54 protein-coding genes and 6 pseudogenes (2 of these 60 cut by a window edge) are annotated in these 56,801 nt (G+C 57.9%); 28 read left to right on the top strand and 32 right to left on the bottom strand.

Going from position 1 to position 56,801, the window contains the following annotated elements; all coding sequences use genetic code 11:
* Positions 1-192 carry the 5' end (the start) of a Crp/Fnr family transcriptional regulator gene (locus R6X40_RS26230; protein WP_318417508.1) on the bottom strand. Its footprint begins 504 nt before the window's first position, so 192 of the gene's 696 nt are visible here — the first part of the coding sequence; it begins with the start codon at positions 190-192; its stop codon lies off the left edge, out of view.
* A 180-nt stretch (positions 193-372) separates the two neighbouring features.
* Here R6X40_RS26230 and R6X40_RS26225 point away from each other — a divergent pair, with 180 nt between their 5' ends.
* Together R6X40_RS26225 and R6X40_RS26220 are read left to right on the top strand one after the other, a co-directional pair.
* Positions 373-1,608, top strand: a complete 1,236-nt coding sequence (locus R6X40_RS26225) for an NnrS family protein (protein ID WP_318417506.1) — start codon at positions 373-375, stop codon at positions 1,606-1,608.
* Positions 1,609-1,689: 81 nt separating this feature from the next.
* Positions 1,690-2,172, top strand: coding sequence for an Rrf2 family transcriptional regulator (locus tag R6X40_RS26220; RefSeq protein WP_318417504.1), 483 nt, complete (start codon positions 1,690-1,692; stop codon positions 2,170-2,172).
* Here R6X40_RS26220 and R6X40_RS26215 read toward each other — a convergent pair.
* The 5 genes from R6X40_RS26215 to R6X40_RS26195 all read right to left on the bottom strand — a co-directional run bounded on the left by R6X40_RS26215 (position 2,169) and on the right by R6X40_RS26195 (position 5,706).
* Complete coding sequence (locus R6X40_RS26215; protein WP_318417503.1) at positions 2,169-2,474, bottom strand: metal-sulfur cluster assembly factor; 306 nt, start codon at positions 2,472-2,474, stop codon at positions 2,169-2,171. The genes R6X40_RS26220 and R6X40_RS26215 overlap by 4 nt on opposite strands.
* Positions 2,467-2,997: a DUF2249 domain-containing protein gene (locus R6X40_RS26210; RefSeq protein ID WP_318417501.1), complete on the bottom strand. Its 531-nt coding sequence runs from the start codon at positions 2,995-2,997 to the stop codon at positions 2,467-2,469. Before R6X40_RS26210 ends, R6X40_RS26215 begins: the two co-directional genes overlap by 8 nt.
* The gene (locus R6X40_RS26205) at positions 2,994-4,358 is read right to left on the bottom strand and encodes a hypothetical protein (protein WP_318417499.1); all 1,365 of its coding nucleotides are present in this window, start codon (positions 4,356-4,358) and stop codon (positions 2,994-2,996) included. The genes R6X40_RS26210 and R6X40_RS26205 overlap by 4 nt, the downstream gene beginning before the upstream one ends.
* Before the next feature lie 33 nt (positions 4,359-4,391).
* Positions 4,392-4,694: a DUF2249 domain-containing protein gene (locus R6X40_RS26200; protein ID WP_318417498.1), complete on the bottom strand. Its 303-nt coding sequence runs from the start codon at positions 4,692-4,694 to the stop codon at positions 4,392-4,394.
* A gap of 160 nt (positions 4,695-4,854) precedes the next feature.
* On the bottom strand, positions 4,855-5,706 hold the full coding sequence (locus R6X40_RS26195; RefSeq protein ID WP_318417497.1) for a ferritin family protein: 852 nt from the start codon (positions 5,704-5,706) through the stop codon (positions 4,855-4,857).
* A 171-nt stretch (positions 5,707-5,877) separates the two neighbouring features.
* Between R6X40_RS26195 and R6X40_RS26190 the strand changes: the two genes are divergently transcribed.
* From R6X40_RS26190 to ccoS, 14 genes are all read left to right on the top strand, one after another.
* On the top strand, positions 5,878-8,148 hold the full coding sequence (locus tag R6X40_RS26190; protein ID WP_318417495.1) for a 4Fe-4S binding protein: 2,271 nt from the start codon (positions 5,878-5,880) through the stop codon (positions 8,146-8,148).
* Positions 8,149-8,172: 24 nt separating this feature from the next.
* Positions 8,173-10,083: a TAT-dependent nitrous-oxide reductase gene (gene nosZ / locus R6X40_RS26185; protein WP_318417493.1), complete on the top strand. Its 1,911-nt coding sequence runs from the start codon at positions 8,173-8,175 to the stop codon at positions 10,081-10,083.
* Positions 10,080-11,465 carry a nitrous oxide reductase family maturation protein NosD gene (locus R6X40_RS26180; RefSeq protein ID WP_318417491.1) on the top strand — a complete coding sequence of 462 codons (1,386 nt, stop codon included), beginning with the start codon at positions 10,080-10,082 and terminating at the stop codon, positions 11,463-11,465. Before nosZ ends, R6X40_RS26180 begins: the two co-directional genes overlap by 4 nt.
* The gene (locus tag R6X40_RS26175) at positions 11,462-12,382 is read left to right on the top strand and encodes an ABC transporter ATP-binding protein (RefSeq protein ID WP_318417489.1); all 921 of its coding nucleotides are present in this window, start codon (positions 11,462-11,464) and stop codon (positions 12,380-12,382) included. Before R6X40_RS26180 ends, R6X40_RS26175 begins: the two co-directional genes overlap by 4 nt.
* Positions 12,379-13,206: an ABC transporter permease gene (locus R6X40_RS26170; RefSeq protein WP_318417488.1), complete on the top strand. Its 828-nt coding sequence runs from the start codon at positions 12,379-12,381 to the stop codon at positions 13,204-13,206. Before R6X40_RS26175 ends, R6X40_RS26170 begins: the two co-directional genes overlap by 4 nt.
* Positions 13,203-13,772, top strand: coding sequence for a nitrous oxide reductase accessory protein NosL (locus tag R6X40_RS26165; RefSeq protein WP_318417486.1), 570 nt, complete (start codon positions 13,203-13,205; stop codon positions 13,770-13,772). Before R6X40_RS26170 ends, R6X40_RS26165 begins: the two co-directional genes overlap by 4 nt.
* Positions 13,765-14,769: an FAD:protein FMN transferase gene (locus R6X40_RS26160; protein WP_318417484.1), complete on the top strand. Its 1,005-nt coding sequence runs from the start codon at positions 13,765-13,767 to the stop codon at positions 14,767-14,769. Before R6X40_RS26165 ends, R6X40_RS26160 begins: the two co-directional genes overlap by 8 nt.
* A gap of 376 nt (positions 14,770-15,145) precedes the next feature.
* Positions 15,146-16,804: a cytochrome-c oxidase, cbb3-type subunit I gene (gene ccoN / locus R6X40_RS26155; RefSeq protein WP_318417482.1), complete on the top strand. Its 1,659-nt coding sequence runs from the start codon at positions 15,146-15,148 to the stop codon at positions 16,802-16,804.
* Between the two features lie 4 nt (positions 16,805-16,808).
* Entirely contained in the window at positions 16,809-17,561 is a 753-nt protein-coding gene (gene ccoO, locus R6X40_RS26150) for a cytochrome-c oxidase, cbb3-type subunit II (protein WP_318417480.1), read from the top strand.
* A gap of 10 nt (positions 17,562-17,571) precedes the next feature.
* Positions 17,572-17,742: a cbb3-type cytochrome c oxidase subunit 3 gene (locus R6X40_RS26145; RefSeq protein WP_318417478.1), complete on the top strand. Its 171-nt coding sequence runs from the start codon at positions 17,572-17,574 to the stop codon at positions 17,740-17,742.
* Positions 17,733-18,614, top strand: a complete 882-nt coding sequence (gene ccoP / locus R6X40_RS26140; RefSeq protein WP_318417476.1) for a cytochrome-c oxidase, cbb3-type subunit III — start codon at positions 17,733-17,735, stop codon at positions 18,612-18,614. The genes R6X40_RS26145 and ccoP overlap by 10 nt, the downstream gene beginning before the upstream one ends.
* Positions 18,615-18,821: 207 nt before the next feature.
* On the top strand, positions 18,822-19,628 hold the full coding sequence (locus R6X40_RS26130; protein WP_318417473.1) for a DUF2189 domain-containing protein: 807 nt from the start codon (positions 18,822-18,824) through the stop codon (positions 19,626-19,628).
* 153 nt (positions 19,629-19,781) lie between these two features.
* A complete protein-coding gene (locus tag R6X40_RS26125) occupies positions 19,782-21,899 on the top strand; it encodes a heavy metal translocating P-type ATPase (RefSeq protein WP_318417471.1) in 2,118 nt (705 codons plus the stop codon).
* Entirely contained in the window at positions 21,896-22,051 is a 156-nt protein-coding gene (ccoS, locus tag R6X40_RS26120) for a cbb3-type cytochrome oxidase assembly protein CcoS (RefSeq protein WP_318417469.1), read from the top strand. The genes R6X40_RS26125 and ccoS overlap by 4 nt, the downstream gene beginning before the upstream one ends.
* Positions 22,052-22,568: 517 nt before the next feature.
* Here ccoS and R6X40_RS26115 read toward each other — a convergent pair.
* Positions 22,569-22,883, bottom strand: a pseudogene (locus R6X40_RS26115) (transposase); the annotation flags it as partial.
* 48 nt (positions 22,884-22,931) lie between these two features.
* On the opposite strand from R6X40_RS26115, the pseudogene R6X40_RS26110 reads away from it, so the two are divergent.
* The 5 genes and pseudogenes from R6X40_RS26110 to istA (R6X40_RS26090) all read left to right on the top strand — a co-directional run.
* Positions 22,932-23,063 (top strand): annotated as a pseudogene (locus R6X40_RS26110) (IS6 family transposase); the annotation flags it as partial.
* A 208-nt stretch (positions 23,064-23,271) separates the two neighbouring features.
* Entirely contained in the window at positions 23,272-24,783 is a 1,512-nt protein-coding gene (istA, locus tag R6X40_RS26105; RefSeq protein WP_412178463.1) for an IS21 family transposase, read from the top strand.
* 14 nt (positions 24,784-24,797) lie between these two features.
* Entirely contained in the window at positions 24,798-25,553 is a 756-nt protein-coding gene (gene istB, locus R6X40_RS26100) for an IS21-like element helper ATPase IstB (RefSeq protein ID WP_318417465.1), read from the top strand.
* Between the two features lie 148 nt (positions 25,554-25,701).
* Positions 25,702-25,923, top strand: a pseudogene (locus tag R6X40_RS26095) (DDE-type integrase/transposase/recombinase); the annotation flags it as partial.
* 193 nt (positions 25,924-26,116) lie between these two features.
* Positions 26,117-26,944, top strand: a pseudogene (gene istA, locus R6X40_RS26090) (IS21 family transposase); the annotation flags it as partial.
* Between the two features lie 1,004 nt (positions 26,945-27,948).
* Here the strand turns inward: istA (R6X40_RS26090) and R6X40_RS26085 are convergent.
* The 4 genes from R6X40_RS26085 to R6X40_RS26075 form a co-directional block, all read right to left on the bottom strand.
* Positions 27,949-28,278, bottom strand: a complete 330-nt coding sequence (locus R6X40_RS26085) for a helix-turn-helix domain-containing protein (protein WP_318417464.1) — start codon at positions 28,276-28,278, stop codon at positions 27,949-27,951.
* The gene (locus R6X40_RS26080) at positions 28,275-28,613 is read right to left on the bottom strand and encodes a type II toxin-antitoxin system RelE/ParE family toxin (protein ID WP_318417462.1); all 339 of its coding nucleotides are present in this window, start codon (positions 28,611-28,613) and stop codon (positions 28,275-28,277) included. Before R6X40_RS26080 ends, R6X40_RS26085 begins: the two co-directional genes overlap by 4 nt.
* 652 nt (positions 28,614-29,265) lie before the next feature.
* Positions 29,266-29,526 (bottom strand): DUF982 domain-containing protein, encoded by a 261-nt coding sequence (locus R6X40_RS31690; protein WP_412178462.1) that lies wholly within the window; start codon positions 29,524-29,526, stop codon positions 29,266-29,268.
* A gap of 3 nt (positions 29,527-29,529) precedes the next feature.
* Positions 29,530-29,796: a DUF982 domain-containing protein gene (locus R6X40_RS26075; RefSeq protein WP_318417460.1), complete on the bottom strand. Its 267-nt coding sequence runs from the start codon at positions 29,794-29,796 to the stop codon at positions 29,530-29,532.
* 256 nt (positions 29,797-30,052) lie between these two features.
* Between R6X40_RS26075 and R6X40_RS26070 the strand changes: the two genes are divergently transcribed.
* Entirely contained in the window at positions 30,053-30,283 is a 231-nt protein-coding gene (locus R6X40_RS26070; RefSeq protein ID WP_318417458.1) for a hypothetical protein, read from the top strand.
* A gap of 192 nt (positions 30,284-30,475) precedes the next feature.
* Here the strand turns inward: R6X40_RS26070 and R6X40_RS26065 are convergent, their stop codons facing one another.
* From R6X40_RS26065 to R6X40_RS26055, 3 genes are all read right to left on the bottom strand, one after another.
* The gene (locus R6X40_RS26065) at positions 30,476-30,958 is read right to left on the bottom strand and encodes an RES family NAD+ phosphorylase (protein WP_318417456.1); all 483 of its coding nucleotides are present in this window, start codon (positions 30,956-30,958) and stop codon (positions 30,476-30,478) included.
* Entirely contained in the window at positions 30,955-31,386 is a 432-nt protein-coding gene (locus tag R6X40_RS26060) for a DUF2384 domain-containing protein (RefSeq protein WP_318417454.1), read from the bottom strand. The genes R6X40_RS26065 and R6X40_RS26060 overlap by 4 nt, the downstream gene beginning before the upstream one ends.
* Before the next feature lie 232 nt (positions 31,387-31,618).
* On the bottom strand, positions 31,619-31,825 hold the full coding sequence (locus tag R6X40_RS26055; protein ID WP_318417452.1) for a cold-shock protein: 207 nt from the start codon (positions 31,823-31,825) through the stop codon (positions 31,619-31,621).
* 440 nt (positions 31,826-32,265) lie between these two features.
* On the opposite strand from R6X40_RS26055, the pseudogene R6X40_RS26050 reads away from it, so the two are divergent.
* Positions 32,266-32,916 (top strand): annotated as a pseudogene (locus R6X40_RS26050) (alpha/beta family hydrolase).
* Between the two features lie 671 nt (positions 32,917-33,587).
* Here the strand turns inward: R6X40_RS26050 and R6X40_RS26045 are convergent.
* From R6X40_RS26045 to R6X40_RS26010, 8 genes and pseudogenes are all read right to left on the bottom strand, one after another.
* Positions 33,588-33,959, bottom strand: coding sequence for an AraC family transcriptional regulator (locus R6X40_RS26045; RefSeq protein ID WP_318417647.1), 372 nt, complete (start codon positions 33,957-33,959; stop codon positions 33,588-33,590).
* Positions 33,960-34,094: 135 nt separating this feature from the next.
* A complete protein-coding gene (locus R6X40_RS26040; protein WP_318417451.1) occupies positions 34,095-34,454 on the bottom strand; it encodes a helix-turn-helix domain-containing protein in 360 nt (119 codons plus the stop codon).
* 572 nt (positions 34,455-35,026) lie between these two features.
* The gene (repC, locus tag R6X40_RS26035; RefSeq protein ID WP_318417449.1) at positions 35,027-36,241 is read right to left on the bottom strand and encodes a plasmid replication protein RepC; all 1,215 of its coding nucleotides are present in this window, start codon (positions 36,239-36,241) and stop codon (positions 35,027-35,029) included.
* Between the two features lie 154 nt (positions 36,242-36,395).
* Positions 36,396-37,436: a plasmid partitioning protein RepB gene (repB, locus tag R6X40_RS26030; RefSeq protein WP_318417447.1), complete on the bottom strand. Its 1,041-nt coding sequence runs from the start codon at positions 37,434-37,436 to the stop codon at positions 36,396-36,398.
* The gene (gene repA / locus R6X40_RS26025) at positions 37,433-38,644 is read right to left on the bottom strand and encodes a plasmid partitioning protein RepA (RefSeq protein WP_318417445.1); all 1,212 of its coding nucleotides are present in this window, start codon (positions 38,642-38,644) and stop codon (positions 37,433-37,435) included. Before repA ends, repB begins: the two co-directional genes overlap by 4 nt.
* An 884-nt stretch (positions 38,645-39,528) precedes the next feature.
* Entirely contained in the window at positions 39,529-39,951 is a 423-nt protein-coding gene (locus tag R6X40_RS26020) for a type II toxin-antitoxin system VapC family toxin (protein ID WP_318417444.1), read from the bottom strand.
* Positions 39,948-40,214, bottom strand: a complete 267-nt coding sequence (locus R6X40_RS26015; protein WP_318417442.1) for a type II toxin-antitoxin system prevent-host-death family antitoxin — start codon at positions 40,212-40,214, stop codon at positions 39,948-39,950. The genes R6X40_RS26020 and R6X40_RS26015 overlap by 4 nt, the downstream gene beginning before the upstream one ends.
* Before the next feature lie 393 nt (positions 40,215-40,607).
* Positions 40,608-40,712: pseudogene (locus R6X40_RS26010) on the bottom strand (VapC toxin family PIN domain ribonuclease); the annotation flags it as partial.
* 206 nt (positions 40,713-40,918) lie between these two features.
* On the opposite strand from R6X40_RS26010, the gene R6X40_RS26005 reads away from it, so the two are divergent.
* The 5 genes from R6X40_RS26005 to R6X40_RS25985 all read left to right on the top strand — a co-directional run bounded on the left by R6X40_RS26005 (position 40,919) and on the right by R6X40_RS25985 (position 45,733).
* Positions 40,919-41,701 (top strand): universal stress protein, encoded by a 783-nt coding sequence (locus R6X40_RS26005; RefSeq protein ID WP_318417440.1) that lies wholly within the window; start codon positions 40,919-40,921, stop codon positions 41,699-41,701.
* 424 nt (positions 41,702-42,125) lie between these two features.
* Positions 42,126-42,674 (top strand): cytochrome b, encoded by a 549-nt coding sequence (locus R6X40_RS26000; RefSeq protein WP_318417438.1) that lies wholly within the window; start codon positions 42,126-42,128, stop codon positions 42,672-42,674.
* Between the two features lie 52 nt (positions 42,675-42,726).
* Complete coding sequence (locus R6X40_RS25995; RefSeq protein ID WP_318417437.1) at positions 42,727-44,583, top strand: heavy metal translocating P-type ATPase; 1,857 nt, start codon at positions 42,727-42,729, stop codon at positions 44,581-44,583.
* Between the two features lie 135 nt (positions 44,584-44,718).
* Positions 44,719-45,144 (top strand): plastocyanin/azurin family copper-binding protein, encoded by a 426-nt coding sequence (locus R6X40_RS25990; protein ID WP_318417435.1) that lies wholly within the window; start codon positions 44,719-44,721, stop codon positions 45,142-45,144.
* 94 nt (positions 45,145-45,238) lie between these two features.
* Positions 45,239-45,733, top strand: coding sequence for a cytochrome b (locus tag R6X40_RS25985; RefSeq protein ID WP_318417433.1), 495 nt, complete (start codon positions 45,239-45,241; stop codon positions 45,731-45,733).
* 13 nt (positions 45,734-45,746) lie between these two features.
* On the opposite strand, the gene R6X40_RS25980 is transcribed toward R6X40_RS25985, so the two are convergent.
* The 10 genes from R6X40_RS25980 to mgtA all read right to left on the bottom strand — a co-directional run.
* On the bottom strand, positions 45,747-47,291 hold the full coding sequence (locus tag R6X40_RS25980) for a DHA2 family efflux MFS transporter permease subunit (RefSeq protein WP_318417431.1): 1,545 nt from the start codon (positions 47,289-47,291) through the stop codon (positions 45,747-45,749).
* Positions 47,275-47,781 carry an isoprenylcysteine carboxyl methyltransferase family protein gene (locus R6X40_RS25975; RefSeq protein WP_318417429.1) on the bottom strand — a complete coding sequence of 169 codons (507 nt, stop codon included), beginning with the start codon at positions 47,779-47,781 and terminating at the stop codon, positions 47,275-47,277. Before R6X40_RS25975 ends, R6X40_RS25980 begins: the two co-directional genes overlap by 17 nt.
* Entirely contained in the window at positions 47,778-48,830 is a 1,053-nt protein-coding gene (locus R6X40_RS25970) for a type III polyketide synthase (RefSeq protein WP_318417427.1), read from the bottom strand. The genes R6X40_RS25975 and R6X40_RS25970 overlap by 4 nt, the downstream gene beginning before the upstream one ends.
* Positions 48,831-48,960: 130 nt before the next feature.
* Positions 48,961-49,167: a hypothetical protein gene (locus R6X40_RS25965; protein ID WP_318417663.1), complete on the bottom strand. Its 207-nt coding sequence runs from the start codon at positions 49,165-49,167 to the stop codon at positions 48,961-48,963.
* Positions 49,168-49,310: 143 nt separating this feature from the next.
* Positions 49,311-49,562, bottom strand: a complete 252-nt coding sequence (locus R6X40_RS31685) for a histidine phosphatase family protein (RefSeq protein ID WP_412178468.1) — start codon at positions 49,560-49,562, stop codon at positions 49,311-49,313.
* A gap of 38 nt (positions 49,563-49,600) precedes the next feature.
* Positions 49,601-50,713 (bottom strand): ABC transporter permease, encoded by a 1,113-nt coding sequence (locus R6X40_RS25960; RefSeq protein ID WP_318417426.1) that lies wholly within the window; start codon positions 50,711-50,713, stop codon positions 49,601-49,603.
* Positions 50,714-50,715: 2 nt separating this feature from the next.
* A complete protein-coding gene (gene rbbA, locus R6X40_RS25955) occupies positions 50,716-53,481 on the bottom strand; it encodes a ribosome-associated ATPase/putative transporter RbbA (RefSeq protein WP_318417425.1) in 2,766 nt (921 codons plus the stop codon).
* Positions 53,478-54,551, bottom strand: a complete 1,074-nt coding sequence (locus R6X40_RS25950) for an HlyD family secretion protein (protein WP_318417423.1) — start codon at positions 54,549-54,551, stop codon at positions 53,478-53,480. Before R6X40_RS25950 ends, rbbA begins: the two co-directional genes overlap by 4 nt.
* A gap of 129 nt (positions 54,552-54,680) precedes the next feature.
* Entirely contained in the window at positions 54,681-55,421 is a 741-nt protein-coding gene (locus R6X40_RS25945; protein WP_318417422.1) for a YoaK family protein, read from the bottom strand.
* Positions 55,422-55,476: 55 nt separating this feature from the next.
* On the bottom strand, positions 55,477-56,801 hold the 3' portion of the coding sequence (mgtA, locus tag R6X40_RS25940; protein ID WP_318417421.1) for a magnesium-translocating P-type ATPase. Its footprint extends 1,270 nt past the window's final position; only the last 1,325 of its 2,595 coding nucleotides appear in the window; its start codon lies beyond the right edge, outside the window; its stop codon occupies positions 55,477-55,479.

Genomic DNA, 56,801 nt, shown 5'->3' with positions numbered 1-56,801 from the left:
AGTAACCTGCACCACCTTCAGGCGCCCGTGCAGCAGGAGGTAAAAGTGGGTTGCAAGTCCGCCCTGCTCAAATACCGCCTGTCCTTGAGGAATGCGGCGTGAAACTGCCGAGTCCAGGAGCTTGTCAAGGTCGGAGTCACTCGTCTTGTCGAACAAGGAGAGCGACCTGACCAATGTCTTGTCTATTCCCACCACAATGGATCCTTCAAACGATCAATTTTCTCCCGTTTGTATAGGCATTCCTGCGCAAGCGCAAAGCGCGCCAATGCGTCGAAGGGTATATCCTTGCGGTTTCGCAACAAGGCGGCACCCGATCGCCTATAGTCCTGTCTGTCGCAAAGAAACAGACAACATCCGATGCGGAGTGAACGAATGACTACGGGACCTCATGAAAAACCGACCGTGCGGGTGAGCCGGGCCGTTCCGCGTGGTCTCGCCACCACCGGACCGATATTGTTTTCCTACGGTTTCCGGCCGTTCTTTCTTGGCGGCGGATTCTGGGCCGTCGTCGCCATGGTGCTCTGGATCGTGGCACTGATGTTCGGCTGGCCAATCGGCGGCACATATGGGGCCGCCCGCTGGCACGCCCATGAAATGCTGTTCGGATTCACCCCGGCGATCCTTGCAGGCTTCCTCTTGACGGCGGTTCCCAACTGGACCGGCCGTCTGCCGGTCTCCGGCCCGCCCTTAATGGTGCTGGTTGCGATCTGGGCAGCTGGCCGTCTGGCGATGCTGTCGCCGGCCCTGATCGGCGTCACGACGGCTACCGCTGTCGATGCGCTGTTTCTGCCTTCGCTGCTATTCATCTGCGCCCGGGAGGTGATTGCCGGCCGCAAATGGAGCGATCTGAAGGTCGTGGGCGGCCTCGCGGCCCTGTCGTTCTCAAATATTCTCTTTCACTACGCGGTCATCGGCGCAGACCACTCGGGCGTCGCCAACCGGCTGGCAATCTCCGCCTATGTCATGTTGATCACGATCATCGGCGGCCGTATCATTCCGAGCTTTACCCGCAATTGGCTGAACAAGTTTGGCCACAAGAAATTCCCGGTGCCGCACAACCGGTTCGACCTGATCGCCAACTTCGGCGGGCTGATCGCGCTCTGCGCCTGGGTCGTGCGCCCCGAACATCCGGCAACGGCGGTTCTGGCGACGGTCGCCGGCCTGCTGCACGCAATCCGCCTCACCCGCTGGCGCGGCTGGACGACATGGCCGGAAAAACTGCTTGTGATCCTGCACCTTGCCTATGCCCTTGTCGCTTTCGGCCTATTCGGCATTGCGCTCGGTGCGCTTGGGGTGATCGACGAATTCTCGGTCCTGCATCTGCTGTCTGTCGGCACCATCACTTCGATGATGATCGCAGTGATGAGCCGCGTCAGCCGGGGCCATACCGGGCGGGTACTAACAGCCTCGCCGATGGCGGCCGTCTCCTATGCCGCGATCCTTCTGGCTGCTGTGCTGCGGCCGCTGGCCAATGTGCTGCCGGAGTTTTATGATCAATTAATCGCTGCGGCCGGCCTGTTCTGGATCATCGCCTTCGTGCTGTTCTGCTGGGATTGCGGCCCAATGCTGCTCAGCGTGCGACGAGATGTCCGGGGGCAGAGCGCATAAAACTGACCCGATTCTTGTTTCTCGGGCGCATTTGCTGATATTGTCCTATGGGAAATTCCGATCCGCCGCGCTGGAGAGACGATGCAACTGACGGCCTTTTCCGACTATTCGCTGCGCCTGATGATGATGGCGACCGCCCATAGCGACAGGCTGGTGACGATCGAGGAGACGGCTCGGGCCTTTGACATATCGCGGGCGCACCTGATGAAGGTCGCCCAACATCTGGTCCGACAAGGGTTTTTGAAGGCTGTGCGGGGGCGGACCGGTGCACTGACGCTGGCAAGGCCGCCCGAAGCGATCGGGCTCGGCGAGATCGTGCGCTCCACGGAGCGGGATTTTACCCTGGTGGAGTGCTTCGGGCCGGACAACCGCTGCCGGATCACTCCCCGCTGCCGGTTGCGCGGTGTGCTCGCCGATGCGCTTGACGCATTTCTGTCGGTGCTGGATCGCCACACGATGCATGTTCTCGTGCGCAATCCGCAGGATTTCGACATGCGCGCCGTTGAACAAAACCTGCCGATCGAAAACCTGCAGCTTGCCGAAGCGAACATCGCTCCGGCTTAGAAGCGCAACGCCACTGCGGCCACCACCATCTCGGGTGTCCACGGCGGGTCGTAGACCAGATCGACATGCACAGACTGGACGCCCTCTATCTTCTGGGCGCAAATGGCGACAGCGTCCTTTAAAAAGGTGGTTGCCGGGCATCCCTTCATCGTCGTTGTCATTGTCACCCGCACTGCGCCGCCCGGCTGCACGGCGATGCCGTAGATCAGCCCGAGATCGACGACATTCTCGCCCAGTTCGGGATCGATCACCATGCGCAGGCGATCAGCGATCCGGACTGGCAGATCCAGGGGGTCAGGCATGGGCCCTCTCCTTGGGTGCACCGATGCGGATCAGCATGCGGAAAGTTTCACCGGCATCGTCAAAATTGCCGGCCCATTGGTGTCCGCGCTTGATCAGTTCGGGAAACAGGAACAGCGGCTCGCGCGCCAGAAGCACGAACATAACCGCGCCCGGTTTCATCTTTTCCGCAGCTGCTAGAATGCGCACCATCGGCTCCGGCGGATCGAGATCAATGAGATTAAGTTGGCGCTCCGGCTCTGGCCAAGCCTGCGGCGCGCCAGCAGTACTGGAAATGACCTCGTCATTGCCGGACGGCTTCGGGGTGAAGACCACCTCCCAGTCGCCGCCCTCGATTTCGCGCGACTGGTGGGAAAAGCCGCGATTGGCCATCACGTCGAACAAGGGCGTAGGGCAAAAGGTGGCGTAGAGTTTCAGGCCCTGGGCAGGCTCAAGGCCCATCACGGCCTGCATGATGGCCTGAAACGGCTCGCCGCCGTTCTTCAGTAGCGGGCGGACGTCGAGTTCGAGGGGCGGCACAGTCATGGAGACCTCCTGGTCGGCATGTGAGGAAGGAAGAGATTGGGACGGACGGCGCCGCCGGGCAGCTGCAAGATGATGGATACATGGGCCAGCCGTCGGGCACGCGCAAATTCGAGGATCACGCAAAGGGTCGCGACCAGCTGGCAAAGCGCCGCCAGCCGGAAGACCGTCGGCTGCTGCGCCAGCAGCGCCAGGGTGGCGACCGCCACTGCGGCAAAGAACAGCATGAACCAGCGCGTTGCCTTTCTCTCGTCAACCAGATCCTGGACGCGCGGCGTCGGCACCCGCCCGAGGATCGGACCGTAGCACTCGAGCCAAGTCAGGAACGGGATAATCTTGTAGAGTTGGGCAAGCCCGAGACCGGTCAGCCAGCCGAAAACCGCCATATAGGTGAGTGCCGCAACGCCCGCGTTGGTTGGGCCCGCGACAGCGATAATGCTGGCGATTGCGATTGTGGCAATGAGGGCCGCATAGGCGCCGAGGCTGACGCGGCTGTTGAGTTCCATCTGCCGGCGTTTGGCCCCGCGGTAGAGCCGCAGCACATCGGCCCCGTAGACGGTCAGGGCAAGAAAGCCCAGCACTGCGGCCACAAACAGCATCCCCGGCGCTCCCGCATCAAGGGCGATGACGAGCGGTGGAGCACCTGCCACCATCATAAGCGCTGTTGCTCCGGCCCACCAGACGAAGCGCTGCTTCGCCTGGGCGTTTTCCGGCGACAGCATGAACATCGCCAACAGACGGTAGCTCACCCCCATCGCAGTAAACGTCATCCAGCCGCCGAGCCCGAGAATAGCGTGCGACGAGACGCCGTTGATCAACAGCGCCACTGCAGGGTCGCCTTGCGACAGTCCGGACAGCGTCAAGGTGAAGCTTGCGCCAAACGCGACCGTGCCGGACAGCGATGCCAAGCCGACGACGACAAAACGTGCCGACAGGGGCAAGGGTCGCGCCCGCCACAGCGTCACCGCGAAGATGCCGATCAGCAGCGAAAAGCCGAGAGCAAGCAGCCCGGCGCCGGCCGGCAGATGATAGACCGCCCATCCGGTTCCGCTGGCCTGTGCGGCAAAACCCGATAAAAGGCACAAGAGCCCGGTGACGAGCAGCACGAGCGCTGGAAAGGCCAGATGCCCGCCGCAGAGCGGGCGAGCCACCAGGACCGGAACGAACTGCAGCAGCGCGCCGTTCATCAGTAGGCCAAGCCAGCCGATAGTCAGGGTGTGAACGAGGACAAGTGTTTCCGGAGCGCCCGGCTCCACCGCCGGATAGCCGAAGCCAAGCGACATCATTGCCTGGCCCGCCACCAGGAAGAGCAGCGCAGCGGCGAAATAGGACATCGTCCAGCGAGAAAGTGTGGCACTTGGCATCGCGGATCACCCTTACGGTTACTGGAATTGGCGTCACTGTCCGCCGCAGGTGCAGACATGCTCCTCAGTCGCGCCACACTCACCTGCCAGACGACCGATCTCGATCCGCCAGACCTGCGGACCTTCCTCGACATAACCCCAGGAGAACTGACCCGGATAGCGGATCTCCAGCTGGTAGTGCAACGGACGCGGCGCGTGATCGCTGACGATGAAGAAGGAGGCCCCGGGAACAAGCGCATCAATCATCCCGAAAATCGTCGGATGGCGTTCGTGCGGCTGGATGGTTCGCACATCGATCACAGGCTTTGAGTTGGCGTTGGTCTCGGTGTTGGGCATGGGGTCTCTCATCATGGCCGCATAACATCGTTCCCAAGGGAGCACGGCCGACCCTTGGGAGGGAGGCACCAACATTAAGGCAGGTTGCAGCATCCCAACTTGTCGAAGCGCAAACAATTTGCCGAACCGCAATTCAATGCCATCCGCTGCTCCTGGCCCGTCATGAAATAGGAAGCGCGCGCAGTAGCTGCAGACAGGCGATCAATTGTCCGGCAAAGGCCTGAGCCCGCAGGCGCCGCTGTTCTACTTTCTCGCGCTCGGCCAGGTCGAGGTAACAGTCGAGCAAGAATTCACTGAGTGATACCGCTTGCTCCGATACCGGTTCGGGAAGGTTGTCGAACAGAGGCGTGCCGACAAACGCGCTCGCTGTCATCACCGCGGCACGGTTTCGCGCCTCACCGGCAAGCGCGAGAAGCTTTTCGGTCGGTGCCACGCCGGGTACCGCCGCAATCCGCCCGAGGTGGGCGGCCAGCCGCGCCTCGAGCATCGGCAGATCGCCCTGTGTGGCTTTGGGCGCGGCCTTGCGCCCTGCGTGAAAGGCCAGCCGGCGTTCACGGCGCAGCGTGGCGACATGGCCCAATTCCTCCTTCGCCATGCGCTCCGCCGCAACCTGGATGTACTGCGACGGCGCATGCGCCGCGACATAGGTCCAGAAGACAAAGGCCCGTTCCTCGTTGCGCACGGCCATGGAGAATGCTCGGTACGCGCTCAGAAGCTCGGGCGCCACGACACCGGCTCCCTCGTCGTCGAACGATGCTTCGGGCGCCAGCACAGGTATGGTGGCAATCTCGCCGCCGCTTTCGGCGCGCCATCTGTAGATGTTGTCGAGATGTCCTTCCTCTTCTGCGACCAGCCGGTCGAATACTACGGCAATATCAGGACGGTTTTCGGCCAGCATCCTTGCGGCCAGGGCCACGTAGCCGGCCACCGCTTCCTGTTCCATGGCCTGTGCAAGCGCGAACAGTTCCGGCATGGATTTCACCATCCACACTTCCTGCGTCGTTTCCAGCATTTTCGGTCCTCTTGATTGGGTGTCAACGCCGGCGGAGGTGCGCCGAGCCGCCAATAGCTTCTCAATACAAAAACATTCACCGATCGTATTTGATTTAGAACAAAGAGTTATTGGGTGTCATTGTGTAGTTGTCCGGCTGATTGCACCGATTTGCCGACTAGACGGAACCCAATGTCCCCAATCTCGCTCTACAATAGGCCTCGCAGCCTCCTGCCCTTTCTGGCAGCGCTTCTGATCGCCCTGGCGATGGCGTTGCCCGCCTTTGCGGCTGCACAACTGCCCGCCTATCTGCAGAAAGCGCAGCCCGGCGAGCTGTTTGAAGGCGCCGACCGTTTCGGCGAGCCGGCGGGAGAGCCGCCGATTGCGCCGGTTTACCGGGGTGCGGATCTGGTAGGCTATGCCTATCTCAACTCCGATGTTACCAGTTCGGTCGGCTATTCCGGAAAGCCCATCCACATCATCGTGGGCATCGATCCCGAGGGGGTGGTACGCGGCTTCAAGCTTATCGACCACAAGGAGCCGATCGTCCTGATCGGCATTCCGCAGGCCAAGGTGGTCGCCGCCCTCAATTCGATCCTCAATAAAAATATGGCGCGTGTCGCTTCCGGCGCCGAGCGACCTCCGCAGGTGGATATTGTTAGCGGCGCTACCGTGACCGTGCTGGTCATGGGCGATAGTGTAATCCGCTCGGCCGTGAAACTGATCCGCACCAACCGGCTGAAGGACGGCATCCGCGCACCGGCAGCGGTGGCAGCTGACGTCAAGACAGTCAATATGTCAAAGACCGATATCGCCGATTGGCAGACACTTGTCGGCGATGGTTCGGTGCGCAGTCTGCGCATGACTGTCGGTGAGGTCTCCGACGGGTTCCGGCAAGCCAGTCACGCGGACGCCGCGGACAGGCCTGAGACCCCACAGGCCGACGATCGGTTCATCAATCTCTACATTGCGCCCGTCAGCATTCCGGCGATCGGCAAAAGCTTGCTGGGTGAATCGGGCTATCAGCGACTGGCAAGCCGGCTGAAGCCGGGACAGTCGGCCGTGCTCGTGGCCGGCGACGGCGCTTATTCGTTCAAGGGCTCCGGCTATGTGCGCGGCGGCATTTTCGACCGGATCGAGCTTTTGCAGGACGGCCAGGGGCTGCGGTTTCGCGATCGTGACCATACAAGACTACCCACACTGGCAGCACAGGGCGCGCCGCGGCTTCGCGACATTGCCCTCTTTACCATTCCTGTTGATTTCGGCTTCGATGTCACCGAGCCCTTCGAGCTACAATTGCTGGTGCAGCGCAGTATCAATACGCATGATAAGGCGGTCATTCCCTACATGCTCGGCTACAATCTGCCTTCATCCTATGTGAGCGTCGAAAAGACCGTGGTTGCCGAGCCGGCAGCGGAAACGGCGCCTGAAGCCCTGCCGTCCACCACGCTTGCGCCAATGGAGGACCAGGCGCTCTGGATCAGCATTTGGCAGATGAATCGAGTGTCGATCGCCATCACCGTAACCGCCCTGCTTGTCCTCACCGCGATCTTCTTCTTCCAGGATTGGCTGGTCAAGCGGCCGGCGATGTTTGGCTGGATCCGACGCGGCTATCTGCTTTTCACGCTGGTGTGGCTCGGCTGGTATGCGAACGCCCAGCTTTCGGTCGTCAATGTTCTGACCTTCGTCAATTCCCTCATCACCAACTTTAATTGGGAGTTCTTCCTGGCCGCGCCGCTGGTCTTCATCCTGTGGGCCGCGGTCGCTGCAGGCCTTCTGTTTTGGGGGCGCGGCCCGTTCTGCGGCTGGCTATGCCCGTTCGGCGCACTGCAGGAACTGACCAACAACGTCGCCCAGTGGCTGAAAGTACCCCAGATCCGCCTGCCCTGGGGCCTGCACGAGCGGCTGTGGCCGATCAAATATGTCATATTCCTTGGGCTTTTTGGCCTGTCCTTCTATTCGCTGGCGCTCGCCGAAATGTTTTCCGAGGTCGAACCGTTCAAGACGGCGATCGTGCTCAAATTCGCCCGCGAGTGGCCCTTCGTCCTGTTTGCCATAACACTGCTGTCGGCCGGGCTGTTCATCGAACGCTTCTACTGCCGCTATCTCTGCCCCCTCGGCGCGGCGCTGGCCATCCCCGGCCGGATCCGGATGTTCGAGTGGCTGAAACGCTATCCCGAATGCGGCACGCCCTGCCAGCGCTGTGCCAAGGAATGTCCGGTGCAGTCGATCCATCCGGAGGGCCAGATCAATGTCAACGAGTGCATTTACTGCATGCACTGCCAAGAACTCTACCACGACGACCATCGCTGTCCGCACATGATCCAGGTGCGTCTGAAGCGCGAGAAATTTATGGCGCTGTCCACCCCCGCATCACGCGGGGAGGCACCGCCAAAAACCATCGTCACTCACAACGGTGTGCCCATCAAACCTACCAATACCACGACGGGCGCCCCGCTTTGACACGACCGACCAAGGAGAGAGACTATGTCTGAAGAAAATCAAGTACGCCTGAACAGGCGACAGATGCTGGGATCCACGGCTTTCGTAGCGGCAGCGGGTGCGGCCACCGTCGGCGGCGCGCTCAGCCTGACCGGCGGCGTAGCGACACCGGCGCTGGCAGCCGAGGGCGCGATCTATGAAGTCAAGCCCGGTGAACTCGACGAATACTACACCTTCTTCTCCAGCGGCCAGTGCGGTGAAGTCCGGATCGTCGGCGTACCGTCAATGCGCGAACTGATGCGCATTCCGGTGTTCAACCGCTGCAGCGCCACCGGGTGGGGCCAGACCAACGAGAGCCGCAAGATCATGACCGAGGGTCTGCTGCCGGAAACCATCGAGTTCCTTGCCAACCGCGGTGGCGCCTACGACAATGGCGACCTGCACCACCCGCACCCGTCGTTTACCGACGGCACCTATGACGGCCGCTATCTCTATGCCAACGACAAGGCCAATACCCGCGTCTGCCGCATCCGCCTCGATGTGATGAAATGCGACAAGATCACCGAACTGCCCAACCAGCACACCGTCCACGGCCTACGGGTGCAGAAGTATCCAAAGACCGGCTATGTCTTTTGCAACGGCGAGGACGGGGTCCCGATCCCCAATGACGGCAAGATCCTCGACGATCCGAAGCAGTATCAAGCGATCTTCACTGCCCTTGACGGCGAAACGATGAAGGTCGCCTGGCAGATCATGGTTGACGGCAACCTCGACAATGTCGATGCCGATTACCAGGGCAAATACTGCTTCGCTACCTGCTACAATTCAGAGGAAGGCATCAATCTTGCCGAGATGATGGCTAACGAGCAGGATTGGGTCGTAGTGTTCGATCTGAAGCGCATCGAGGAAGGTGTCAAGAAAGGCGACTTCAAAACCATCGGTGGTGTCTCCGTGCTCGATGGTCGAAAAGGCTCCCCCTATACGCGCTACATCCCGGTATCCAACAGCCCGCACGGGATAAACACCGCCCCCGACGGCATCCATGTGGTGGCGGCCGGCAAGCTGTCGCCGACGGTCACGGTGTTCGACGTGCGCAAGTTCGACGACCTTTTCGCCGACAAAATCAAGCCGCGCGACACCGTTGTCGCTGAGCCGGAACTGGGCCTCGGGCCGCTGCACACCGCCTATGACGGCAAGGGCAACGCCTTCACCACCCTGTTCATCGACAGCCAGATCTGCAAGTGGAATATCGAGGACGCCAAGCGGGCTTTCGCCGGCGAAAAGGTTGATCCAATCAAGCAGAAACTCGATGTGCACTACCAGCCAGGTCACAACCACACTTCCATGGGCCAGACCAAGGAAGCCGATGGAAAATGGCTGATCTCGCTGAACAAGTTCTCCAAGGACCGATATCTCAACGTCGGTCCTCTAAAGCCGGAGAGCGATCAGCTTATCGACATTTCCGGCGACCAGATGGTTTTGGTGCATGACAACCCGACGTTTGCGGAGCCACATGACGCCACGATCGTGCATGCCTCCAAGATCAACCCGGTCAGCCTGTGGAGCCGCGACGACCCGTTCTTCGCTGATGCGGTCGCCCAGGCAAAACTCGACAACATCGATCTGCTGGTGGATTCGGAAATCATCCGCGACGGCAACAAGGTGCGCGTCTACATGACGTCGGCAGCACCAGCCTTCGGCCTCGACAGCTTCGACGTCAAGCAGGGCGACGAGGTTACGGTCTACGTCACCAATATCGACGAAGTCGAAGACCTCACGCACGGTTTTGCCATCGTCAACTATGGCATCAACATGGAAGTGGCGCCCCAGGCGACCGCCTCGGTCACCTTCAAGGCAAGCAAGGCCGGTGTCTACTGGTACTATTGCTCGTGGTTCTGCCATGCAATGCACATGGAAATGAAGGGCCGCATGCTCGTCGAGCCGAAGAGCGTATGATGCACCTGCGTCTCGCGGCAACGGCGATCGGAATGGCGGCCCTCGTGGCCGCCATTCCTGCCATGGTCTGTGCAGCCGATCGCACCGTCACTGTAGCCGAAGCTGGATCCCTACAGGTGATCCTCAACGCGGCTTCGCCTGGCGATATCATTACCTTGGAAGCCGGGGAATACGCGGCGCCTATTACCATCGACAAGGCCGTAACCCTTGCCGGAAGGCCGGGCGCTGCAGTCGTCGGTAATGGCCATCGCAGTGTCATCACCATTACCGCGCCAGGTGCCGCCGTGCGTAGCCTCGTCATTACTGGCTCTGGCACGGACCTGACGACCCTGGACTCAGGGGTGTTCGCGCAAAAGACCGCAACCGGCGCTCAGATTGAAGACAATGTCATCACCGGCAATCTATTCGGCATCTACCTACACGGCGCGGTCAATTCTCTGGCGCGTGCCAACCGCATAACCGGGCTGACGGAGGGCCCCAGAGGCTCGGCCGGCAATGGTGTCACCGTGTGGAACGCACCGGGCGCCAAGGTTCTCGACAACGACATCCGATCCGGGCGCGACGGCATCGCCACCATGGCCAGCAAGCGCAATGTGTTTCGCGGCAACCGCTTCCGCGACCTGCGCTTCGGCATCCACTATATGTATACCAACGACAGCGAGATCGCCGACAACATCTCGACCGGCAATTCCGTCGGCTATGCCATCATGTTTTCAAATCGCCTCAAGATCACGGGGAACCTTTCCGAGGGTGACCGCGATCATGGCCTGCTGTTGAATTCCGCCAATGGCTCGATCATTACCGACAATACCGTGATCGGCAGCCTGCAGTCGGTCGATCGCTGGCTGACGGCTGGAGCCCACTCCGCCGACCTCGGTGTTCCCAAGAGCATCGACGCGGCATCGAAGGCTGGCGACCTCGGCGGACTGCGCCTTGGCCCTGAAAAATGTGTCTTCATCTACAATGCCAACAAAAACAAGTTTTTCGACAACCGCTTTGAGGGTTGCGCCATCGGCATTCATTTCACGGCCGGATCGGAAGGCAATGCCATGGCCGGCAACGCCTTCGTCAACAATCGTAACCAGGTCAAATATGTCGGTACGCGCTACATGGACTGGTCGAAGGACGGCCGGGGTAATTATTGGAGCGACAACCCCGCCTTCGACCTGAACGGCGACGGCATAGGCGACAGCCCGTACCGCCCGAACGATCTGATCGACCAGGTGCTATGGACCTCGCCGCAGGCCAAAGTGCTGACCAGCAGCCCGGCCGTTCAGGTCATTCGCTGGGCGCAGGCACAGTTTCCGGCGCTATTGCCAGGCGGCGTGGTGGACAGTCATCCACTAATGGTGCCGCCGGCACGAAAGGTTGGAAGGCAGTGACGGAACCGACAGTCATCATCTCCGGCGCAGCCAAGCACTACGGCAAGGTTGACGCGGTCAGGGGTGTTTCCTTCACACTCAACGAAGGCGAAACCGTCGCGCTCGTTGGCCATAACGGTGCCGGCAAGACGACGCTGATCAAGCTGATGCTTGGCCTGATCCGCCCGAACGAGGGAACGGTGCGGGTTCTTGGTGAGGATCCCGCGACTGGGAACTTTGCCGTTCGTCAACGGCTGGGCTATCTGCCAGAAAGCGTTTCCTTCCACATGGCGCTCACGGGCCGCGAAACGCTCGGGTTCTACGCCCGCCTGAAACGAGTGGACATTGCCGAAACACACGCACTTTTCGAGCGCGTCGGGCTTGCTCCGACCGCTGTGGATCGCCCTGTGCGTACCTATTCCAAGGGCATGCGCCAAAGGCTCGGTCTGGCGCAGGCGTTGCTTGGTCGACCCCGCGTGCTGTTGCTCGACGAGCCGACCAGCGGGCTCGACCCGGCGCTGCGGCGCAATTTCTACGACCTGGTCGCCGGCTTGCGCTCGACGGGCACCACCATTCTTCTCTCCTCGCACGCCCTGACCGAACTCGAGGACCGCGCCGATCGCGTCATCATCCTCAATGGCGGACTGAAGACGGCGGACGGAACGCTCGAGGATTTGCGCCGCATCGCCCGCCTGCCTACCCGTATCGGAATCACCCTGGCGGAGGCCAAGGACCCGGCAGACTGGGGGGCCGGCGGCGCCAACTGGAAAAAGGCCGGCGACCGGACCTTCGAAGCGGCGGTTCTGCCGGAAAACAAGATTGCCCTTCTGCGAGAGGTGACCGCCAATCCGGACGTCATTACCGGCTTGCATGTCATGGAACCCTCGCTTGATGATCTGTATGCGCATTTCCTCGCCGGACAGGTGACAAAACAATGAAGAATATCCTGATCATCGCCGCCAAGGAAATCCAGGAAGGGATGCGCAACCGCTGGGTTTTGGCAACCACCCTGCTTCTGGCGGCTCTCGCCTTGACCCTGTCGTTTCTTGGCAGCGCGCCGACCGGCAATGTCGGCGTCGATCCGCTTGATATCATCGTCGTCAGCCTTTCGAGCCTCACCATCTTCCTGGTGCCGCTGATCGCTCTTGTGCTCTCGCACGACGCCATCGTCGGCGAAATGGAGCGTGGCACCATGCTTTTGCTGTTGAGTTATCCGCTCGGCCGGCGCCAGGTAATCTTCGGGAAGTTCTTTGGCCATCTCGCCATCCTGTCGTTTGCCACCCTGTTCGGTTATGGGGCGGCGACCATCGCGCTAGTCTTGACAGGAACGGCGATCAGCGGCGACAGCCTTGGAGCCTTTGCCGCCATGATCGGCTCCTCTATGCTTCTCGGTGCTGTCTTCATCGCTATCGGCTACCTGATCAGTACGATTGCCGCCGAGCGCACCACCGCGGGCGGCATCGCCATCGGCATCTGGCTGTTTTTCGTGCTGATCTACGACATGGCCCTGCTCGGTGGCCTGGTCGCAGCGGAGGGAAAAGCCCTGCCGGCAGGATTGCTGGACCTGTTGCTGATCTTCAATCCGACCGATGCCTACCGGCTTCTCAACCTGGGATCGGGCGGCGCCGGCGCACTTGCCGGCTTGGGCGGCCTTTCCAGTCATACTGCGCTCAGTCCGCCGATCCTGTTGTTGGCACTTTTCGTCTGGGTCATCGTACCACTCACGCTCGCCACCACGATGTTTTCGAGGAGAGAATTATGATCCGTGTCGCATTGGCGGCCCTCCTGCTCGCCGCTTTGCTGGTGACGGGATGTGAAGATAAGGAGCAGGCAAGCATGCCGGCACCCTACCCGCTGACTGCAGATGCAATGGGACGATACTGCGGCATGGACGTGCTGGAACATGCGGGTCCTAAGGGTCAGGTCATCCTTGACCTGATCCCCGAGCCGATCTGGTTTTCCTCGGCACGCGACGCCATCGCCTTCACCATGCTGCCGGAAGAGCCCAAGGACATCGCTGCGATCTACGTTTCGGACATGGGCAAGGCACCCAGCTGGGAAAAACCCGGGTCTGAAAACTTCATCGATGCCCGCACCGCCATTTATGTCATCGAGAGCTCGTTGCGCGGCGGTATGGGGGTCCACGAAGCGGTGCCGTTTTCAATCAAAGACGATGCCGATGCTTTCGCGGTGAAAAATGGCGGAAAGGTTGTTCGGTTCGAAGACATGCCTGAGGACTATATACTCGGGAGTGACACCGAACCGTCGCCCTCCGGCTCGCAGCTGGCCCCGCTCGATTCGGACGTAAAGGGACACGAACATGGCTGAATCAATCCGTCGCCGCCGCGCGATTTGCATCATGGCTGCCGCAGCCGGGCTGCCGCTCTTAGGTGTTTCAAGTGCAGCAAGGGCGACAGCGCAGCCTTTGGTTTGGACCGGGCAGGCTCTCGGCGCGTCCGCGACGATAATCCTGAACATAGAGGATCGGGACAAGGCGACGCGGCTGATACGCCATGTGGTTGCCGAGGTGTCGCGGCTGGAAGATGTCTTCAGCCTCTACCGCCCCCATTCCGCACTGAGCGAACTGAATCGAACAGGCGCGCTGGCCGCCCCGCCCCCCGAGCTGGTGGCACTGCTGGAGGCGAGCCGGGGCTGTTATGACGCAACCGGCGGCCTCTTTGATCCCACGGTTCAGCCGCTGTTCGCTCTTTACGCCCGGCATTTTTCCAGGCCAAAAGCCGATCCCGGCGGGCCATCACGGAAGGCATTGAACACCACTCTGGCCTTAGTCGGCCTCGACGGAGTGCTAGCCAACCGTGACCGCGTTGTCTTTACCCGCCCCGGCATGGCGTTGACGCTCAACGGCATCGCCCAAGGCTATATCACCGACCGCATTGTCGAGTTGTTGCGAATTGAAGGCATTTCTAGCAGCCTGGTCAACATGGGCGAGGACCGCGCCATAGGCGCAAAGCCCGACGGCAGCGGCTGGCGGATCGGACTCGCCCTGACCGAAATGGCTGGCGAACCGAATGCGGTCGTGACAATCATTGACAGGGCGGTCGCCACCTCCAGCGCCGCCGGCTTCCATTTCGACGCCTACGGTCACTTCGGCCATATCCTCCATCCGCGCCTGGGCGCGATGCCGGAACGGTTTGCCCGCATGACGGTGGTAGCCAGCGATGCAGTGACCGCAGATGGCCTGTCGACCGCTTTTAGCTTGATGACAGAGGACGAAATCAGGGGGCACGCCAGAATGAGGCCGGACATCACCGTCGATCTTGTGGCACTCGGAGGGGGTTCCACACGCTTTGGTCATAGCCCGTGAGCAGTGGTTCAAATGGCCGCTGGCCGAGTCCTCGGTAGGCTCCAGTATCGGGCATGGGCGGACGAAGCATGACCAACGCAACTTTCTTGAAGGTTCGGTTGAAGTCGTATCAAGTTCATAGCAGCAACGGCATATATTTTGCACCGCAGTCTGTTTCTGACGACGTTCCATCCCTCATGTGGCGTGACCACCCTGAACGACTGCCGCGTCATTTTATATCGGTGAAATTTTGGTATTGACTTCAATGGCTAAAGGCAGATGGTCCGGTCGTTGGCGAGTTCCCAGTTGCCATTTTTGGATTCTCAACGGCTGACCGTAACAGCCGTCAACTGGTTCGGATTTGGAAAACCGGGAAATCGGAAAAGGAGGGTATTACATGGGACAATTGACTGCCGATGAGCGCATGTACGGCGCCGGCATCCTGATCGCAATGGCGATCGTCGGAATCGCGATGGCCGCAGCCGGGCGCGCCGATGCGCTTGGAGTCCACGGGGTCATCGTCCTTCTCTACAGTCTCTTGCTACTGTATTTCCTTATGTCAGGCAGCTTTGGACCTGAGCCCGATCCCGCCCGGTTTAGCCGCTACTATGATGATCCGATCAAAGTCGGCGTCGGCCTCACTCTGGGGTGGGCGATTTTCGGAATGTTCGTCGGTGTATGGGCCGCGTCGCAGTTGGCGTGGCCAAGTCTGAATTTCGAAACATCCTGGGCAAGCTTCGGACGAATTCGTCCAGCACACACCACTGGCGTGATCTTCGGCTTTGGCGGCAACGCCTTGATTACGACCTCTTACCACGTCGTCCAAAGGACATCGCGGGCACGTCTTGCGGGACAGCTTTCTCCTTGGTTCGTGCTGCTGGGTTTCAATCTGTTCTGTCTTATCGCCGTTTCAGGCTATTTCATGGGCGTGACGCAGTCCAAGGAATACGCCGAAGCGGAGTGGTACGCGGACATTTGGCTTGTCGTTGTCTGGGTGACCTATTTCATCCTTTTCGTCAGGACGCTCGCACGCAGGAAAGAACCCCACATCTACGTCGCCAACTGGTATTATCTGGCGTTCATCCTCGTGGTCGCCATACTTCATATCGTCAACAACCTCGCGATACCGCTTTCGCTTGCCCATTCCAAGAGCTACACGGTATGGGCTGGTGTACAAGACGCCATGGTGCAGTGGTGGTACGGCCATAACGCGGTCGCCTTTTTTCTGACCGCCGGCTTTTTGGGGATGCTGTACTACTACCTTCCCAAGCGGGCAGAGCGTCCGATCTTTTCCTACAGGCTTTCAATTCTGAGTTTCTGGGGGATAACGTTCTTTTATATGTGGGCCGGATCACACCACCTCCATTACACGGCGCTGCCGCATTGGGTTCAAAACCTCGGAATGACTTTCTCGGTGATGCTACTCGTTCCATCCTGGGCTTCTGCTGGAAACGCCCTACTCACATTGAACGGCGCATGGGACAAAGTACGCGACGACGCTACCCTGAGGTTTATGATGATGGCGGCGTTCTTCTACGGACTGTCCACATTTGAGGGGTCGTTCCTTGCGATCCGACCCGTTAACTCCCTTTCCCACTATACTGACTGGACCGTCGGTCACGTGCACGCGGGCGCGCTGGGATGGGTCGCCATGATCACGTTTGGCGCCCTTTACACGCTTGTGCCGTCAATCTGGAAACGCGAGCGAATGTACTCTTCCGCACTCGTTGAAGTTCATTTCTGGCTCGCCCTAATCGGCACGCTGATCTATGTCTTCGCGATGTGGAACTCCGGCATCATCCAGGGCCTGATGTGGCGGACCTACTCGGCGGACGGCGCGTTGGCCTATTCATTCGTCGATTCGCTGGTAGCCATGTACCCCTATTACATAGCGCGAGCCTTCGGTGGGCTGCTGTTTCTGCTTGGAGCGCTCGTCGCGAGCTACAACGTGTGGATGACCGTGAGAACACCTCAGCTCGCTTCGGAGAAATCCAGCGATGACGTACCGATTGGCCCCGCCTCTGTCGATGGCGCAGCGACGTCCCCAGCGGAGTAGGATCATGACCGAACTGAAGCACAGAAAACTAGAACGGTCAGCGACAGCGCTCATGCTTGCGATTATTGCTGCTGCCAGTGTCGGCGGAATCGTTGAAATCGCACCATTGTTCACAATTGACGAAACCGTCGAAAACGTTGCCGACATGCGACTTTATACGCCCCTCGAGCTCTCTGGGCGAGATATATTTGTTCGTGAAGGCTGTTATGCATGCCACAGCCAAATGATCCGTACACTGCGCGACGAGGTGGAGCGATACGGCCCTTATTCTCTTGCCGTAGAATCGCAATATGACCACCCCATGCTTTGGGGTTCCAAACGTACAGGTCCAGACCTTGCGCGGATCGGAGGCAAATACTCAGATGTCTGGCATGTGGCCCACCTTAACGATCCTCGCTCTGTTGTTCCTGAATCGAACATGCCATCCTACAAATGGCTCGGCACTTCGGCACTGGACATGGAAGAGCTACCGTTGAAGCTTCGGGCGCAGAGGGCGGTGGGCGTTCCTTACACCAATGACATGATTCTCAACGCAAGTGCCGACGCATACGGACAGGCGCTGCCTGACAGTCCCCAAGCCAGCGGAGTGACTGAGCGCTACGGCGAGGCAACGCAGGTCTCGGCATTTGACGGGGTGACAGCAGGCGTGAGCGAAATGGACGCGTTGGTGGCCTATCTGCAGGTCTTGGGCCAACTGACCAACGCGGCGTATGAAAACACAGCCGCGCCCGAACAAATGCCTGACCCAAACAACTGAGGAGCGTCCCATGGAATTCAGCCATGAAACCTTGGTCGGAACCGCAAAGTCCTGGGGCCTCTTTTACCTCATCGGATTCTCGATCTGCGTGCTGATCTATACTTTTTGGCCGTCCAACAAGGAACGGTTCAAAGACGCGCAGGAGCACGTATTTGACAAGGAGGACAGGCCTTGGACGTAGAAGAAATCGACCCGGTCACAGGCCGGAAGACAACAGGTCACATCTGGAACGGTATTCGAGAACTCGACACTCCGATTCCCCGCGGTGTGCTTTTGTTTCTGATCGCCACCCATCTGTTCGCAGTGCTGTGGTGGTTCCTCATGCCAACTTGGCCACTAGGTGCGACATATACCAAGGGGCTCCTCCATGAGGATCAGCGGACTGCGGTCGAAGCAAGCCTGCGTGAAGGTGAAAGCGCAAGAGCCGGATGGATGGACAAGGTTAAGTCCATGTCATTCGACGAGATCCGCGCGGACGAGAAATTGATGGCCACGGTCCGATCGAGCGGTCATCAGCTTTTCGGAGACAACTGCGCGGCCTGTCATGGCCGGGACGCAAAGGGGGGAAGCAATTACCCCGACCTCACAGATGATGACTGGATCTGGGGCGGCGGGCCTGAAAAAATCGCCCAGACCCTAACGGTCGGCGTAAACTCGGGCCATCCGGACAGCAGGGTTGGCCAAATGCCCGCTTTCGGACGCGATGAGATGCTAGACCGCCAACAGGTCAGCGACGTCGCGGCTTATGTGCAGTCGCTGAGCGACCCGTCGAAGTCGACGGCCGAGAATATTGAGGAGATAGACAAGGGCCGCGAGGTTTTTCAAACGACGTGCGTCGCCTGCCACGGGAAAGAAGCAAAAGGTGACCCGGAACTGGGAGCGCCCAACCTTACAGACCAGCATTGGATTTACGGTGGCAGTCTCCAGACGATCATCGATACCATTCACGGCGGCCGCGAAGGCCACATGCCGACTTGGGACGAGCGTCTTACTCCAGTGGAGATCAAGGTCTTGGCACTCTACGTCAACTCGCTCGGTCAGATGGAGCCGTGAATGCTTCAAGTCGAGACGCGGAAAAAACTTCGCCCAATATGGTTCCTGGTCGCCGCGGCGGCCGTGCTGTTCTTTGGCGCGAACATACATCTGCTTTACGTCGCGATATCGAGCCAGCCAGATTGCGTCGCCCATCTTAAAGACAGGGGTGACGAGCCTGGGAAATTCCGTGCCGCCAAACCCGCATGTTAAACAGGAATGACGAACATGATTGCGAATGAGCACTCTCCGCTGTTGGTCTCCGAGGTCTCTGACATCGAGGAAACCCGTAATGCCAAATGGAAGCGCAACCTCTCCCTTGATGCACCGTTCAGGTGGCTACAACTCGGGTGGCACGACCTATGGACGGTTCCAGTGCCAAGTCTCATTTATGGTTTTGTCGTCTGTATCGCCTCTATCGTGTTCATCGCCTACATGTTCTACACCGGACGGGACTACTTCCTGTTCCCGGCACTGGCCGGTTTCCTTATTGTCGGTCCTATAGTGGCGGCTGGCCTTTACCTTAAAAGCCGCAGTCTGGGCCGGGGAGAAGCTGTCTCGCTGCGTTCCATGATAGCCGTTCATCCCAGAGCTGGAGCGCAAGTGTTTTTCACCGGAATGCTGCTCGTGATGCTCATGTTGCTTTGGATGCGCGCTGCCGTATTGGTGTATGCCCTCTTCTTCGGGATCAGTCCTTTTCCCGGCTTTGACCACATGGTGGAAATGTTGATCACGACACCGACAGGTTGGGCCATGCTGATTGTCGGTGCTGTGATCGGTTCCCTGTTCGCCGGGTTTGGGTTCGCTATAAGCGTTTTCTCCATACCTATGCTGGTCGATCGTAGAATAGACGCCTTTACGGCGATGGGCGTCAGCACGGCTATGGTGTGGAACAATCTTGGACCAACCCTGCTTTGGGGAGCTGTCGTTCTAGCGCTATTTATCGCGTGCCTTGCTTCAGGGCTTCTGGGGCTGATTATTATCTTTCCCTGGCTTGGCCATGCCACCTGGCATGCATATCAGGAAATGAGGTAAGGTATGAGCTGCTGCGCCGCAGGTCTAGGATCGCTCCAAGCCGTGCAACCCGATGGGTCTAGCGTGCATGAAGTCGGCCTAGCGAGTCGCGTACTGGAGGGCGACGTTCGCCAGACAACGCTCTGTGTGCCTGAAATGCATTGCGCACTGTGCATGCAGACCGTCGAGAGAAAACTCTCGGAGATTGACGGTGTCCAATTTGCGCGCGTCAACCTCTCCACCAGAAGGGTTACGGTCAACTGGCAAAGCCAGGATGGAACCCCGCCAAACCTGATAGAGACCTTGGAAAACGCCGGATATCTGGCGCATCTACCCTCTTCGGAGGTATCGGAAGACGACCAGACCCTCGACTTTTTGATCCGCGGATTGGCTATCTCCGGCTTCTGTTCGATGAACATCATGCTCCTGTCGGTGTCGGTCTGGTCAGGCGCAGACCCTCTTACCCGCCATACGTTCCATCTGTTGTCCGCTCTTCTTGCTGTACCCGCAATTCTGTACTCGGGCAGTGTATTTTATCGGTCCGCCTGGAAATCCTTGGCGCACGGTCGCCTGAATATGGATGTTCCGATCAGTGTGGGAGTGCTGCTTTCCTTTGCCCTAAGCGTGTATGACACCTTTGTTCACGCTCCCAGCGTCTATTTCGAAGCTGGCACTTCGCTTGTCTTCGTGCTGCTCGCCGGGCGTGCGCTTGATCAGATGATGAGGAAGAAGGCGAAATCTGCCGTGGCGGCGCTATCGCGACTGATGCCACAAGGGGGGAACCATTATGGGGAAAACGGGGCGATGGAGTATGTCGCCGTGTCCGACATCGTCACCGGAATGCGTCTCCTCGTTCCGCCGGGCGAACGGATTGCGGCAGACGGCGTGGTCCTCTCGGGAGTTGGAGATGTGGATGCATCGTTGATTACGGGCGAGAGCATGCCAAGGCGGATAGAGCCAGGTACAATCGTATATGCGGGCGAACTCAATCTCGGCCAGCCGATCACCTTGCGAACGACGACAGCTGGAACGGACTCGACTCTTTCGGAGATGAGCCGCATGCTTCAGGCTGCGGAAGATGGGCGGGGCCGATATGTTCGATTAGCGGATAGGGCGGCGGGTCTGTATGCGCCGCTCGTCCACGGCTTGTCCGCCATGGCTGTCATCGGCTGGTTGGCCGCGACGGGCGACCTGCATTTGGCACTCACAATCGGGATTGCCGTACTTGTCATCACATGTCCATGCGCGTTGGGCTTGGCCGTTCCCATGGTGCAGGTTGTTCTCGCCCGCCGTCTTTTTGACCAGCGTATAATCGCCACGGACGGATCATCCTTCGAGCGGCTCGGTGAAATTGACACCGTAGTGTTCGACAAGACAGGAACGCTGACGACCGGAACGCCCTCACTGCTAAATGGAAATGAAATTGATGATGAACATCTCGCGCTCGCCGTTCAGATGGCGAGCCATTCGCAGCACCCTCTTTCCATCGCGATATTCACGGCTCGGGGGGAGACCGCGCCGTATAGTACGCTGCCTCTTTGCGACGTCAGAAACTTTCCAGGTCTCGGTGTAGAGGCCTCGTATGGGAAAGATGTCTATCGCTTGGGCAGACCCGACTGGGACTGTGTAAGTGAAGGCGATAACGGCTCCACAACTTCGATTCTTTCCAAGAACGGCAGGTTTATCGCCCGGTTCGCGTTCGGCGAAACTATCCGACCAGGAGCGCACGATCTCGTCAAATATCTCGCCGATAGAGGTCTGGGCATTTGCATTTTGTCGGGGGACTCAGAGGCGGCTGTCAAGGCGGTAGCGACTGCGTTAGGCATTGAGGACTACCGAGCCCGCCTTCTTCCCGGTGACAAAATCACGGCCGTAAAAGCCTTTCAGTCGGATGGCAAGAATGTCCTTATGATCGGCGACGGTGTCAATGACGCAGCTGCATTAAAGTGTGCTCACGTCTCAATGGCTCCGTCTTCCGCAAGCGAAATCGGTCGCGCGGGAACGGATTTCATCTTTCAAGGGGAAAGTTTGGCCGCCGTATCGGCAACATTGGAAACCGTGATGCGTGCAAACGGAATTATCCGGCAGAACTTCGGGCTTGCCATCTTATACAACGTGGTCAGTCTCCCGATCGCTCTAGCAGGACTTGCCACTCCTCTGATGGCTGCAATTGCGATGTCAACGTCGTCGATTATCGTGGTTGCGAACGCGCTTCGACTGCGCAGCGGAGAGATCAAAGATACGAGTATGCATCGCGCACCGTCTCGGCACTTGGCGGAGCCGGTCCTTTGACGGCCATGAGTGTCCTTGTTCCGCTTTCAATCCTTATGGGTGGGGCCGGCGTCGCGGCATTTTTATGGTCTATGCGTACGAAACAATATGAAGACCTGGACGGCGCGGCTGAAAGAATACTTTTCAAGGACGAGGACGACACGATCGGGTGATCGACAGCGGGTGCCTTTCTCTAACGCGAAACCAGAACAAGGAGTGATCTATGCAAAACCTTGAAAACGATGTGACCGCACGTGACATGGAATCCGCGCCACGTCTTCGTGTAGTGGACCCTTCCGATGCGGTCACTGGAATAGGGGTTCTATTCGGAATTATAGGTGTCGTTATCGGAGTTGGCGCAGCCGCGTACCTCACTCCGCAACTTAGTTTGATTCTCGTCGCCTACTGTATAGTCGGAGCTCTTTCCGGAGGCTCCGCAGGCGTCGTTGTCGGAGGGCTGATTGGAGCGGTCTTGGCGGTCGTGAGAGGGGTCGTGAGATAGCGGACCTGCGCGAGGTCCGACCCTTTTGCTACGGCGTAGACCGGCAGAAGCGCGGGCCTGATCTGTCTCATCCAGCAGTTGCGGCCGACCTTGCGAGCCCTAATCTTACTGCGTCACAAAATATTGGAGTCTATCGATCATTGGCCGCTGCAACATGGACATCTCTCAGAGTTGGGCTCGAAAAGGTTTCAACGATATCCGTATCTTGCCAGCCGTCTGGTGAGCATTCGGATATGAGCGATGGTTATCCAGGCTTCTGCTGAAGCGATGGATGTCTCAAAGTCCCTGGCCAACCTTCTGCATCGTCCCAGCCACGCGAAAGTCCGTTGAACGACCCACCGGCGCGGCAGGAGTTCAAAGCCCTTGGCCTTGTCGGAACGCTTGATGATTTCGAGTGTCCATTTGCCGATTTTCTGCAGCCGCTTTTTCAGTTTGTCGCCCGCATAGCCGCCATCGGCGAAGACATGTAGGAGCCACGGCCATCGGTTGCGGATGGATTTCAGGGGTATTGCCAAGTTGTTTGACCCCGACGTTTCGGTTATCGAGACGACATGAGATTGCCGAGCACTTTACCCCGTCTGAAGGGGTTTCGTTTTCCGCGTGAAGTTGTCGCCTACGCGGTCTGGGCCTATCATCGTTTTGCTATGAGCACGGCCGATGTGGAAGACCTTCTCGCTGAACGCGTTTTCGTGAGCAGGGTGCGGATTCCGCTCTGAAGCCGGCCGCCATTCCGATGATTAACCGGCCACCATTCCGATTTGAAGCCGGCCACCATTCCAATCAATAACCGGCCAGTTTCCGGCACTCAAGTTCCCCTGGGTCAGCAACCTTGGCATGTGTCCCCTCGATATTCACGAGGGGAATTTAATGCCTGCAAAAAGAAAGCTGACCATGCGACACATACGACAAATGCTGCGGCTTGCGGGAAGCGGAACGAGTAGCCGCGAGATAGCGGTGATGCTTGGCATTGCTCGGAGCACCGTGCAGGACAATTTGAAACGGGCTGCGATGGCCGGGTTGAGTTGGCCCCTCGCCAGCGACCTGACAGACGATGTCCTTGAGGCCAAGCTTTTCGTCCACCCCGGCGTTAAGCAGGGCCAGCGATTGCGCCAAGAGCCCGATTGGGGGCCGTTTTCGATAGAGCTGAAGAAGCCAGGCGTGACGCTGCTGATCCTTTGGGAGGAATACCGCAGCATTCATCCGGATGGGTATGGATATAGCCGTTTTTGCGAGCTGTTCCGTGGCTTTGAGAAGCGCTTGTCACCGACGATGCGCCAGGAACACGTCGCCGGCGACAAAGTCTTCGTGGACTATTCCGGCAAGAAGGTGCCGATCGTCGATCGCAAGACCGGTGAGATCCGCGAGGCGGAACTGTTTATCGGCGTGCTTGGAGCATCGAGCTACACTTACGCGGAAGCGACATGGACCCAGACCCTGCCGGACTGGATTGGCTCGCATGTGCGCATGTTCAGCTTCTTCAACGGTGTTCCCCGGCTGATCATCCCGGACAATCTGAAGTCCGGCGTCAACCGCGCCAGCTTCTACGATCCGGAGATCAACCGCAGCTATGGTGTCATGGCCGCTCATTACGGCGTTGGTGTCCTACCCGCACGTCCGCGACGCCCAAAGGACAAGGCCAAGGTGGAGAATGGCGTAAAGTTCGCCCAGAGCTGTATTCTCGGCCGTCTTCGCAAACAGACCTTCTTCTCGCTCGCGGAGGCCAATGCCGCGATCGCCCAGATGCTGGAGCGCATCAACAATCACGTCATGCGCCGGTTGGGCGTCAGTCGTCGGAACCTCTTTGAGACGGTCGAACAGGCAGCACTCGCTGGTCTGCCCGCCGAGCACTACGAGTTCGCGGAATGGCGTTTGGCACGGGTGTCGACGGATTACCACGTCGAGTTCCAGAGCTTCTTCTATTCCGTCCCGCACGGCCTCATCCGGAGCCAAGTCGATGTCCGGGCGACCGCGCGGATGATCGAGATCTTCCATCGCGGCAAACGTGTCGCTGTGCATCAGCGCCGATATGGTGGCCCGCGTTACGGAACAGACCCAGCGCATATGCCCAGTTCGCACCGACGATACGCCGAATGGACGCCGGAACGCTTCCGGCGATGGGGCACGTCCATCGGGCCGCAGACCGAAGGACTTATCATCGCCATTCTCGCCAGCCGTCCGCATCCGGAACAAGGCTTCAGAACGTGCCTGGGGATCCTGCGTCTCTATCGCGATATCGGCCATGACCGCGCCGAGGCCGTTTCAGCACGCGCTGTCGAGATCGGCGGTTTGAACAGCAAGACCATCGCTTCGCTCATCGCCACCTACAAGGGCAAAAAAACTTCCAGCGAACCTGCCGCCGTCGTGGAACACGCCAACTTGCGCGGTCCCGGCTACTTTCATTGAGGAGACAATCCATCATGCTGACCAATCCCACCATCGACATGCTGCGCGATCTCGGCCTTTCCGGCATGGCAAGCGCCTATCAAGAACTCGACACGCAACCGGAAGCCAGGCACCTCGAGCACAGCGAATGGCTCGCACTTCTTCTTGAGCGAGAGACCACCGCACGACGCCAGAAGCGCTTCGAGGCCAGGGCTCGGGCCGCAAACCTCCGCCATGATGCGCAGCTCGAGAACATTGACTTCCGCGCCACCCGTGGCCTCGATCGCAATCTTTTTCTCAAGCTTGCCGGATGCGACTGGATCCGGCAGCGCCACAGCATACTGATGATCGGACCTGCCGGCGTCGGCAAGAGCTGGCTTTCTTGCGCTCTCGGACACAAGGCATGCCGCGAGGACTTCTCCGTTGCCTATCATCGGCTCCCGAGGCTCTTCGCGACCCTGGCATTAGCGCGTGCGGACGGCCGATATCCGAAGGTACTGAAGGCTTTGGCGAGAACCGACCTGCTCATTCTCGATGACTGGGGGCCGGAGAAGCTCAATGACGAGCAACGGCGTGACCTCCTGGAGATCGTCGAGGACAGATACGAAAAGCGCTCCACCATTGTCACCAGCCAGGTGCCCGTCGAGCACTGGTACGACATGATCGGCAATCCGACCATCGCCGATGCCATTCTGGACCGCCTCGTGCACAACGCTTACCGCGTCGAGTTGTCCGGCGAGAGCATGCGAAAGCAACGTTCCGTCACCGCCGCCGAAACAACCCAAGCTTGACGGCGCGACAAACAAGATCCATTCATTGCCAAGACCCAGAGTTCAGCTTGAGATGACCGGCTTCGCGCCGGAATCGTGGCCGGAATGAATTCGGAATGGGTGGCCGGCTTCGTGTCGGAATAGGTGGCCGGCTTCACTGGAATACGCAAGCAGGGCAACGGTTCGTCTCTGGATCAACCGCTTTGGCCGACATTTTGCCGACTGCATTCGCAGAGACCGGCCCAAGCCGAACAATAAGTGGCATATGGATGAGGCCGTCATCACGATCAGCGGAAAGAAATTCTGGCTCTGGCGGGCCATTGACGCCGGTGGTGACGTACTCGACATTCTAGTTCAAGCTCGCCGCAATACCAAGGCTGCCAAGCGCTTTTTTCCAGACTGGTCAAGCAATTTGCGGGTTTCACAAAGTTCGGGACAAGGATTTCAGTAAGTCGCGGACACTGATTTCAGTAAGTCCGGGACAGTGATTTCACTAAGTCGCGGACAAAAGTCGCGTCGGATTTAGATCGATTTTCGTGAGCGCCGATCTGGCAATTTGTCCTCGTATTTTGAGCGAGGACATGATGCCCAGACGGAAGCAAGCGAGACATACAGACGTGAAAGACATCCGATCGATACTGCGACTGACGTTCGAGCAGGGATTGTCGATACGCGCCGTTTCCGAACGGCTGAAGATGAGCAAGACGTCGGTTTCGACGTATCTGCTGCGGGCGCGAGAAGCCGGGCTTGCGGTCTGGCCCCTGCCACCCGGTCTGGATGATGACGAGGTCCTGGAGCAACGACTATTCCGCCGGATGGGGCGACCTCCTCGTGACAGCGATGAGCCGAATTGGCCGAAGGTCGCCAGCGAGCTGAAACGCAAAGGCGTAACGCTCAACCTGCTCTGGCAGGAATACCGGGAGGCCCATCCGGATGGATACGGCTACACTTGGTTTTGTTGCCGCTTTGCCGATTATGAGAGCCGCGCCAAACCCACCTATCGCAGCCGTCACGTTGGTGGCGTGGCGATGGAATGCGACTATGCCGGCCATACGATCCCGATCATCGATCCCTCTTCCGGCGAGATCCGGGCAGCGCAGATCTACGTGGCCGTCCTGAGCGCATCACAATTGACGTTCTCTTATGCCAGCTTCAGTCAGAAGCTGCCGGATTGGATCGAAGCAAACCAGCGAGCCTTCAGTTACTTCGGCGGGGTGACGAAGACGACGATCTGCGACAACCTCAAATCCGCGGTCGCCAAGGCTCTCTGGTTCGAACCGACGTTGAATGCGACGTTTGCTGCCTTCGCCGAACACTACGATACGACCGTACTGCCAGCACGCCCGAGGCGACCTCACAGACCGGGGCATCGAGAGCCTGCAGGAGTTTCTGGCAGACGTGCGGTCCTGGCAGGGCGGCATTCGGCATTTCCTCGTTGATTGCCAATGCGCCCCAGAAATGATCGAGCGAATTATGGCCGACGAGCCGAAACTATAAATCCGCGGTCTTCACCGGATGGGTACCTTGTAGCGAACAAAAATAGAAATGAAATGGCATTTCAGGATTGCAGTTAATATGAGCGGTTAACAACCGAATTCCAAGGTGGGGCCGCATGCACCGGTGACGATATCACCCAAGGCTTGGCTGGGATGATTTTGTGTAGTGCGGTTTAAATCCATCGTAAGGAGACAACCGCACTGCCCGTCTGCCCGTCGTAACGACCGATAATGTTGCATTATCGCGCGTTAGGATCCAGCCAGGCAAGAAGGGCTGTGTCGTTCGCTTTTCATCGACGGACAGCCTGTTTTGCGCGCCACACCGGAACTTACCGTCCGTCAATGAACCGCGAATGATAGCTCTCTCGTCGAGCAGAGCGCCGATCGACCTGTGCTCTTCGCCGCCAAGGACCAGAGCCCCCTGCCCTCTCAACGAGCAAGGCGCGTACGCAAAACAAACCGCGCTCCCTCACACTGCGGTCGACTTTGCAAAGAAAACGTGAATGACGAGCCGTTCATCAAAAACAGCAAAGCCGTGTGTTGATGAAGCTAATCTTGTTCCAACGCCCAAGCGTCACCAATTTTTCGAGCTCGCTCAGCTCGATCCTCGGGTGAGGTGAGCAGGACGCCAGCAATCTCAGGCACGCGCTGTCGAACGTCGTCAAGGATCGTGTTTGTCGTGAGATCAACCATATCGACGGTTGACGGCGTTCTTCCGGTCAAGAGCTCGGCGTAGCGGCGCTGGACCTCCGATATCGGGATGTCGCCGGCAATCCACTCCTCAATCCAACCGAGAAAGCGAGCATCACTTTCCACCGGAAAGCCCGCTGCCACTTTAGCCGCGATTGACCGACGCCATCGCACCCGACGATCCTCAGGCGTGGAGGTCTCACTGGATTGTACCGGAGGCTCTGAAACCATCAATGAGCAGCTTTGGCGTCGGCGCTGATCGAAAGAGCGCGGAGGACCGCTTCCGGCTCCTTTTCCATGATCCGCAGCAAGGTGCGTGCAGCACCAGAGGGCTGCCGTGTCCCCTGCTCCCACTTCTTGTATCCGGACGGGCTGGTCCCGAGCACCGTCGCCATTTCATCCTGGGTCAGGTCGAGCTGTTTTCGAATGGCTTTGGCATCAACGGTGCCAAGATCCACGGCTTGCAGCCGCATACCCGGTACGTCCTTGCCCTGTGCATGCGACAAAGCTTCGGACATGGCCTGCATGAGGTCGGCACCAAATTTCGTCATCTCACTCATGTCTTGCTCCTGTTCGCTGCCTTGATTGCCTTTGCAAATGCGGCGACCGCCTTGGCTTCTTCCGGTTTCAGATCCGTCTTCTCATTCTTGCCGTAGGCGAGAAGCGCGTAGATCGGAGCCGCCTCGCTATACCAGTAATAAATCACGCGCGCCCCGCCGCGTTTACCTTTACCCTTGGCGCCGAACCGCACCTTACGGACACCACCAGTACCCGGGATCTCGTCGCCGACAGTCGGATTTGATGCAAGGAAGTCGATCAGTTCCTTGCGTTCCTCTTCGGTGAAGAGCTCTGCCGCCTGCTTGACGAATAAAGGCGTTTCAGCAACTGTCTGCATGTCATTCCTATAACCCAGTGGGTTACTATATGGGCTTCTTCCCGGATGAAGTCAATGGTTACAGGCTTGAGAGAAAAGGCACTCGATGTGGATCCCATTTCGATCACTGCCTGATGGCTGTTCCCCCGGTAACCATAAGCCAATCTATTCTGGTCTATTGAGGCTCCAAGGTCTCAAGGAGCACACGACATGCAAGTTTCCCTTCTCTTCAAAAAACCAGAACGAGTGGTCGCGATTGCCGCGGTCGTCACCTGGCTCGCCTCGATTCTACAAGCAATCGCGGTATCGTGAGTACGGGCTATCCTATGGATATTTTCGGAAACCACTTGGGCCCGCAGAAGGACTGAGTCTTTCTGGTTACGGTGGTGCGGAATTTTGCCTTCGACGAAAGGCGTCATGTGACATTCTGCCCAGGCGCATTGCAATTCGTGCTTAACATGTGCGTGTGAATGCGGCGCGACCTGAACCACCCCGCACCTTTGTTTCGCGGGGTGGACGTCTGCATGCATTCACCAGGCGGCTGACAAAAACGTTCGCTCGCGCCGTTATATGGCTTGAAGCCACTTCAGATTATCTCTTTCCATATCCCCGAAGCAATCTGTGCCGTCGCAGACGTGGTGACGTCTTTAGCGAAAAGGATGGTGTGATGCTTTCATTCGAGAATGTCGGCGTCCATGCAAGCAGTTGTGAAGTGCGCCCTGGCGAGAGCAGTTCCGATTTCGCCCCGCAACGCTCCTTGGCAGGATCTACGAGCCGTTCTGTAAGACAGCCCCTTGTGACCCTTCCACTTCGCAACGAGGAAGGCCAATGCATCTCCTGGGCCGATTATGCAGTCCACTCTCCCATCGGGAGCTCGAACCCGAACCGGGTCGCCCCATCGTGTCCGAAGGTCAATGCGAATAATCTGGCTCATGTCCTAATCAGCCAGCACGCCCGCTTCCTTACACGCCTCAACAAAATCGTCACGGATCGAAGCGGCGGATACACGCCTACCAAGAGCAGCCATGCAAAGGCTCCGAGCTCGATCGTAATGCTCTCCACGGATTTGCGGCCATTGTTGCGTCATGGCGTTCAACGCGGCTTGAGGGCCGTCGACACTAATCTGGGTGCCGTAGCCAACACGCACCTTTACTGGATTTACCCAGCATATGTTGCTGCAATTCATTTCAGTTTCGATGAGCATCCTCAGGCTCCTCCCAAAGCCTACGGAATAACTGTAAATGCTAATATTTGTTCCAATGAAAAGGCACGGTCGTGGGACCGACAAACCACTTCCAGGCACCGCGAAAACCTACGGCACAGCCGAGAATGACTTGCCGCCAAGGCCCCGAAACGGGCGACGTAGAACCGGACAATGCGCTGGAAACAATGGACGGACTTGGACCAAAAGAGCGTTCGGAGGGTCGCTCCCCATCCCCCGCACAGAATCAGGAGCGGTAATGCTGGGCCCGCTTTCTTACGATTACGCCTACCTTGAAAAAAATTCGGATGAATGTACTGACAAACTCGCCCAAGCTGCAGCCCCTACCCTCTCCGGGTTGGCAGGTCAGAGCCCAAATGATATCCCGTCGGGAATGCGCAATTTTCTTCTCAAGAACTCTTTCGCCGTCTTCATCGTGTTCGGCTTTGTGATCGCCGCCCTTGCGGGATGGGTCATTTTGACAGGTTGACGGAGCCGTCATCACTTTGGGTGCTGATGGGCTTAGCTGATTATGCAAAACTCGTTCTAGTTTGTTCATCCACGGCGCAGGAGCGCAAGGGAGTGACGAACAATGCGCGATAGCCGAGCGAATGCGAGAGGATTTGTTCGCGCCGGTTTTCAGGCCTCGCCGACGGACGATATGATCGGGGTTTCCGCGCGCCTAGGTTCCGAAAAGACGGCGATCCCAGTACACCGGTTGGTGCAGACTGGCGCTGATCGTTGCGAACTGCGGATGGGCCGGGTTAATCAGTACATTATGGTCGAGCCTGGCCACGACGCTCGGCACCAAGAGGATGGCGCTACGCCGTTCCAAACACCATCGTTCACCAAATTCCTTGCTGACCGTCGCCGGCATGCTGTCCCATCGCGGTAGAGCCGGCGGAGAAAAGACCTCGTAGGACAAGCCGAGGGGAACCGTTATCGCCACGTAGTGCTGGTTCGGTGGCAGTCGACCGCTACCGTGCACCAGTTTCTCGAGCAATGCCGTGGAATAGTGGTCGCTGGTATAGATCAAAGGACTGCCTGGCGTGTTCCACCGCCCGGGCGCTATCGTGGAGCCCGTCGCGTCAAATATCGGATAGGCGCCGCCTGGATCGCCAATCCTGAAACTGGTCAATGTTCGGTCGAGAACCTGCGCTGTCACGCAGCACTGCCATATTTAAGACTTCCCAGAACGTCGAGAACAAGCTCCGCACCGATCTCACTTTGAATGACGACGTCGATGGGGCGTCTGTCCTCCAGCATAGGGTGGGAGCGAAACAGGAAATCGCGAGCCTCCTCTTCTGTTTGCCAGACATCCAACGCCAGGCTCCAGACGCGGGCTACCCGCGCAAGGCGCGTGCCCTCGTCCGAGGACAGACGGAGCGCGGTCTTCCGCCTCTCATAGGTAGCTTTCGCAATCAGTCGATATTTGAACTGCGCATCGCTCGGTGCGAGAAGATGAGCAACGCGCTCAAGGGCGCCGATTGGCAATCCATCCTCGATTCGGGACATCAATCCAAACGGGGAACGGGCAGCGATCTCCTTTGCCGGAAGACCCAGCACATCGGCTACATCTGAAAATGCGAGCATCGTCTCTTCCTTATTCAGCTGAGGCGATATATAGCCTCACATGAGGCAGATGGCAAGCGAAAATGGAGGCATCCTTGGGAGACGTCTCGTTCGCGGAGCCTCCAACTGAACTTTTCCCGGTTGACACACGCTGATACGTTGTCGGGATACTCCCCTCCCCCCTTCTCATCGACGGTAAGAGAGTGGCCGGATCGACCCGACCGTTTGTCGCTGTGTCAAAATCGCAGGCGTTTCAGGCCTGCAGATTATCTGCCGACATCTTGCCGGACTTCCGGTCCTTCGCCAATTCATAGGTGATCTTCTGACCATCATTCAATCCGCGCATACCAGCACGTTCTACCGCTGACACGTGAACGAACACTTCGGTGCCGCCGTCGTCAGGCTGGATGAACCCAAAACCCTTCGTTGCGTTGAACCACTTTACCGTTCCTGTAGCCATCTCGGCTTTCTCCCATTATTCTCTTCAGACGAAGGGCCGCTGGCTCTTCGCAGCGAACATAGTTAGTCAGGGCAAAAAAACAAAGGAGCTTTGTGGCCTCCAGGAAATTCCCCAACGCTCGCATCCAGGTCGAAGAGGCGCAGTTGCGGATGCCTCGCGGACGCAGAACTAAAACGCGAGGCGGCCCCACGCTAACTTCGCGTGGTAAACGAAAAGTAAAAAGTGCGCCGGATCGGCAGGTCGGTTGAAACTGCTGGATACGGAAACTTCTCCTCTTTTCTCCAATAGCCGGCCCCGGCCATGGTGTATTGTCTCACTGACTTCAGACAAGCGAGCCATTTCATTTCGCAAACCGACTTTCAAATGGGGTATTGCGATAACCCGGAAGGCTCGCATTATGTCTATGCTGCAGTTGGAGTTGAGACAGACCCATGAAACCCATGACGGATTTCCTCATTGAGGGGCCGACTGATGCACGCTTTACAATCCTGCTTGCGCATGGTGCCGGCGCCCCGATGGACTCGAACTCCATGACAGCAGCCACGGCCGCGCTTGTTGCAACCGGCTTTCGCGTCGCCCGCTTCGAATTCGACTATATGGCGGCACGCAGAATAGACGCTTCGAGGAAACCGCCGCCAAAGGCAGAAAAGTTGATCCCGGGGTAACAGTCGGCAATCGAGGCGCTTGACGTGCAAGGTCCACTCATCATCGGCGGCAAGTCAATGGGTGGTCGTGTGGCCAGCATGATCGCCGACGAACTCCATGCGTCCAGGAAAATCGTCGGCTTGCTCTGCCTCGGCTATCCATTCCATCCCCCCGGCAAGCCTTTGAGCCTTCGAACACAGCACCTCGAAACAATTCAGACGCCCACTCTGATCTGCCAGGGCACGAGGGACGAATTCGGAACCCAGGCGGAGGTGGCGGACTTCGCATTCTCTGATCGGACCGAGATCTTCTGGCTCGAAGACGGTGACCATGATCTCAAACCGCGCAAAACCGTTTCGGGGTTCACGGTGTCAGATCATCTCGCTTCGATGGCAACGGCGGTGAAGCGATGGACCGAGGCACTAGCCCATCAAAATGAAAAGTGAGATCTGGCTCCGCGGGGGGCGCTTCTGAGTCTACACTCCCCCCCCTCGAATATCTGTCGCTGCAAAATCATCGGCAACAATTTTCGAAGAACGGCAGAGGTCGAGTTGGGAGATGGCGCTGACCTATTTGGACATCCTTCCTGTCTGTTTTCTGCTTCACCCACACCAGCCAACAACGCGCCGGGATCGTTTCCTTTGACGGGTACCGTCCCCATGGCGTCGACACCATCAAGGAAATCGGGTTTAGCCTCCGCTCCATGCGCCGGATATTTACCACCGGTCTTTCTCGCGCTTAATGGTTTCAAAATGGCCGTAAAGACAGCCGACCCGTTGAGTTCTTCAACGCGCACCAACGTCGACAAAACGCACTGAAGCGGAATTGCAAATATTGATCGCCTGATCCGACCGGCCGACTGGGTTTTGATCATGTTCTCACCAGGATCGTGAGAAACGAGCACGAGTGGCTGCGCGCAACATTGATCCGCTCTTGGCGGGCGTCCACCGGCGTTATGGTCCGCGAATGATGATCGCGTCCCAACTCTCGAGACCGAAGCCCGGCACAGACGTAAACGGCCACGCCGTGAACTCATAAATACGGAATGACCGAGATGGGTGGACGGCGGCCTGTCTGCTTCTGACGATGAGAAGGGACTGGCCGCCGTCCAGCGGTTCTATTTCAGCGGCAGGAACAGTTCCGCGATCGTCTCATGCTCCGGAACATTAGGAAAGAGCGCGATGCGTTGGCAGTAGAGAGGGAAATCCCTTACCTCCTCGCGGCTGACCGGCAGCCAATTGCGATAGAGGTAGAGAGCGGCGGGCTCCAGATTGTCGGTATTGCCGACGACGCGCTGCATGGGGCAGCGCCCGCCGGGGATAACGCCCGCTACCAATCCTTCGTCCTTTGGGCCGAGCGGGAAATCGGTGCCAGCGCACAGGTCCATCCGATAGGCGGCCGGCGACGCCGGCCGCCTATCGGAACGGAAAACGTTGACGATCGGGCTGGTCTTTGGGGATGACAGACCAAGGGCCTTTCGCCAGGAGATGAACCCTTGGTTGGTGTCGCCAAAAAGGCCGCGGGGTCGCCGCGATGCTCCATGATCGCCACCATTGTCAGGGCCACACCGCGGATCGTCACGTCTTCAAGGCGATAACTCTTTTGTATGAGGTTGCTCCTAGCGTCATCGAGAGGTCCGAAGGCCGCAAGTCACGTGTCCCATCCGGGAGACTTTTCGGAACGACGAAGGCGATTGTCCGAACCGTTGCCGAGAGGCGCGTGCGAAAGCATCCGGTGCGCCATAACCGGCATCCATCGCTATATCCATGACGCTTGGGCGTCCCAGTAGGCCAGCCTTTGCGATGCGCGCTTCATGCGGGCGGGTTGGACAGCGATGCACGGACAACCCGAAGGTGGACGTGAACTGCCGGTGGAAATGGTATTTCGAGAGTGCCGCGACGTCGCTCAACACGTCCAAATGCAGATCTATGTGATCCAGCACCCGCTGCATCCAGGCATAGTAGTTTTCAAGCGCCGCCTTCATCGTCTCTTCCTCCGTGGCGACACCAGCTAGCCCCTTCCGAATATGCCGCGATCGACCGATCCTGCGACTTTCCACCCCGATGAAGCGCAACCCGAAAATGAACATGAGAGTGGCGACGCACTTTTGAACTCAATGTTTCCTGGAGCAGGCAAAGAGCGGGCTGCCCACCATTTGTGAAAGCTGCGCAGTTCCAGTCGCTTAACCCGGTTAGTCACAACTAACGTCCGATCATCGCCGATTGGCAATATCAAGAGCCCATTTCGGGGCAGCCGGCGGGAATATCGCTGAAATGATGGGCAGACTGTGTCGTCACTTCCAAACTGGAAGACCGAAGTTGTGATGACCATTTCAGGCGTTTCCAGTTCCTTGCATTGCCCGAGCTGCCGGCTTAATACCCCTTGCACTGCCGAATAGGATTTTTCGGCCTAGCGAGGCTCCAACACCCACGATCCAGGATCGCGGTTTCCCTGCCAAACCGCCATAGTCGCCTAACCACGAAGGCTGGAATGCTAACATTTCAGAAAAACGCACGATTTCAGTACCTTAGCGATGTTAGGCGCAACTAACATAGTTTATCCGGCTTGCAGGACCTTTTCACCGTTGCCGCGGAGCAGCGCCATGATAACCGGACCGAGGGAAAACTCGCCTCGCTCAGTTCGCTGCGTCAGGTCCCGCAGGTACCCACCCGCCGAGTTGATGAGACTTGCCCGTTCCAAAATACAGGCCACCGCGACTGCGGCATTTTCCGGTCCCATGACCTCGCAGGCGTGCTGATAGGCGGACGGACTGACCCCGAGCATCGACCTCACCACGACGGCGGCCGACATAAGGTCGCGCCAACTTCCCACCGCCCCGCCCGGCCCGTAATCGGCGATCTGTCGGCAAGCCTTCAGCACAACACCAAGTGGAAACGCTTTCAGCGTCTCGCTCTTCGGCCCGCCAGTCTTACTCGAATTTGCGGCCTTTTCTTTTTCAGAGCGAGGTTCAAGTTCATGGAAGGATTCGGGTTTTGAATTCTGTATGTGCTGCTCATTATGAGCAGCATTGGTGCTATTAAACCGTGAATTTGGTTGAATATCCAATTGATTAAGAATTTCCTCGCGCAGAAGCTCCATCTCATCGAGGATATCTGCGACCTCTGCCATGGTCGGCGAGCGTGGGATGCGGCCGACGAGAGCCACATACATCATCTCAATAACTGCCCAGTTGCCGTCAGCGCCCTCCTCCATTGCCGCCGAAATCAACTTGCGGACGTCACGACGGCAGATCGTCAGGTTCTCTTTGGCTTTCCTGAAGGCTGAACGCGCCGCGACGACTTTCTGCGCTATGTGGGCCAACTCTTCGGATCGCGCAAGGATCGGCGATAGATCGAAGCCAAACGCATTCTCGATCTCGCCGCCGCCATTCTTGCGGGCGTAGCGTTTGCCGTTGGCGCTGTCCTTCCGGACGATCAATCCGGAGTCTACGAGCAGCGCGAGGTGGCGGCGAAGTGTCGCTCCAGCCATACCATGAGCCCGCAGGATCAATTGTGCGTTCGAAGGGAACACGACCAATTGTGCGCCCTGGCGCAATTCATTTTCCGGGTAGAAACTCAGCAGCGCGTCAAGAACAGCCAGGCTGTTCGACTGCAAACCAAGCTCTTCCCGGGCTTCCGAAGCGTCCCGGAAGACCTTCCACTTCTCGACTGATTTACCCGCCTTGATCTCGCTTGTGGCAACCTGCCTCTTCACGAGAGCAAGCGTCATCGGCCGCCGCCCAAAGGGCGTCGTCACACTTTCTGTCTGCATCGTCTTTCACCTTTCAGAAGGCAAAAGAAATCGGCTCACCAAATCGGTGCCAAGACTCTTGACGAACATAAGTGGAAGTGCGATTCTCAGGTTGCTTAGATCTGAAAGAGGTTTCCACGACGGCGACGTTTTGGGGGCCTTTTTCTTTTTCCGCTTAATCTCCGTTGTTCAACTGGTCTTGAGCGCCGCTCTTGGAGCGATGCTCCTCAAAAAGCGCTGGTAATCGCTCGAGGACGAAGGCCGCGAAATCTGGCATCTCGCGTCGATTGATCGAGAGGTCCAACTTGGTTTTGCTCTTCGTCACCTGAGCCAGACGCACACCTGTGGGCGTCGTCAGAAGATCTGGAAGTCCTCGTTTTGCTGGTGCGGGTTTAAGGCTCGCGAAAAGGGACTTGAACCGGTCGGGCGAGGGCAGGGCTTTCGCTTCCGGCGATCGCAAGAAGCTTGCCGCTTTTTCAAGGTCGCTGTCGCGCGCCAGAAGCTCGGCGAGACTGACCCAACTTTTCAACCCAATCCCGGGTGCCGAGCCGATGGCATCGACAACATCCGTGGGAATGCGTGTCACGACCGACAACATGTTCGACAGGTCGCTTTTGTAGACGGACAAAGCAGCCATCACCACATCTCTCGAAAACTGCTCGTTCAGCCGAGAGGCGAAGCGCGCCTTTTCGATGAATGTGAGGTCCTGGCGTTCATTATTCTCCTGGCCCTGGGCGATGACCAGTTGCTCGTCGGTCAGGCCCCTGACGACCGCCTTGACGGGACGGTTCAGTTCCGTGACCGCACGCAGACGACGGTGTCCGAAGGCGACTTGGTACCGGCCCGGTATCCCCGGATGGGGGCGAACGAGGATCGGGATCTGCTGCCCTTGCTCGCGGATCGCTTCAACGAGACCGTCAATATCACCCGGCATGCGATCCTGAACGAAAGACGGATCGATCGTATCGGTGTCGAGTTCGATGATGGTCTGGCCTTCGGCCAGGCGCTTTTCGATTTCCTCGGCTCGCTCAAACCGTGCCTTTCCTTCTGCGAACGCGCCGCCAACCTGGGTGGTAAGACGCGACGACGCCGGCGCTGCCTCCGCGGGAGTGGTGCCGAGGAGCGGAAGAATGCTGCGGCTCTTAGCCGGTCTTTCAACTGGCGCCGCAACGGCACCGGTTGGTCTCGGCGTGCGGAGGATATCCTTCCTGCTCATGGTTTTCTTCCCCATGCTTTCTTGATCAAAGACTCGATCTCATCGTTGACGTTGTTCATCGCCTCCAACGCGCGATCGTAGGTGGCGCGGGTGAATTGGCCTCTTTCCACTTCGAAAAGGGTCTGGTTCGTCAGGCCTGCATCGGAGACGGCTGTCGTCTTCAGCATTGGGAAGTTCAGGACATTCTCCCCGAAAATAGCTCGTAGGTACCCGACCATCTGGTTCTGAGGCCCGTCACTGGGCTCGAAACGCGTCACGAGATACCGCATCCAGTTGTAATCGAAGCGGGCGCCGTGGGATGAAATCTCACGAAGCAGATCCGATGTCATCGACAGGAACTGGTTCATCGACATCACGTCGAGCATCTGCGGATGTACGGTGATCAGAACAGACGTTGCTGCGGTCAGAGCGGATAGGGTCAGGTAGCCAAGTTGTGGCGGGCAGTCGATCACCACCACGTCGTAGTTGGGTGCCACCTGGTCAAGCACTTCGCTGATCCGATGGAAGAACATCGTATCGCCGACCTTTCGCTTCATCAGCGCCCGCGGCGTATCATGTTCGAACTCCATCAGTTCGAGGTTGCCGGGGATCAGATGAAGATCGGGAATATAGGTCGCGCGAACGATTTCGCCCATTGGACGGGCGTCGTCGTAGCGTATCGCACCATAGAGCGTCTCGTTTACACCGACATCGGTTTCTGGCTGGTTGCCAAAGAGCGTCGATAGGCTGGCCTGGGGGTCAAGGTCGATGGCGAGCACGCGGTAGCCCCGAAGGGCGAGATATTGGGCGAGGTGAGCAGCGGTCGTCGTCTTGCCGGACCCGCCCTTGAAATTCATCACGGAGATGACCTGGAGCGCTTCATCGTCCCGGCGATGGGGAAGATAGCGGCGATTTCCGCGACCCACCTGGTCGAGATGCTTGCGGATCTTGTGCATGTCCTCGACGGAATACGACCGGCGTCCGGTGGGACTGGTGCTGACCTGAAGATCCACGAGCTCGTTGGCGAGTTGACGAAGGTAAACCTCTTTCACCCCGACCAGCTTTGCTGCTTCCGCTGGCTGAAAGGTCCGGATACCTTTTTCCGCCGTGGGCGGAAAAGTTGCGAGTTGATGCTCCTGCAGTTGCGCCGACAGAGTACGAGAATGGCGCTCAATCAAGCCCATCAGGTCTTCGTCTTTGGGCGGTAATTTTGCAGCGATTTTGGGCATCCCCGGACCTAATTTCTTGAAATAGCGCTTCTGATCGGAAATTCGGAAACAATCCGCTGCTTGCAGTAAGCATCGATTCTAAGGGACTGGCAAGCTATTTAGGGTTAACGAATCCTTAACGAGGTCGGCTGCTCATCACAAGCGCTCGTCAGTTCGCCCTTTAAAAACAGACTGTTATGACAACGGTCTTCGAAAACGCGGTTTTCGCCCGTGCACTGGATTCTTTCCGGCATACAACTCGCTCCTGCGAATTTTCGGCCTGAGCGGTCGGATTGACCCGTGTTTCCGACCCCAGAACGGGTGAGTCGGCTGAGAATCGGCACGTGTCGCGCCACGAAGGATCCTCCTCAGGCTTTGGAGGATTACTTCAAATAGCGCGCACCTAGAAATGCACGCACAACCTGGGCAAAATGTCCTGCGATGCGGAGAAGAGGAGGCGAGGGGAGGGGAGGGGAGGGGAGGGGAGGGGAGGGGAGGGGAGGGCATAGCCCTTGGCGGCTTGTCAGCCTCCCAATGGAACCGATGGGATAGCTACCAACCTGGATCGGGTCATTCCACGTGGTCCCGCAGGGCAAACTGTCCGGGAGAGAGAAGGCCCTTCTCTCCTCTTTGGAGATGGAAAGGGTGTAGTCGCTCTCATGCATCGGATCGAAACTTGCCAGTAGCTGCAAGAAGTTCGTCTTCCACTGCGCTTTGGTCCACGAACAGAAAATCGCGCCACGGTTCCGGAGCTTTTCAAAGACCTCAGGCTGCGCCGGATCGAGACGCCGCCAAAGCGCAATCACGCTCTTTGCCTGGCCAGCAGAATGCCGGCATGGTTTTTCAAAAGGCCGTAGGAGAGCAAGCAGGTTATCCTTTCCGACTACGTTGCCACAAGTGACTGGTTAACTGGCCCACGGATCGATGATATCGATTCCGAAACCCTCAAAATCCTTCGTGTTACGCGTGGCGAGGGTGAGATCGTGCGTGATCGCGGTGGCAGCGATCAGCCCGTCCATTGAAGCGAGCCCGCGACCGGCTCGCTTCGCAAGTCCCATGAGGTCGCCCCAGGCCAGGGCGACCGGCTCTTCTACTGGAACAACGCGGTGTTCAAAACGTGCCGGAAGATCCCGGGCAAGCCATTCCGCCAGAGCGTCACGTTTTCGTCCACTATCCATCAGGGCGACACCGCGCCGAATTTCCGCGATCGACACAACACTGATGAAGGCGCGATCCTCGTCAATCCGATCAAGCCATTCTAGGACGCGTCCATCGGGGCGTGGTTTGGTCACCTCGGACAGAACGTTAGTGTCGAGCAGCAGTCTCACAGCGGCAAATCACGTGGCTCGTCTCGTTGGCGCTCAAGGTCCAGATCGGTGCCGCGGAGAGGGGATTCCATCAGGAATGCCGCCAGCGGGCCTTTGCGCGCCGTTTTCCTTTGCCATTCCTCGGCCGAGACGACAACGACGCTTGCCTTTCCGTTCCGGGTGATCGTCTGGGGGTCGGATTGCGCGCGTTCGATAACCTCCGAAAGCTTCGCTTTGGCGCTGGCGACCGTCCACGTTTTATCATCCTGAATCGATCTCTGCATTGCTCGCTCCTGACTATAATGACTATCGTGACTATATACGATGATCAAGCCAAAATGCAAGCTGGAGAGGGGAGGGGTCTCGTGCACGCTGGAGGCCCACCAGCCTAACCAACTTCTGATCGTTCAGGCAATTGGCCTCGACGGCATTTCTTCCTGCTGGGCAGGGAGGGAGGCGGCATCAAACGGCCAACCGCATCGATAACCCGCAAGCGCCGTGCTGATAAACAGCGCAGCGTCCTGGAAACGGTATCTTTAGGGTTCTGCGCGATGATACGGCCGTTCTCGGCATGCCGATACATAACCACCGACAATGCAACATTATCGGTCGTTTTCTGGGAATGACGGGTGGTGCGCTTAGGTTCGATTCAATCCCAAAAAACGCACCTTGCAAAATCATCCCAGCCAGGGGTCAACGACGACCGCGCCGGCACCATCAAAATCCTTGACGTTGCGGGTGACCACTGCGAGCCCTTGAATGAGCGCGGTCGCAGCAATCAAGCAAACCTTGTCGCGAAATTACAATGGGTAATTTCCGAGCCTAAAAAGGCGGATTCGTATAGGTTATAAGGGTTTTCTAGCAAAGGATTTGGACTGAAGCCATTTCGTCGACCAGAGAAACGGTCGATCAAAACTCCTAGAGAAATAGGTGGCGCAGGCCCTTTCCTGACGTACATTTGTCAGTTTAGCTCGGATAGGTGATCGAAATGTCCATAAAGACTGTGCTTTGCCCTGTTGAAGCTGATGGTTTTAGCAATGACGTGGAAAATGCCATCGCATTCTGCAGGCTACGAGATGCGCATTTGACTGTCCTCGTCGTTTATACCAGCGCCCCGACGCCTTTTGGTAGCTACGATGTGATTTCCTCCGTGTGGATGGCAGAGCGTGAGCGGGAGATCGGCAAGCTCGCCGAGGCAAAAACACGAATAAGCGACATGCTCCTCAGAAGTGATGTGTCAGGAGACGTGCAGGACGTTTATGCCGAGTTCGCATGGGCCGCAGAAGAAATTGCCGAAAGAGCCATGTATTCAGATCTCGTGTTCATCGGGTCAGAGGCCGCCGCTGTCGAGACGTTTCGTAGACATGTCGTGAATGGTGCTCTATTTGAATCACCGACAGCCCTGCTTATCGACAACAGGCGCAGCAACGTGCCACTTCAACCCAAAACGATACTCTTGGCATGGGATTCCAGCAACGAAGCAGCACGCGCGGCTCAACAAGCATTGGAATTTCTCCAGGCTGCCCAAGGCGTCCATGTCACGTTGATTGATCCCGTTGCCTCTAGCCGCAGGAATGGTGAAGAACCTGGAGCAGACGTAGCAACCTACCTTTGCCGGCATAAGGTGAATGTTTCAGTAGACCGCATTGCGAGTGGAGGACGGGCGCCCGCTGACGTTCTGCGTATGCATGCGAGGGACATCTCTGCTTTCGGCGGAACGTCACTGTCGATGCTGAATCATCCGACCCTTCCGCTGTTTCTGTCCCATTGAGCGTGCGCCGCAAATGCCTTGAATAATTTACCCTCCAGAAGGAAAGCACTCATCGGAACGCAATCCAGATGCTGGGCACTACAACTCTCTTCGGAGTTTATGCCAGAATCAGGAGAGCAGCAGTTTCACCGGCGCATGGTAGCTCCGAGCCACTATCGGTGAAAATTAAACTGAGTAGTTTCCGAGTCTGACACAGCTGATTGTAGAGGGCCTATACATGGGGAGGTCTTTGGTATGACTCAGATCTTCTGATGACACGGTCGCTGCATAGCTCTAGTTTCACTAGACGGACAACATCGCCAAAATAGCGTGCAGTATACCTACGCATGAACCCGGTTATCGCCGTCCAAAGCCGCGGGTGTGGGGCGTCGATCAAATGACCTGATTCCAAATTTGTCCGCATGCAAATAACCTGGAGATAACGATGACGCAGAAAAGCACACTCGCCCACCCCTTGCTGCGCTATGACGGCACTGCGAGAATCGTGCATTGGTTGACTGCGATCCTCATCGTTGCAGTGTTCTGTCTCGGATTATTTGTCGATGCGTTTCCGCCCAGCTGGGAAGACAGTGTTGTCAACACGCACAAGCTGATCGGTGTTTCGATCCTCTGTCTGGTTGCGTTTCGCATGATCTGGAGACGCAACCACAAGCCGCCGCCGCCCGAGCCGATCGGCCTCATGCTTCAGCGTGTGTCTTCGATAAGTCATGTCCTCCTCTACTGCCTCATGATAGCTGTGCCCCTCGTCGGCCTGGCCTTTGCGGCTCGAAGCGGCCAGTGGATCGATTTCGGCTTGTTCTCCCTTGGACCTGTGTCGGTTGAAGACGAGGGGGTCGCCAGACAGATTGGTGAGATCCATGAACTCTTGGCCTACATGCTAGTCGGCGTTGCGGGTCTGCATGCTCTGGCGGCACTCTGGCACCATCTCGTTCGCAAAGACGCCGTGCTGATGCGGATGCTTCCGCCAAAATGACCCTTGAGGCAATGTTGCCGCTAAGGTCAGCTGCAAGCCGTGGTGACACTTCATGGAAGACGCAATGTATCCGCACCTGAGACATTTTTTGCGCCTCCAGCAGTCTCGCATTCTGATCGGATTTGCTGCAACGGGGCTTGCCGTAGGTGGCTTTCTCTTCTGGTCCTCACATCCTGTACCTGCCAGTTGGGCATGGTCAGTTGCAACCGCCCCTGTGCTTCTTGGACTCTTCGTTCAAATCGTGATGTCGCTGCAGAAGGGCGATGTAGGCCTCGATATCGTCGCCGCCCTTTCTATGTCTGCGGCATTGGTTTTTGGCGAACCGTTGGCAGCGAACGTCGTCGCCATGATGTATGCGGGCGGGCAGGTCCTTGAGGACTTTGCGCAGGGGCGGGCCAAAAAGGAGATGACGGCTTTAATGGGGCGTGTCGCGCAAACCGCGATGCGGTTCGACGGCGACGTCCTGCAACAGGTTTCGATTACGGCAATCAAACCTGGAGACAGGCTTCTTATTCGCCAAGGCGACGTCTTACCGGTCGACGGCCGCGTGGTGAGCGATGTCGCCGTACTCGACCTGTCTGCTCTGACGGGTGAATCGCTTCCGCAAAATATAATGAAAGGGAGTGAAGCGATGAGCGGTTCGGCGTCTGCGGGCGCCGCGTTCGAGCTTGTCGCAAGCCGCCCGGCCACCGAGAGCACTTATGCCGGTATTGTGCGTCTGGTCGAAGCCGCGCAATCCAGTAAAGCGCCGATGGTTCGCATGGCTGATCGATACGCCATCGGTTTCCTAGCGCTGACGGTGACGATTGCCGCGATCACCTGGTTTCTGACACAGGATACGATCCGGGTGCTCTCCGTCCTCGTCGTTGCCACGCCATGCCCGCTGATCCTGGCCGTTCCGGTCGCCCTCATCTCGGGCATGTCTCGCACGGCGCGCATGGGGGTTCTGGTTAAAGGTGGTGGCGTGCTCGAGACGATGTCGCGCGTCCGCACCGTCATCCTCGACAAAACCGGTACTGTAACCCATGGGCAGGCGGCGATTACCCAAATAAGGACGCGCGAAGGATTTGCCGAGGTGGATGTTCTGAAAGCTGCGGCCAGTCTGGATCAGGCGTCCGGCCATGTGGTAGCTTCGGCGCTTATCAAAGCCGCACAATCGAGAGGGCTGATTTTGTCCGCCCCGGTGGCCGTGGTGGAAACACCCGGAACAGGAATCAAGGGAACCGTGGACGGCCAAAAGGTGGTTGTCGGTGGGAACAGTTTCGTTGCAAGAGAGAGCGGCAATGTTCGGGCGGATGATCTCCTGAAGGACATCGATCCGGCCGCCATGACCGTGGCCGTGGGGGTCGACGGAAAAGTCGCGGGCATTATTGTTCTTCAGGATCAGATTCGCGCAGATGCAAAACCGATGCTGGACGACCTGCGTCATGCGGGCGTCAAGCGACTGGTGCTAGCCACCGGCGACCGGGGCGATATTGCCGTGAAAGTCGGCAGACAACTGGGTTTCGATCTCGTGTTGGGCGATCTCTCACCGGATGCCAAGGTCGCAGCCGTCCGAAGTGAGATTGTAAATGGGCCCGTCATGATGGTCGGCGACGGTGTCAACGACGCCCCGGCGCTTGCAGCAGCAGATGTGGGTGTCGCAATGGGCGCGCACGGGACGGCCTCATCGTCTGAGGCGGCCGGGGTTGTCCTGCTGGTGGATGAACTGGCACCGCTCGTAAAGGCGATGGCGGTTGCGCGCCGCAGTCGAACCATAGCGCTCCAAAGTGTCGTGGCGGGCCTTGGACTGTCGCTTTGCGCCATGGCTTTCGCGAGTTTCGGATATCTGCCGCCGGTTCAGGGTGCCCTGACACAGGAGGTTATCGACGTCGCCGTGATTTTAAATGCACTGAGAGCACTTCGATAGAGATGCAATAATTCGGTTTCAACCGATGATCCATCGATAAACGTCAGGATAGATCGACACAGCCCAGACGTTCAGGTTCCCGTAAGTTGGGACCCTTAGCCGTTACGGACTTTCCAATCAAAAAGGTGATAAAGCATGCGTTCCTTTCGACATACACTCGCGGCCCTTGCCGTCATCTGTCTTGCAACGCCGGTATTTGCTGCAACCAGGGTCGAAGTCACCGAGGGTGGTGAAGGTGGTGGCCCTATGACCCTGACGCTGGATCAGTCGACGATCAAGGCCGGCGAGACAACGTTCCTGGTTCACAACGACGCAATGAGCGAAGAGCACGAAATGGTGCTTGTGAAGCTGAAATCAGCTGATCAGAAGATTGCCGTCGATACCGCCAAGGGCCGGGTCAACGAAAAAAAGCTGAACAGCATGGGAGAAGTCTCTGAACTGAAACCCGGCGCAGACGGCGGGCTGAAAGCCAAGCTTGTGCCCGGTTCCTATGTCCTTCTCTGCAATATCAAGGGCCATTTCCAGGCGGGTATGCATGCCATGCTGACCGTTACCAAGTAAGCGCGCCGTCGTTGGAATTGTTGGTGATCTCGAGGGCCGCGGTAACGTCCCCCTCGAGATCACCCCTCTTTTAAGCAGAAGGTGCATATCTCACTTGAAAACACTCGTCGCATTTTCCCTGCCGCAGCGCGTCCTGCACTGGCTGACGGCAGGACTCGTTTTCTTCAATCTGCTGCTTCCCGATGGCATGGAAGAATGGAACCGCAGTATCAAAAGGACCGGGTCGGCAACAGCGGACCAGGTAGGCAGCGCTAATATCCATGCTTATGTCGGGATCGCCATCCTGATCCTCGTCGTCCTCCGTCTCGTCCTTCGTTTTGTCCAGGGCGTCCCGCCGTCATCGCCACTGGAGCCCGCACTCTTCAGAGTGGTGGCGACGATTGCCCATGTGCTTCTTTATGGCCTTCTGATCGCGATGCCGGTTACGGGGATGGCCGCTTACTATTTGGGCTATGATGGTGCAGGCGACGTGCACGCCGATATTCTCAAGGTCGTCCTCTGGGTGCTGATCGCCGGCCATGTGCTAGGGGCTCTCACTCACAAGTTTTACTGGAAAACAAATGTTCTTCGCCGGATGACGGTCGGATAATCCCCACTGCCGATCAGTCGGCAGGAGCAACGCGTCGGGCAAAAGGAAGACACAGGATTGCGCATGCGGTCAGGACCGAAATAACCAGCCACGCCTCGTTGAGGGCCTGCACTGTCGCTGCTGTTTGCAGCAACGGATCGAGCATCGCCATCGTCGCTTCGTCCAGGCCGCCTTTATGCTCGGCCAACGTTTGAAGTGGCACGCCGATGAATGTCGCCGTATCCATATCCCCCGCCTGCAGACGCTCCAAGAGTGAGCGGCCGAGCGGCTCCGAGCGCGTATAAATGATCGTGTCGATCAGCGCGATGCCGATTGCACCACCCAGATTGCGCATCAGGTTGAACAGACCGCTGGCATCCGGAACCTTGCCTGGCGACAGCGTGCCCAGCGCCAGGCGTGTTGGCGGCAACAGGCAGAACATGATGGCGACGCCGCGCACGATCTGCGGCCAGAACATCGCGTCATAGTCGGATTGCGGGTCCTGGAACGCGCTCATCGCGATGCCGACGGCGAACAGCGCAAACCCGGCGGCAGATAACAGCCGTGCGTCCACGCGCTTTTCCAGAGCGACGGCAATGGGTGCGGTCACGAGCTGCGCCACGCCGGTAACCAGCATGGTCATACCGATCTCAAGCGCATTGTGTCCTCTGACGAAGGCCAGAAAAACCGGCATGAGGTAGACCGAGCCGAATAGGCCGATACCTAGAATGAAACTGAGGATCGACCCAATCAGAAAGTTTCGATCGCCAAAATTGCGGAGCTCGACAAGCGGAGGTGTCCGAGCCAGCGACCGCCAGACGAAGACGCATCCGGAGAGGACCGACAGACCAAGCAAACCAGCGATGTAGAGCGACGTCCAGCCGCTGGTCGGTGCCTCCTTCAAGGCAAGCTCCAGTGTGGCGAGACTGACCGCCATCAGCGCAAGCGAGAGGAAATCCAGATTCCGAAGTTCGGCGGTGTGGGGACGTTCGCGCGGCAGGGATTGCACAGCGACGAGAGCAGCGGCAATTCCTGGAATAACGTTGATGAGAAACAGCCAATGCCACGAATAGGTTTCTGTCAGCCAGCCGCCGACGACGGGTCCAACGGTTGGGGCGAGAACGGCGAGAACGCCAGCAATCGTCGTGGCGATAGCCTGCCGTTCCTTCGGAAACAGGATGAAGACGGCTGAAAAGACCGACGGGATCAAAGTGCCGCCGGAAAAACCTTGGAGAACGCGCCACGATACCAGCTCACCGAATGTGCTGCTCGTCGCGCAGCCGGCGGATGCGATGACGAACAATGTCAGTGAGGTGACGAACAGCCAGCGCATCGTCAGAAACCGGGTCAGGAAACCCGTCAATGGTATCGCGACGACCTCGGCGATGAGATAAGCGGTCTGTATCCAGCTCATCTGGTCTGGATTGATATCCAGTGCCGACTGGATGGTCGGCAGCGAGGTCGCCACAACCTGAACGTCGAGAATGGCCATGAACATGCCGACGCACATCGCCATGAACCCCGTCCAGACCAGGAGGGGGGTCATGGCGATGTGCGAAGGGTCAGGCCTGTTCGGCATGGGACAATCCTGAAAGGGCTGCGTTTTCGGCCCTGATCCGTATCGTCAGGACAACAGCGTTGACGACCGAGAATATGAGCGCATACAGCGGCATATCAAAGCACAATGGAAGGACGGCGATCTCGCCGATCACGACGACGTAGTTCGGGTGGCGCAGCAATCGATAGGGGCCGGCTGTCACAAGCCTCTCGCCGGACACGACGATGATCCGTGTCGTCCAACGCCGGCCAAGGGTAGACAAGGTCCAGAGCCGCAAGACCTGAAGCCCTGCAAAGACCGTGACCCAACCCATGTGAAGCGGCGCATCCCAGGCAAGCAACCATAGGCCAACAAGCCATGTCGCATGCAAGACAACGATAGCCGGATAGTGGGCCGCTGCAACTTCAATCGCGCCTCTGGCCATCAGTGCTTGGGTATTGCTTTTGGCGAGCCAGAGTTCGCCCAACCGCTCGACTGTCACCGCCGTGAGGAGCAGGATGGACCAGATCATGCTGCGGCCTTCAGGGACACGCAGCTCAGTGTAAAGCCCGGCCCCATGGCCGTCAGCAGCGTACGGCGTGGCAGGCCGGAGGAGATAAGACGATCCAGCACGAATAACGCGGTCGGTGAGGACATGTTGCCATAATCCGACAAGACATCCCGTTCATGGTTCAGGCTGCCCTGACCGAGCGCCAGCGCCGTCTCCAGCGCATCGATAACTTTCGCACCGCCGGGGTGACAGGCAAATCGGTCGATATCCTCAACCGTCATACCTGATCGTCCCAGGATAGAGGTCACGGCGGGCTGAATGTTTGCCGCTGCAAACGGCGGTATTGCCCGATCGAAGATCACGCCAAGTCCCTCCGGATCGACGCTCCAGCCCATAATGTCGAGCGTATCGGGCCAAGTATGCTGACCACTCATCTCGACTTCCGCGATACCGTCATCTGTAGCACGCAACACGCAGGCCGCCGCGCCATCACCGAACAAGGCTGTTGCGACGATATTAGCTTTCGTCAGTTTGTCTATCCGGAACGCCAGAGTGCAGGTTTCCACTGCGACCAGCAGAACGACCGATCCCGGCCTCGAAGCCGCCAGACGCGACGCAATGGAAAACCCCGAAACGCCCCCGGCGCAACCTAGCCCGAAAACAGGGATTCGATCGACATCGGTGCGAAAACCCATCTGTGTGCTAACGCGTGCCTCGAGGCTCGGCGTGGCGATGCCTGTGGAGGTCACGGTCACAATCGTGTCGACATCGACAGCAGACAAACCCGCCGCTTGCAATGCATTGTTGGCAGCAGAGACGAACAGCGCACCCGCACCCTCGATAAAGGCATCGTTCCTGTCCGGCCAGCCCGGCGTCTTGAAATACCAGTCGAGTGGACGCACGCCATAACGGCGCCTGATGCCGGAACTTTCAAAGACCTTTGCCAGGCGTTCGAAGTCTGCATATCGGGAGGAAAAGGCCTGATGGGATGCGAGTGCTGCGTCACGTTGATCAATGACATGCGGGGGGACTGCAGTCCCCATCGAGACAAGCTTTACAGATTCCGGCATGAAAATTCCTGCTGAGGCGCTTCAGGGCTCGGGCCTCCCGCGCCACAGCAGGTCCAATGTAGAAACGTGCCGTTCCGAGAAAGGTTTCGTGTCGACCGGAATTAAGTTAGAACTATTCTAAACGTAGTCATCACGGTTTACTTGCAAGGGCGAGTTTCGTATCGACGATGCCCGTGGCAATCATATCGGTATATTCAGACGGAGCATTGTAGCCGAAGTTGTTTTTGTTGCTTTCCAGGATGCGGCCGAACACGATCGAGCCTTCATCGCCCGCGCTATCGGCTATACGCAAACTAGCGACTGCAGAGCCTTGCGTCGTTGGCCCTTCTACTAACATCCCGCATCGTCTCACCTTCAGCACATCCCTAGCGAAAAAGCCGCCAGCCTGGTCTCTGAATGTGAATTTGGGCTGTGGTCAGCCCCTCATAGCTGCCATGGTCCCATTCTTCCATGTCGTCCCTCAGCACGATGTCGTTGGTATCAAAGCCGGAGAGCGCGTAGGTGCATGGCGCGTTGTGACGGGCTGGACCAAACCGCCGAGAACGGTCGCGAACGTAGATGATGTCCGAGAGTCTGGCACGATCGCTCGCCCGCTTGCGTCAGAGAAATGTCGACATGGCCTGTGTGGATCCCTGATGCGCTCCAGGCCGTCTCTGCATGTCTGACAAGCGATCTCGGGGTATAAACTATGTGCCATCTTGCATCCTTTCCTGTTGGCCGTTCTGAGTTCACCACGTCCTGCCCAAATGATTGACTTAGGACGCGCGGCCTTATTTCAGCGATTGTCGAAATCGTCCAAGCGAGAAGAGAAAGAGAACCGCACCGATCGCGCCAAGCGCCAGGAACTGCGGCCAGACGCTCGCCAAGCCGGCGCCCCTATATAAGATTGCCTGCGCGAGGGACACGAAATGTGTATTGGGCGCAGCAAGCATGATGTTTTGCAGGAGGGCCGGCATACTCTCGCGCGGCGTCATGCTGCCCGACAGGATCTGCAACGGGAGAAGCACCAGCATGAGCAGGAGCCCGAACTGGGGCATTGAGCCGGCCATCGTAGCGAGGAAGATGCCAAGCGAGGTGGTGGCAAACAGTTGAAGCGAAGCGCCGAACAGAAAAAGCAGGATGGAGCCTTCGATGGGGACGCTGAGCAGTCCCTGTACAACGACCGTGATGGAAAAGGCCGATGCAACCAGCACCACCAGTCCCATCGACCAGATCTTGCTCGCCATGATCTCAAACGGTGTGACGGGCATGACGAGAAGATGTTCGATCGTCCCGTGTTCGCGTTCTCGGATGAGCGCCGTACCGGTCAGGACGATCGAGAGCATCGTTATGCTGTTGATGACATTCATGACGGATCCGAACCAGCCCTTGTCCAGCTGCGGATTGAACCGTGCCCGCAAAACGAGATCGACGGGTTGGGCTACGGGTGTGCGGTTGTGGTTCGCGAACTCGGAGATTTCACTGGAAATGATACTCTGCACATAGCCACTACCGCTGAAGGCCTGCGTCATGCGGGTTGCATCGACATTCAGTTGTAGCGTGGGGGACCGACCGGCGAGAAGATTTTGCTGGAAGTCCGGCGGGATGTCGAGGGCAAACGTGTCGAGACCAGCATCCATGCGCTGGTCCATCTGGCTCAGAGATATGAGCTGGGGCCGTCCGAAATACGGGGGATAAAAAGCGCTGCTGATGCGCGTCGAAAGAGGCGAGTGATCTTCATCGACGATCGCGATCGGCGCGTTGTTGAGAGCCTCCGGCATTGCCGTTGCAGCCGTATAGATCGAAAGGGTAAATGCATAGACGATCAACAGCAACAGCATGGGATCGCGCATCAGCCCACGCAGTTCCTTGACGCCCAATTGGCGGATTGTGGACAGACGCATGCTCAGTTCGCCTGTTTCTTGAGGAGAACAGCACTGACGCCAAGCAGTACGGGAATAGCAAGCAGCAGTGGAATATAAGAACTCGACAGCTCGACGAACCCGAGGCCCTTGGAAAAAGTACCACGCGAAATCGCCATGAAGTAAGTCGCCGGAAAGATCTTGCCGATAAAAGCACTGGCGCCTTGTAAAGATGAGACAGGGTCGATCATTCCCGAATATTGCACCGCAGGGAGAATTGTCAGGATGGCAGTGCCAAAAATCGCGGCAATCTGGGACTTCATGAATGTTGAAATCAGGAGGCCAATGCCCGTTGCGGCGATGACGTAGAGCAGGGCGCCGAGCGTGTATGCCAGCAGGCTTCCGGAAAATGGAACGCCGAAGCCGAACACCGCAAAGGCAGTGAGCAACACGAAGTTCAGCATAGCAAGGGCGATATACGGGAGCTGCTTGCCGAGGAGAAACTCCAGGCGCGTCACCGGCGTAACGTAGAAATTGACGATGGAGCCGAGTTCCTTTTCGCGCACGACACTCAGTGCCGTGAGCATCGCCGGGATGAGAAGCAGAAGTAGGGGAATGACGGCCGGCACCATCGCGACAAGGCTCTTGACGTCCGGATTGTAGCGAAACCGCGTCTCCAGTTGAAAGATGCCGGTGCCCGTTTGATCGCCTGACGTCCGCATCCTGTCGGCCAGCCAGTGGGCATGCATGCCTTGTACATATCCCTCCACGGTCTCAGCGCGCGCAGGCATAGCGCCGTCTATCCAGGCGCCGATTTCCACCGCCCGGCCGCGTGAGACGTCACGGCCGAAGCCAGGCGGGATTTCGATCGCAAGGCTTAACTCGCCGTTCCTCATCCGGCGGTCGAGATCCGCGTCATCTGTAATGGGTGGTCGTTCTTCGAAGTATCGCGAGCCCGCGATATCCAGCACATAGCTGCGGCTTGTCGTTGTCTGATCCTGATCGAGAACCGCAAACGACAGATTCTCGACATCGAGATTGATACCATAGCCGATCACGAACATCAGGATAACGCTCCCGAGGAGTGCCAGCGTCGCCCGGACGGGATCTCGCACCAGTTCCAGCGTCTCGCGACGGGTGTAACTGAACATCCGCCTGATGTCGAAAATCTGGCGGACGGGCCTGACATGGCCTGCAGCCTCGTTTTTCTTGATGCCTGCGCCTTTTTTTTCGCCATCAGTGGCAGATGCTCCGATAGCTTCTTCCAGAAACGAAATAAAAGCTTCTTCCAGCGTCGCTGTCCGACGCGCTGTCACGATCGCGGCCGGCGTATCGGTCACCAAAACTTTGCCGGCATGCATCATCGAAATGCGATCACACCGTTCCGCTTCATTCATGAAATGCGTGGAGATGAAAATCGTCACGTGGTCCTGACGCGACAGCTCGATCAGAATGTTCCAAAGCGTCTCGCGCGCAATCGGATCGACGCCCGACGTTGGCTCGTCGAGGATGAGAATTTCCGGCGCATGGATAAGCGCCACGGCAAGCGACAGGCGCTGGCGCACGCCGAGAGGCAGTTGGTCCGGCATAAGGTCCAAGACATTTGCGATGTCACACCTGCGTGCCATCTCGTCGATGCGCTTGTCGATATCGGCTGGCTTGAGCTGAAAAAGCCGGGCGTGCAGTTCGAGGTTTTGCTGCACTGTCAGCTCGGAATAAAGCGAAAAGCCCTGCGACATATAGCCGACGCGATAGCGCATCGCCATGTCGCTGGCATCGACTTGCTGACCAAACAATTTTGCGCTGCCCGCACTCGCAGGCAGCAGGCCGGTCAACATCTTCATCGTTGTCGTCTTGCCGCAGCCGTTCGAGCCAAGGAACCCAAAGATTTCCCCGCGGGCAATGCGGAAACTGACATTGTCGACGGCAATGAAGTCACCAAACCGTTTTGTCAGGCCTTCAGCCTCGATTGCGATATCCAGATCTTTGCTGGCAGCCAATGGCGGGATATTAATGGGCTTGTAGTTTCGGCGCCGGTCGCCCGGAAGCAGCGCTATGAATGCGGCGTCGAGTGACGCGGTGTCGGTTCTGGATAGCAGTTCGGCTGTCGTCCCTGTAGCGAGAACCCTGCCGGCATCCATTGCGATCAGCCAGTCAAATCTTGCCGCCTCTTCCATATAGGCGGTAGCGACCAGAACGCTCATGCCGCTTCGGCCTGTGCGAATGGTATCGATAAGCTCCCAGAATTGGCGGCGCGACAGGGGATCGACACCTGTCGTCGGCTCGTCCAGGATCAGAAGATCAGGATCATGAACCAGAGCGCAGCAAAGACCCAACTTTTGCTTCATGCCACCAGAAAGTTCGCCTGCAGGCCGGTCTTTGAATGATGTCAGTCCGGTGCTTTGAAGGAGTGCATCGATGCGGGCCTTGCGCTCTTCGGCACCTTGGCCGAAGACGCGGGCAAAGAAGTCGATGTTTTCAAAGACCGACAGCGTCGGATAGAGATTTTTACCGAGACCCTGAGGCATGTAGGCGATGCGTGGTCCGGCTTTCTGGCGATGCCCTGCATCCGACATATCTCCCGCGAAAACTTCGACGGTTCCGCTCTGAATGGCTCGGGCACCTGCAATCAGGGACAGTAGCGTGGACTTGCCGACGCCATCGGGTCCGATCAGTCCGACGATGGACCCGGGTCGGATATCCAGATCGATTTTTTCGATCGCGGGATTTTTGCCATAGGAAAGGCTCACATCTTGGAGACGGACAACGAGTGCTTTTGAATTTCCCTGGATAGCGTCATGGCCGATCATTTCGCAAGGTTCGCATCGAGAGAAACGGGCCACGGCATTTTCGGGTCAAGCCGGACATAAGCCATTCCCGGCAAACCGGTTTTGACCTGGGTAATGTATTTTTTTAGGAGGTCCGGGTCTATGCGGGCTCTGATCCGAAACATCAGTTTCTGGCGCTCCTCAGTCGTCTCTACGGTCTTCGGTGTAAATTGGGCGACGTCTGCGACGAAGGAAACTTTGGCGGGGATGACGAACTGGTTTGCAGCATCCAGAACCAACCGGACGTCCGATCCCATTGCCACACGTCCAGCCTCGTTGGTTGACAGGAAGAAGGTCATGTAGACATCCCCGAGATCGACGAGGTTGAGGACCCTTCCGCCGGCAGCCAGCACCTCGCCTGGTTGAGCAACCCGGTATTGAACGCGGCCGTCGCGCGGGGACTTCAAGGCGCTATCGTCGATATCTGCTTCGATGCGCTCGACCGTAGCGCTGGTCGCCTCGACGGTCGCCTGCGCATCGATCACCTGCGAATTTGCAGCACCGATTGCGGCTTGCGTCGCTGCAAGTTGCGCCTTGGCTGCGGCCACTGTCGCTGTCGCCGCATGCATCGTGGCGCGATCGTCATCCAGGATCTGTGCGGAGACCGTACCATTCGTAGCGAGTTGCGTGGAACGAGCGAGACGTCGGTTTGCGGCATCAAGCTCCGCGTCCCTTTGTGCGACGACCGCGATAGCCGCATCCTTTTCCGCCTCTCGCTGTACGACCTGACTACGCGCGGTATCGACCCCGATAACCGCGCGTCGCGACTGTGCTTCCGCTTCGCGGAGCTGTGCTTTAACCTGTAAGGTGTCCATGTTGGCGACAATCTGACCAACATGAACGAACTCACCCTCCTGAACGACAATATCCTGAATACGGCCAGCACTTCGCGTCGAGACATCAATCTCTACCGCCTCGATACGTCCATTTCCGCTGGCGATATTGTCAGGGAGTCCACTCGGCTTGAGCACATACCATGCGTATAGCGCAGCGCCTGCAAGAATGCAGACCGCAGCCGCAATCACCCATGGCCTTTTTATAGCTGCGATCATCAATCATTCCAGACGTTCAAAGAGAAAAGTTTGCAGATTTGCGCTTGGCATTTCGCTGCAGGAAATGCTGACGTTCGCCCTTCTCTCTGTAACATTTGACGGCGGCGCGCCGGCAGGCTCGGAATTTACTCACTGGATGTCATTCGGCCCAGCGTGGCGGCCTCCAGCACGAAGAATTCCGAATAGAGAGACAAAAGAAAGAAATAAAGCGGCGACTATCCAGAGATAGGCACCGATTGTACGATAGGCGATGACGCCGACGACGCCTCCGACCATGAATGATGAAACTGTGTAAAAGTGCAGCCGCAGTTTGTACCAGTTGTGAACCGGTTCGGTGGTTCTCGCCTTGCCCCGGAATGCATCGAATGCCAACGCGATTTCGATACCGATATCTGTAGCCATTCCAGAAATATGAGTCGTTCTGACCCTCGCATCCGATATGCGTGTGACGACGGCGTTTTGAAAACCCATCAAAAAGGCGAGGGCGAGTACCAGCACTGGAATTCGCCCAGCCGCTGTCATGAGCCAAAGGTCTGCACACCCGAGGATGCCCAGCAACATCGCTTCGAGAAGAATACTATAGGCGTAGATGCCATGTATACTTCTGCGTTTCCCAGCGTTCGTGACGAGCGTTGAGAACAATGCGCCGGCGACGAACGCCACGACGATTCCAAAGTAAAGTGATGCTGACAGCCATTCCCCAATCGCAATGTGATCCGAAAGCGTCGAGACGTTTCCTGTCATATTCGCGGAGAAAAAGCCGGCTACGTAAAAAACCGCTGCGTTTATCGCGCCAGCAACAGCAGCCAGACAAGCGGCAAGCCGTCGGTCCATATTTTCGTCGCGATCAGGTCCTTCTCGAACGAGCATACCCTCTGTCACCTATCTTGCCGTTGGGCACCGAAGAACAAAGTGCCAGCGCTTGTTACCGTGAGTTAACCCGGTTGTGGTGAGCCCCCCGCTTTTCGATGAGCCAGTGCGAAGTCTTGATCGCCCAGGGTTTTACCAGTTCTACCGCGATAAGGTATGTCACCACGATGCTAAAAATCATGATCAATGCCGGAGCAGACGGCGCTACGAAGCCGAACCATGTGCCAACGGGCGTGAAGGGTATGGCCATGGCAGCAAACAGAGCCAACAGAGCTGTTATCGTGAGCGTGACATGAGGCTTATCTTTCCAAGGTCTTCCATTGGTCCGGATGAGGAAAATCACCAGGATCTGAGTTGCCATTGATTCCAGAAACCAGGTGGTTTGAAACTCCTCAGGTGTAGCCCTCAGAATCCAAATCAGGCCTCCGAACGTCAGAAAATCGAACAGTGATGATAAGGGGCCCATGATCGCAGCGAAGCGTAACAGTCCTTTCATGTCCCAGATCTGCGGCCGGGCCACGCCTTCCGGACGGACGCTGTCGAATGGGATACCGATCTCCGAGAGATCGTAGAGAAGATTGTTGAGAAGGATTTGAACCGGGAGCATCGGCAGGAAGGGCAGGACGATCGCCGCAACCGCCATTGACAGCATGTTGCCGAAGTTCGAACTCGCCCCCATGCGGATGTATTTCAGGATGTTGGCGAAGGTTCTGCGACCTTCCTCGACGCCGTCGGCAATCACACCGAGATCGGAGGCTAAAAGGATCATATCGGCGGTGGCCTGGGCCACGCCCGTCGCCCCAGCGACGGAAAGTCCTATATCGGCGGTCCTGAGGGCGGGAGCATCATTGATCCCATCTCCAAGAAAGCCGACGATGCTGCCGCGCGCCTGCAGCGCCCTAACGATGCGCGATTTCTGATCGGGCGCGAGCCTGCCGAAGGAGTCGATGGACCTGACTTGGACAGTGAGTGCGTCGTCACTCATCTCGGCGATATCGGCGCCAGAGAGAACTGTTTCGGCGCGCAACCCGACAAGCCCCGCCAGATGCTTAACGACAACTGGGTCGTCGCCGGACAGGATCTTGAGCGTGATACCCGCTTTGGCAAGCCGGGCGATGGCGGCAGCAGCGGTCGCTTTCGGCGGATCGGCGAAAGCGCAGATGCCTTCGAAAACAAGATCCGTTTCGTCGGTCGTCTCGACGTTTCGGGCAGCACCCTGCCAGGGTCTCGATGCGACCACGATCGCCCTAAGTCCGCTCTCTGCAAGACTACGAATACGGACCATCGCCGCGGCGCGCGTCTCGTTCGTCGATGGAGCCGTTTCCCGACCAATGCGCTGCCTGCTGCACAGCTGCACAACCGCCTCCGGAGCGCCTTTCA

The organism is Rhizobium sp. PL01, from assembly GCF_033447125.1.
In the GTDB taxonomy this organism is placed as follows: domain Bacteria; phylum Pseudomonadota; class Alphaproteobacteria; order Rhizobiales; family Rhizobiaceae; genus Pararhizobium.
Note: the sequence above shows the minus strand (reverse complement) of the source record. Positions and strands in the feature narration are given on the sequence as shown.

Bases quoted from the DNA above. Each gene is read 5' to 3' on its own strand.
- R6X40_RS26225 (WP_318417506.1), top strand. From the start codon at position 373: ATGACTACGGGACCTCATGAAAAACCGACCGTGCGGGTGAGCCGGGCC.
- R6X40_RS26220 (WP_318417504.1), top strand. From the start codon at position 1,690: ATGCAACTGACGGCCTTTTCCGACTATTCGCTGCGCCTGATGATGATG.
- R6X40_RS26215 (WP_318417503.1), bottom strand. From the start codon at position 2,474: ATGCCTGACCCCCTGGATCTGCCAGTCCGGATCGCTGATCGCCTGCGC.
- R6X40_RS26210 (WP_318417501.1), bottom strand. From the start codon at position 2,997: ATGACTGTGCCGCCCCTCGAACTCGACGTCCGCCCGCTACTGAAGAAC.
- R6X40_RS26205 (WP_318417499.1), bottom strand. From the start codon at position 4,358: ATGCCAAGTGCCACACTTTCTCGCTGGACGATGTCCTATTTCGCCGCT.
- R6X40_RS26200 (WP_318417498.1), bottom strand. From the start codon at position 4,694: ATGCCCAACACCGAGACCAACGCCAACTCAAAGCCTGTGATCGATGTG.
- R6X40_RS26195 (WP_318417497.1), bottom strand. From the start codon at position 5,706: ATGCTGGAAACGACGCAGGAAGTGTGGATGGTGAAATCCATGCCGGAA.
- R6X40_RS26190 (WP_318417495.1), top strand. From the start codon at position 5,878: ATGTCCCCAATCTCGCTCTACAATAGGCCTCGCAGCCTCCTGCCCTTT.
- nosZ (WP_318417493.1), top strand. From the start codon at position 8,173: ATGTCTGAAGAAAATCAAGTACGCCTGAACAGGCGACAGATGCTGGGA.
- R6X40_RS26180 (WP_318417491.1), top strand. From the start codon at position 10,080: ATGATGCACCTGCGTCTCGCGGCAACGGCGATCGGAATGGCGGCCCTC.
- R6X40_RS26170 (WP_318417488.1), top strand. From the start codon at position 12,379: ATGAAGAATATCCTGATCATCGCCGCCAAGGAAATCCAGGAAGGGATG.
- R6X40_RS26165 (WP_318417486.1), top strand. From the start codon at position 13,203: ATGATCCGTGTCGCATTGGCGGCCCTCCTGCTCGCCGCTTTGCTGGTG.
- R6X40_RS26160 (WP_318417484.1), top strand. From the start codon at position 13,765: ATGGCTGAATCAATCCGTCGCCGCCGCGCGATTTGCATCATGGCTGCC.
- ccoN (WP_318417482.1), top strand. From the start codon at position 15,146: ATGGGACAATTGACTGCCGATGAGCGCATGTACGGCGCCGGCATCCTG.
- ccoO (WP_318417480.1), top strand. From the start codon at position 16,809: ATGACCGAACTGAAGCACAGAAAACTAGAACGGTCAGCGACAGCGCTC.
- R6X40_RS26145 (WP_318417478.1), top strand. From the start codon at position 17,572: ATGGAATTCAGCCATGAAACCTTGGTCGGAACCGCAAAGTCCTGGGGC.
- R6X40_RS26130 (WP_318417473.1), top strand. From the start codon at position 18,822: ATGATTGCGAATGAGCACTCTCCGCTGTTGGTCTCCGAGGTCTCTGAC.
- R6X40_RS26125 (WP_318417471.1), top strand. From the start codon at position 19,782: ATGCAGACCGTCGAGAGAAAACTCTCGGAGATTGACGGTGTCCAATTT.
- istA (WP_412178463.1), top strand. From the start codon at position 23,272: ATGCGACACATACGACAAATGCTGCGGCTTGCGGGAAGCGGAACGAGT.
- istB (WP_318417465.1), top strand. From the start codon at position 24,798: ATGCTGACCAATCCCACCATCGACATGCTGCGCGATCTCGGCCTTTCC.
- R6X40_RS26085 (WP_318417464.1), bottom strand. From the start codon at position 28,278: ATGAGTGAGATGACGAAATTTGGTGCCGACCTCATGCAGGCCATGTCC.
- R6X40_RS26080 (WP_318417462.1), bottom strand. From the start codon at position 28,613: ATGCAGACAGTTGCTGAAACGCCTTTATTCGTCAAGCAGGCGGCAGAG.
- R6X40_RS31690 (WP_412178462.1), bottom strand. From the start codon at position 29,526: ATGAGCCAGATTATTCGCATTGACCTTCGGACACGATGGGGCGACCCG.
- R6X40_RS26075 (WP_318417460.1), bottom strand. From the start codon at position 29,796: ATGCTCATCGAAACTGAAATGAATTGCAGCAACATATGCTGGGTAAAT.
- R6X40_RS26070 (WP_318417458.1), top strand. From the start codon at position 30,053: ATGCTGGGCCCGCTTTCTTACGATTACGCCTACCTTGAAAAAAATTCG.
- R6X40_RS26060 (WP_318417454.1), bottom strand. From the start codon at position 31,386: ATGCTCGCATTTTCAGATGTAGCCGATGTGCTGGGTCTTCCGGCAAAG.
- R6X40_RS26055 (WP_318417452.1), bottom strand. From the start codon at position 31,825: ATGGCTACAGGAACGGTAAAGTGGTTCAACGCAACGAAGGGTTTTGGG.
- R6X40_RS26040 (WP_318417451.1), bottom strand. From the start codon at position 34,454: ATGAAGGCGGCGCTTGAAAACTACTATGCCTGGATGCAGCGGGTGCTG.
- repC (WP_318417449.1), bottom strand. From the start codon at position 36,241: ATGCAGACAGAAAGTGTGACGACGCCCTTTGGGCGGCGGCCGATGACG.
- repB (WP_318417447.1), bottom strand. From the start codon at position 37,436: ATGAGCAGGAAGGATATCCTCCGCACGCCGAGACCAACCGGTGCCGTT.
- repA (WP_318417445.1), bottom strand. From the start codon at position 38,644: ATGCCCAAAATCGCTGCAAAATTACCGCCCAAAGACGAAGACCTGATG.
- R6X40_RS26015 (WP_318417442.1), bottom strand. From the start codon at position 40,214: ATGCAGAGATCGATTCAGGATGATAAAACGTGGACGGTCGCCAGCGCC.
- R6X40_RS26005 (WP_318417440.1), top strand. From the start codon at position 40,919: ATGTCCATAAAGACTGTGCTTTGCCCTGTTGAAGCTGATGGTTTTAGC.
- R6X40_RS26000 (WP_318417438.1), top strand. From the start codon at position 42,126: ATGACGCAGAAAAGCACACTCGCCCACCCCTTGCTGCGCTATGACGGC.
- R6X40_RS25995 (WP_318417437.1), top strand. From the start codon at position 42,727: ATGGAAGACGCAATGTATCCGCACCTGAGACATTTTTTGCGCCTCCAG.
- R6X40_RS25990 (WP_318417435.1), top strand. From the start codon at position 44,719: ATGCGTTCCTTTCGACATACACTCGCGGCCCTTGCCGTCATCTGTCTT.
- R6X40_RS25980 (WP_318417431.1), bottom strand. From the start codon at position 47,291: ATGCCGAACAGGCCTGACCCTTCGCACATCGCCATGACCCCCCTCCTG.
- R6X40_RS25975 (WP_318417429.1), bottom strand. From the start codon at position 47,781: ATGATCTGGTCCATCCTGCTCCTCACGGCGGTGACAGTCGAGCGGTTG.
- R6X40_RS25970 (WP_318417427.1), bottom strand. From the start codon at position 48,830: ATGCCGGAATCTGTAAAGCTTGTCTCGATGGGGACTGCAGTCCCCCCG.
- R6X40_RS25965 (WP_318417663.1), bottom strand. From the start codon at position 49,167: ATGTTAGTAGAAGGGCCAACGACGCAAGGCTCTGCAGTCGCTAGTTTG.
- R6X40_RS25960 (WP_318417426.1), bottom strand. From the start codon at position 50,713: ATGCGTCTGTCCACAATCCGCCAATTGGGCGTCAAGGAACTGCGTGGG.
- rbbA (WP_318417425.1), bottom strand. From the start codon at position 53,481: ATGATCGGCCATGACGCTATCCAGGGAAATTCAAAAGCACTCGTTGTC.
- R6X40_RS25950 (WP_318417423.1), bottom strand. From the start codon at position 54,551: ATGATCGCAGCTATAAAAAGGCCATGGGTGATTGCGGCTGCGGTCTGC.
- R6X40_RS25945 (WP_318417422.1), bottom strand. From the start codon at position 55,421: ATGCTCGTTCGAGAAGGACCTGATCGCGACGAAAATATGGACCGACGG.